A 57,671-nucleotide genomic window follows, 5' to 3' on the forward strand; every position below is an offset into this window, starting at 1 on the left:
GGGTTCCGGTGCCCGGGCAGAAGGCTCTGGGGGAAGGGACGGGTCCATGGTCTTGGGCTCCTCGCGCTCCTTCCAAGCTGGGGCTGGCGCCTTCTGGACGTACACCGTCAGGGGAGCAGGGACCCCGCGAGCCTGCCCGTGCGCAGCCGCCGCGAGGACGGCATGTACCCCCTGGAGCTGCTCTTCCCGGAGGCGCGCCGCCTGCCCCTGCCCGGAGCTCTTGCGCACTCCGCCGCCAGCCCCAACGTTCCACGCAGGGGCGCGCCCTCGCGGCAGCGGGGCATGCGAAGGCCCTTGGGGGGCGTCATGGCCATCGTCGTCGGCACGGATTTCTCCGACCATGCCCGGGAGGCCGTCCGCGTCGCGGCAGCCATCGCGGAGCGGACGGGCACGCCGCTGGTGCTCGTGCACGCCGCGGAGCCCGGCATGCTCCGGCGCGACTGGCCGTCCGAGCACGGCAGCACCATCACGGAGCTCGAGAAGCGGCTCGCCGCCGAGGCCGACAGGTTGAGCCATCCAGGGCTGTCCGTGGAGCCCCAGGTGCTGCTGGGCATGCCGGACGAGGCGCTGGTCGAGCACGCCGCGAAGCTCCAGGCGCGGATGCTCATCACGTCGGCCCTGGGCTGGCGGTCGGAGAAGCGCTGGCGGCTGGGCGGCATCCCGGCGCGCATCGCGCAGCTGTCGCGCTGCCCCTTCCTGATGGTCCGTCTGTCCGAGCCGTTCCTGGACTGGTGCCAGGCGAAGCGCCCGCTGCGGGTCGTCGTGGGCGATGACTTCTCGGACAGCGCGGAGGTCGCGCTGCGCTGGCTTCCGGAGCTGCGCCGGGTGGGGCCGGTCGAGCTGACGGTCTCCCACGTCTACAGCACGGCCACGGAGTACGGACGGCTGGGGCTGTACCATGCGAACCCGGGGCCCGAGGGCGTCGAGGCCATCCTCGAGCGGGACCTGCGGGAGCGCCTGTCGCGCATCGGTGAGCCCCGTGCGGAGGTCCGGATGTCCTCGGACCACGGAAACGTGGCGGAGCCGCTCGCAAGGCTCGCGGAGGCGGCGCGGGCGGACCTCCTCCTCCTGGGCAGCCACCAGCGACGGGGACTGCGGCGCGTGCGGCATGGCTCGGTGTCGCTCTCCTCCCTCCAACTCGCCCCGGTGGCGGCGGTCGCCTGCGTCCCGTCCTGCTCGGCGCGGGAGGCCGAAGCGCCCGTGGGCATCCCGTCCATCCAGCGCGTCCTCGTCTCGACGGACTTCTCGCCGCTGGCGAACCGGGCCATCCCCCACGCCCTGTCGCTCCTGCCCCGGGGCGGAGAGCTCATCCTGGCGTATGTCATCGAGTCGCCGGTCCCCATCGTCTACGCGGACTTCTGGCCCGCGGTGGCCCTGAGCGGGAACGATGACGACGAGCCCGAGCTGCGGCGCCAGCTGGAGGCGCTGGTCCCCAGCGACGCGGCCGGCCGGGGCATCACCGTCCGGATGGAGCTGCTGCCCGGGGTTCACGCCGCGCAGGCGCTCTGCCAGGCGGCGGAGCGGTGCGGGGCGGACATCTTCTGCATCAGCTCGCACGGGCGCACGGGGGTTCGCCGCGCGGTGCTTGGATCCGTGGCCCAGGAGGTGGTGGCTCGCAGCCGCCGGCCCGTGCTGGTGGTCAAGCACCCCGTGCCGCCGTGACGGTGACGCCATGCTGAAGCCCTTCGAGGTGCATGTGCAGGCCAGCTCGCTGGAGTGCTTCCGGCCGAGGCTCACGGGGTCGGAGTGGGAGGCGCTCCAGACGAACGCGGAGCAGGCCCGCGAGCGCATGGCGGGTCGCACCTTCTGGAATGTGAACTCCACCGCCCGGGGTGGAGGCGTGGCGGAGCTGCTGCCCCGGATGCTCGCCTACGCACGCGGGGCGGGCGTGGACACGCGCTGGATGGTGGTGCAGGGCACGCCCGCCTTCTTCCGCGTCACCAAGCGGCTGCACCACGCGCTGCATGGCTCTCCAGGGGACGGCTCGGCCCTGGGGCCCGCCGAGCGCGCCTGCTACGCCGAGGTGCTCCGCGACAACGCGGAGGAGCTGCTCGTCCTGGTGCGGCCGGGGGACGTGGTGCTGCTGCACGACCCCCAGACCGCTGGGCTGGCCCCGACGCTTGCCGCGGCGGGCGCGCGCGTGGTCTGGCGCTGCCACATCGGGAGTGACACGCCCGACGCGGAGGTGGCGCGGGCGTGGGCGTTCCTCGCGCCGGACCTGGCCGCCGCTCGGCTCGCGGTCTTCTCCCGGGCCGCCTACGTGCCGCCCCTGCTCGCGGACCGGTCCATCGTCATCCCGCCCTCCATCGACATCTTCGCGGTGAAGAACCAGCCCATGGCGCCGGAGGTGGCGCACGCCATCCTGGGGCACACGGGGCTCGTGGAGCTGGCGCCGGACGCGCCCGAGCCCGTCTTCACCCGGATGGACGGGGTCCCGGCCCGCGTGTCGCGCGGGGCGGACATCGTGCGGCTGGGCGCGGCGCCCGCTCCCGGGACGCCGCTCGTGGTGCAGGTCTCCCGGTGGGACCCCCTGAAGGACCCAGCGGGGGTTCTGCGGGGCTTCGCGCTGCTCCTGCGGGAGTCGCCCGGCCTGCGCGCGGAGCTGGTCCTGGCCGGGCCTTCGGTGACGTCCGTCGCGGATGACCCGGAGGCGGCGGCGACGCTCGAGGCCGTCATCGCCGCGTGGCACGAGCAGCCGCACTTCCTGCGCCAGCGCGTCCACCTGGCGTGCCTGCCCATGGTGGACCCGGAGGAGAACGCCGCCATCGTCAACGCGCTCCAGCGCCACGCGGCGGTGGTGGTGCAGAAGAGCCTGCGGGAGGGCTTCGGGCTCACCATCACGGAGGCCATGTGGAAGTCCCGGCCCGTGGTGGCGAGCGCGGTGGGCGGCCTCCAGGACCAGGTCCGCCACGAGGTGGACGGCCTGCTCGTGCGTGACCCCGAGGACCTGGCCGGGTTCGCCGCCGCGGTGCGAAGGCTGCTGGACGATCCCGTCCTCGCGGCCCGCCTGGGGACCCAGGCGCACGAACATGTCCGCACCCGCTTCACCGCCGCCCGCCACCTCACCGACTTCGTGGCCTTGCTCCAGGAACTGGACGTGCGCGCGGAGGCGAGCGACTGACGCCGGACACCTTCAGGTGGCGCTCACGCTCCGGCCCACCTCCCGACGCCGCGAGCGCAGCCACTTCTCCAGGCCCACGACGGGCAGCACGCAGGCGCCCACCAGCACCGACCGCGCGATGTCCCCCAGCGACAGCGGCGCGGAGCCGAAGAGGCGCTGGAAGAAGGGCACGTACATGAACGCGGCCTGGAGCAGCACCAGCGCGGCGATGCCCACGAACACGGTGGGGTTGCTCGCGAAGCCCACCTCGCGCGTGGAGCCCGTCAACGTGCGGCACAGCCACAGGTAGAAGATTTGAAAGCTGACCACGGTGTTGACGGCCATGGTGCGCGCCTCGGCCAGGGCCCAGGCGTTGGGGACGCCGTGGTTGCCGCCCTGGCGCGCGAACTCCCAGAGGAACAGGCCGATGGCGCCCGCCGCCATCAGCAGCGCGACGAGCCCGGTGCGCATCACCACGAAGTGGCTCAGGACGGGGGTGTCCGGCGAGCGGGGCGGACGGCGCATGACGTGGCGCTCCTTCGCCTCGAAGGCCAGGGGCAGCGCCAGGGTGACGGTGGCCACCAGGTTGATCCACAGCAGCTGCGTGGGGCGCATGGCCAGCAGCGGTTCGCGCACGCCACCGGACTCCTGCAAGGGGAAGAACGTCACGCCCAGCATGAGGATGAGGGCGAGCCCCAGGTTGGTGGGCAGCACGAAGGCGAGCGACTTGACCAGGTTGTCATAGACGCGGCGGCCCTCCTCGACGGCGGCGACGATGGTGGCGAAGTTGTCGTCCGTCAGCACCAGGTCCGCGGCCTCGCGGGACACGGCCGTGCCGGTGATGCCCATGGCCACGCCGATGTCCGCCTGCTTGAGCGCGGGCGCGTCGTTGACGCCGTCGCCCGTCATCGCCACCACGTGCCGCTGCGTCTGGAGCGCGCGCACCAGCCGCAGCTTGTGTTCGGGGGCCAGGCGCGCGAACACGTTCGTGTCCTTCACCGCCACGGCCAGCTCCGCGTCGCTCATGCCGGACAGTCGCGCGCCGGTGAGGCTCGGATGTCCTGGAGCGTGAAGCCCCAGTTGAAGGCCGATGGCCTCCGCCGTGCCCGGATGGTCACCTGTCATCATCTTCACGCGGATGCCTGCGGCGTGGCAGGCCTTCACGGAGGCCACGGCCTCCTCGCGGGGCGGGTCGAGCATCCCCTGCAGGCCCAGCAGCGCGAAGCCGTCCTCCACGTCCTGGGGCCGCAGCGCGTCCGCGCGGGACATGCGCTTGCGCGCGAAGGCGAGCACGCGCAGCCCCTGCCTCGCCATGCGCTCCACCTCCGCCAGCACGACGTCCCGGTCCGTCTCCGGTCCGCAGCGGTGCAGCACGACTTCCGGGGCGCCTTTCATGAAGAGCTCGGAGTGCTCCGGGTCGCCCGCGTGGAGCGCGGCCATGAACTGGTGCTCGGATTCGAAGGGGATGGCGTCCAGGCGGGGATGGCGCTCGCGCAGCTCCGTCACGCCCAGGCCCGCCTTCTTCGCGGCGAAGAGCAGCGCGCCTTCCGTGGGGTCGCCCGTCATGCCCCAGCGTCCCTCCCGGGGTTGGAGGTCGGCCTCGTTGCAGAGCACGCCCGCGACGAGCAGCGTGCGCACGTCGTCGGGCGGCACGTCCAGGGGGCGCCCCGCGCGAAGCAGATCTCCCAGGGGGGAGTGGCCCACGCCGGTGAGCGCGTAGTGCCCGCGCCAGGTCCACAGCGCCTGCACGGTCATCTCGTTGCGGGTGAGGGTGCCGGTCTTGTCCGTGCAGATGACGGTCGTGCTGCCGAGGGTCTCCACGGCGGGCAGCTTGCGGATGACGGCGCGGCGGGACGCCATGCGCTGCACGCCAATGGCCAGGGCGATGGTGACGATGGCGGGCAGGCCCTCCGGGATGGCGGCCACCGCCAGGGTGATGGCCACCAGGACGGCGTCGCTGAAGGCATACCCCCGGAACATGCCCACCCCGAGCAGCACGGCGGACAGCACGACGATGCCCGCGCTGATGACGCGGCCCAGCCGGGCCAGCTCCCGCGTGAGCGGAGTGCTGAGGTCCGCGGCCTGCTCCATCAAATGGGAGATGCGGCCCAGCTCCGTGGCGCTGCCCGTGGCGACGACGACGGCGGTGGACGTGCCGGACGTCACCAGCGTGCCACCGAAGGCAAGGCTCGCCCGGTCCCCCAGCTCCGCGTCCTCGGACACGGCCGTGACGTGCTTGCTCGACGGGACGGACTCGCCGGTGAGCGCGGCCTCCTCCACCTGGAAGTTGCGCGAGCGCAAGAGGCGCAGGTCCGCGGGCACGCGGTCCCCCGAAGCGAGCTGCACGACGTCACCGGGAACGAGCTCCGCCGCGGGCCGTGCCAGCAGGTGTCCGTCGCGCAGCACCTGCGCGGTCTCCGGCACCATGTGGTTGAGCGCCTCGATGGCCCGGCCCGCGCGGTACTCCTGCACGAAGCCGATGAGGGTGTTGAGGACCACGACAGCGGCCACGACGAGCCCGTCGGTCACCTTGCCCAGCAGGATGGCCAGGCCCGCGGAAGCGATGAGGACCCAGATGAGCGGGCTGTCGATCTGCCGCCACAAGAGCTTCCACGCGCTGTCCGGCCGCGAGCGCTCCAGCACATTGGGGCCATGGCGCGCGAGCCGTTCCCGGGCCGCTTCCTCCGTCAGCCCCTGGGGCGCGCTGGAGAGCCGTTCCAGCACGGCGTCTGGGAGAAGCGCATGCCAGGGGATGGGAGGCGCGTCGGGGGCGCGAAGCCCTGCCTGCTTCCTCGGCTGTGACGGCTCCTGCATGGCGTGCCTCCCCTGGGGAAGCTGGCCACGGGCAGGGCTGCCCGTCAGCGGGAGGCGAGCAATTGGGCGGTGTGGTCGCGCCCCGGGCGAAGGCTGCTCGGCCTCCTCCAGAGCCGGTGCATCCGCTTCAGGTCACGCGCTCGAACGACACACCCAGGTTTCCGACCGCTTCGAGGGCGTTCTTGACGTCTTCCGAGACGATGAACGCAACCTTGAACTTCTTCAGCCGGAAGACATGGGCGCCCTCGGTCTTCGAGGGGTCGATTCGCAGTCCGTAGATCCAGTTGTACTCCCCTTCAAATTCAGGGGGGTGGGCGTCCTCGTCGTAGTGATGCACCTCCCGGCACCGTGCCTCGTCGATGCAATCGATCACCTTGGTGGCATTGACGACGAAGAACGGGTCGGCTTCTCCCTCAATGGACACCGGGAAAAGCTGCACGTCACCGGGAGCCAGTGTTTTGAAGACGTTCGCAACGGCTTCGCTGACGGTGGGCGTTTCTTCAATCGAAGAGAATACAAAGTCTCGCTTGGTGCCAGGATGGGCGACCTGCGCCTTGAGGGGGCCAGGGTCGGGGAGGGTGCGACCATCTACAAACATCCAAGGCTCGTCAAAAGCCTCGCCTGAGTACCGTGTCGGCGTATCAAGGAGCCAATGCGGCACATTTCCAAGCTCCACCGAGTAAAAATGGCGCTCCATCTCACCTCTCTCCCTTCACAATGAAACTCCGCATGTCGGAGCCCTGCGTCAGAAGCTCATTGGCTATCTTCGCAAGTTCCTCCATCAAACTGGCCCGGCAGGTCTCCGTCGTTCGGCAGCGCGCAACAGAACGATCAAGGCGCCGAAGCACCGCTCGGTGATACAGTTCAGGGTGAGGCCCCTCGTGCCCCTTGAGCCGCACTTTGTTCGAGGCATCTTCGAGTGTCATTCCGGCCTTCTTGAAGACCTCCTCGCACCTTGGCGTCCAGGGACCGCCAGTAGCATCGGAGATGGGGTTCTTGTTCGTGCAGATGTGGTGAACCGGCCCCGTCTCGTCACCGGGAAACCGCCCCTCTCCGTACATCGCCAGTGCCGCTGCGGCTCCCGGAGCCAGCGCCACGTTGAGCACACCGGCAGCAGGCAAGGAGATTGAGCCCACCCCGCCGTTCATAGCAGCCGCGAGCCCGAAGCCACCTTCGGCCTGCGCGCGAAGTGCAGCCTGGGAGAAGCCCGGGAGCCTGGGTCCCTGGGCCGCCATCGCGTTCTTCCCACCGAGGGCCGCGGTGACGAGCAGCACCAGGACACGCGTCCCGTTGGTCCCGAGCACCTTGCCGAAGCGATGTCCGATGTCCTGCAACTCGATGACGCTCGTTGCTGTCTCCGCTTCGTCCCACAGGCGCACGAAGCCCCGGCCAATCTCCCAGACCGGAACGATGCCCAGGTAGGCCACCATCGCAGCCGTCAACGCGACCGCAAGCACCTTGGTGACGGGCTCGGGCAGCGTCATCGTGAGGAGCACGGTCAGGGCTGCCGAGGTCACCAGGGCCTTGAGCGCCACCGGATTCAGCACCTTGCCGACCTCGACCTCGACGCTCTCCCACACCGTGTCGAGAGCGAACGAGAGCGCCATCATCGTCCGGTCCTTGCGCGAGAACGTCAGCCCCGTCCCGCCCACCAGGGTCAAGCAGTCGTCCCCGTCAGGGCAGAGGCGCGCGGACAGCGATTCAGGTGAGCTGCCCGAGCCAGGGTCCGCGAGTCCCTTCGCGGACGCGAGCAGGGCCCTGGACCGCACCCACCCTCGCTGGTCGGCCGCATCCGTCTCGCGGAAGGCAACGTCCATTCGCATGTCCAGGAGGAGCTGCGTGAGGGCCGCCTTGAACGCGTCCTCACCCACCTGGACCGGATCCACATCCAGGGACTCGTGAACCACCTGCCTGCCGTCTCCAACATCCACGTGGACAACGCGAGTGGTCGCACACCCTCCCACGAGGAACAATAACGCGACAGCTCCCATCCATCGCACGAACACCTCCGAAGCCGAACCGCCTGGAAATCAAGAGGCCCGGCACTCTCACCAAGAGCACGCCCAATCCGTCTACGTGAAAGGGCCAGGTCATCACGACGTTGAGCTTCTGGCAGCCCGTGGATCCGGGCAAGACGAAGAACATTGGTTGGGAGGGGGCCTCGAACCGCTCACCGTGGCCGGCAACAAGGTCATCCTGGAGCCCATCCAGGACCTCACCAGCGATGAAGGGCGCCCGCTGGTCGTGATGCTGACGGATGGCACCGGAGTTCTGTTGCTGACTGGAGGCCGAGGTGCGGCGAGACGAGAACATCACTCGAATCGCCACCTCGGCTCTCGGCATCGACCGTCAGTGAGACTCAATCGCCCCTGTCACTCGCTCGAACGACACGCCCAGGTTTCCGACCTGCTCGAGTGCATTCTTGACTTCCTCTGAGACAATGAACGCGGTCTTGAACCTCTTCGGCCTGAAGACATGCGCTCCTTCGGTGTTCGCGGGATCGATTCGCAGTCCGTAGATCCAGTTGTACTCCCCCGGGTAGTCAGGGGAGGGGTCGTTCTCGTCGTAGTGATGCACCTCCCGGCACCGTGCCTCGTCGATGCAATCAATCACCTTGGTGGCATTGACGACGAAGAACGGGTCGGCCTCTCCCTCAATTGACACCGGAAAAATTTGCACGTCGCCGGGTGCGAGAGTCCTGAAGATAGTTGCGACCGCTTCGCTGACGATGGGCGCTTTCTCTATTACGGAGAAGACAAATGCTCGACTGATACCTGGGTGTGAGATTTGGGCCTTGAGGGGACCAGGGTCTGAAAGGACGCGACCATCCGCGAACATCCAAGGCTCTTCAAATGCCCCTCCAGCGTCTCGTGTCGGTGTGTCAATGAGCCACTGGGGCACATCGTCCATTTCAACCCAATAGAATTGACGCTCCATCTTACTCTCCTCCCTTCACAATGAGTCGTCGTAACGGCGAACCCTGCGTCGTGAGTTCGACGGCTATTTCCGCTAGCTCCTTCATCAAATTGGCCCGACAGGTTTCAGTTGTCCTACAGCGGCTGACGGCATCTTGTAGCCGACTCAAGACCTTCTTGTGATACAGCGCAGGGTGTGGCCCTTCATGACCATTGAGCCGCACTTTGTTGGCCGCATCTTCCAGCGTCAGGCCTGCCTTCTTGAAAATCCTCTCACATAGCGGTGTCCAAGGGCCGCCTGTGGCAGTTGAAACCAGGTTCTTGTTAGTGCAGATGTGATGGACCGGGCCCTCGGCGTCACCCGGAATGCCGTTCGAGGACAGCGCGACGGCCGCGGTCGCTCCCGGAGCCAGCGCCACGTTGAGCACACCGGCAGCAGGCAAGGAGATGGAGCCCACTCCGCCGTTCATAGCCGACGCGAGCCCGAATCCACCTTCGGCCTGCGCGCGAAGTGCGGCCTGGGAGAAGCCCGGGAGCCTGGGCCCCTGGGCCGCCATCGCGTTCTTCCCACCGAGGGCCGCGGTGACGAGCAGCACCAGGACGCGCGTCCCGTTGGTCCCGAGCACCTTGCCGAAGCGATGTCCGATGTCCTGCAACTCGATGACGCTCGTTGCTGTCTCCGCTTCGTCCCACAGGTGCACGAAGCCCCGGCCCATCTCCCAGACGGGCACGATGCCCAGGTAGGCCACCATCGCCGCCGTCAGTGCCACCGCGAGCACCTTGGTGACGGGCTCGGGCAGCGTCATCGTGAGGAGCACGGTCAGGGCGGCCGAGGTCACCAGGGCCTTGAGCGCCACCGGATTGAGCACCTTGCCGACCTCGGCCTCGACGCTCTCCCACACCGTGTCGAGCGCGAACGAGAGCGCCATCACCGTCCGGTCCTTGCGCGAGAACGTCAGCCCCGTCCCGCCCACCAGGGTCAAGCAGTCGTCCCCGTCAGGGCAGAGGCGCGCGTACAGCGATTCAGGTGAGCTGCCCGAGCCAGGGTCCGCGAGTCCCTTCGCGGACGCGAGCAGGGCCCTGGACCGCACCCACCCTCGCTGGTCGGCCGCATCCGTCTCGCGGAAGGCAACGTCCATTCGCATGTCCAGGAGGAGCTGCGTGAGGGCCGCCTTGAACGCGTCCTCACCCACCTGGACCGGATCCACCTCCAGGGACTCGTGCACCACCTGCCTGCCGTCTCCAACATCCACGTGGACAACGCGAGCGGTCGCACACCCCTCCATCAAAAGCAATAGCGCGATAAACCACACCAATCGCATGGATTTCCCCGAGGCTGGGCCCACTTCACATCCATGGGCGGTTTGGTGGGCAGCCGTAGGTTGGCTGCCGGACTGCCATCCTGGTACGTTGTCCATTCTATGCGACCTGGCCAATTCGCAAGAACCATCCTGCTGGGCGTACTTCTGACCGCTGCGACCACCAAGGCAAGCGACAGGTGCGACCGCCCCCAGCAGCGGTCCATCTCCCTTTCCGAGCACCCCTCCAATGGCACGCACTCCGTCTACGTGAAGGGCCAGGTCATCACGACGTTGCGCTTCGAGCAGCCCGTGGACCCGAGCAAGACGAAGCTCATTGGCTGGGAGGGGCGCCTCGAGCCGCTCACCGTGGTCGGCAACAAGGTCATCCTGGAGCCCATCCGGGATCTCAACCGGGACGAAGGGCTGCCCCTGGTCGTGACGCTGACGGACGGCACCGAGGTCCCACTTCTCGTGCGACCGCCCTGGCCGAAGAAGGACAACGACTGGGCCCCGATTCACGACCAGCAGATCGACGTGTTCAAGAACCGGGACAGCTACGCCTCGATGCACGCGTCGTTGATGGATGCGCTCGCGCAAAACAACGCCCTGACCGAGGAAAACGAGCGCTATCGCAAGGAGGAGAACTCCATCGATCATGCCTACGCGACGCTTCTGGCGAATGGGCAGGCGAAGAAGACGCCGTTTCGATTCGTGGCCTCCGCCCGCCCAAAGGATCCAGACATGGAAATGGTCGTTGAGGTCTACTCAGGCCAAGGCAAGGCGGCAGCCGTCATTTACATGACGAACACTGGCTACGCCGACACATGGGAGTTCGCGGACGCCTACCTGACGCGCGACATGACGCGTCACACGAAGCAGTCCTTCGCGCTTCGGATGACCCGTTCCGCGATTGCTCCAGGGCAGTCAGGAGCCATCGCCGTCGTGGCGGACAAGCGTGCCTTCGAGAAGAACGGGCAGCTCGTGGATCTGGCCCTTCAGATTTTCCGATCTGACGGCAACCAGCAGGTCTTGGTGAGGATGGATCGCACCCTGATTCGGCAGTAGAATTTCCGATCATGCCCACCAGCCGAGCTCTACTGCTCTCCTCTGTCGTCCTACTTGCCACGTCCGTGGCATGCACCACGGCCGGTGGAGTTTCATTACGCTCGGACGGCTCGCCTGGATCGCAAGAGTGTCCGGAGAAGGCGCTCGAAGCCATGCGATACCTGAAGCTGCATGTGGGGGACGCCGCGCTCGTGGAACTGGACGCGAACCAGATGAGATCACGCCGCATCACCCTCTACGATGGCGAGATCGAGAGCGTCCTCATGCGCGATCTGGGCCCGCTGGAGACGACAACCCGGCTGTACGGACAGGTCTGGACGAGCGGGCCGCAGGCCGTCGTCCGGTACTACAAGGCCCACCCTCCAGACGGCGACGAGGTGCCCATCTGCGCGGTGGCACGGCTGAGCGAGGACCAGATGCGGAAGCGGCCCGAGTCAAAGTCCGGCACGGCCATTCTCGATGGCTCCATGGCGTCTGCCGTCGTGGTCAATGCGTTCCGGTGACACCTCCGCCAGGGGGGCTTCAATCCTGGCGCGTACCGCGTCGTCTCGGGCTGCGACATGGCGCGGTGCCTCGCCGGGTCCTCCGCTGTCCGACAGGTAGAGCACGCGCTCGTTTGGAGGCAGGGAGGGAGCAGATCCTCCCACCCCTCGGGACACTCCCTCCGCCTGTCCGCCAGGACACCTCCAGGCGCGACTTCCGGCTGTCCCCCAGGGAGGCAATCTCCCTTTGAAATTCAGGGCGCCTTCCCGTAGTTTCCCCCGCGACTTCGAGGAGCGTTGCGAGGCCTTTCCGGCCCCAGGCTCGAAGCCGACTGACCCAACGGCGCTCACCTGAACGCGTTTCTTGCGAGGGTGAGGCGGCCTTTCTTTCCAGGGCCCAAGCCTCTCCCTTGCCGGCAGGCGCGCCACCTGGATCCGGAGCCACACATGACCGCGGTTACCCAGAAGCAGAATCAGGACTACGCCATCGCCGACCTCAAGCTCGCCAGCTGGGGCCGCAAGGAGATCCGCATCGCCGAGAGCGAGATGCCCGCGCTCATGGCGATCCGCGAGGAGTACGCGAAGCAGCAGCCGCTCAAGGGCGCTCGCGTCACGGGCTCGCTGCACATGACCATCCAGACGGCCGTGCTGGTGGAGACGCTCCAGGCGCTGGGCGCGCAGGTGCGCTGGGCCTCGTGCAACATCTTCTCCACGCAGGACCACGCCGCCGCCGCGCTGGTGGAGGCCGGCACCCCGGTGTTCGCCCACAAGGGCGAGTCCCTGAAGGAATACTGGGACTTCACCCACCGCATCTTCGAGTTCGGCCCCGCCGGCAGCGACCACGAGGGTCCGAACATGATCCTCGACGACGGCGGTGACGCCACGCTGCTCATGCACCTGGGCAAGCGCGCGGAGAAGGACCTGTCCGTCATCGCCAACCCCGAGAGCGAGGAGGAGCGCGAGCTGTACGCCTCCATCAAGGCCAAGCTCGCCGAGGACGGCACCTGGTACTCGCGCAAGAGCGCCAAGATCATGGGCGTCACGGAAGAGACGACCACGGGCGTGCACCGCCTGCAGGAGATGTCCGCCAAGGGCACGCTCCTGTTCCGCGCCATCAACGTCAACGACAGCGTGACGAAGAGCAAGTTCGACAACCTCTACGGCTGCCGTGAGTCCCTGGTGGACGGCATCAAGCGCGCCACGGACGTGATGGTGGCCGGGAAGATCGCCGTCGTCGCGGGCTACGGCGACGTGGGCAAGGGCTCCGCGCAGGCCCTGCGCGCGCTGTCCGCCCAGGTGTGGGTGACGGAAATCGACCCCATCTGCGCGCTCCAGGCCGCGATGGAGGGCTACCGCGTCGTGACCATGGATTACGCCGCGGACAAGGCGGACATCTTCGTCACCGCCACGGGCAACAAGTCCGTCATCACCCATGCGCACATGGCCAAGATGAAGGACCAGGCCATCGTCTGCAACATCGGCCACTTCGACAATGAGATCGAGGTCGCCTCCCTGGAGCAGTACAAGTGGGAGGAGATCAAGCCCCAGGTCGACCACGTCATCTTCCCGGACAACAAGCGCATCATCCTGCTGGCCAAGGGCCGTCTGGTGAACCTGGGCTGCGGCACCGGTCACCCCAGCTACGTGATGTCCAGCTCCTTCGCGAACCAGACCATCGCGCAGATTGAGCTCTACTCGCACAGCGACAAGTACCAGGTGGGCAAGGTGTACGTGCTGCCCAAGCACCTGGACGAGAAGGTCGCCCGGCTCCAGCTCAAGAAGCTCAACGCCCAGCTCACCGAACTCACCCCCGAGCAGGCGAACTACATCGGCGTGCAGAAGAGCGGCCCGTACAAGCAGGACACCTACCGCTACTAAGCGCGTCCTGACGTGACACATCCGGGGCACCGTGGGCTTCAGAAGCCCGCGGTGCCCTTCGTGTTTCAGAACAGCCGGTTGAGGCCGTTGAGCGCCGCCACGCGGTACGCCTCCGCCATGGTGGGGTAGTTGAAGGTGGTGTTGATGAAGTAGTCGATGCCGTTGCCCGGCCAGTCCTGCGCCATGATGGCCTGGCCGATGTGGATGATTTCGGAGGCGTTGTCCCCGAAGCAGTGGATGCCGAGAATCTCTCGCGTCTCCCGGTGGAACAGCAGCTTCAGCATGCCCACGGTGCGGCCGGTAATCTGCGCGCGCGCCAGGCTCTTGAAGAAGGCGTGGCCGACTTCATAGGGGACGCCCGCCTGGGTGAGCTCGCGCTCCGTGCGGCCCAGGCTGCTGATTTCGGGGCTGGTGTAGATGCCGGTGGGGATGTCCTTCACCAGCTTGTGCTCCGCCCGCCCCTCCACGATGTGCGTGGCGGCGAAGCGGCCCTGGTCATAGGACGCGCTCGCCAGCGACGGGGCGCCCACCACGTCACCCACCGCGTAGATGTGGGGCACGGACGTCTGGTAGCCGTCGTTGACCTGGATGCACCCGCGCGCGTCCACCGCGATGCCCAGCGCCTCCAGCCCCAGGTCCTGGCTGTTGCCGGAGCGGCCGTTGGCCCAGAGGAAGACATCCGCCTTCAGCCGCTTGCCGCTCTTCAGCTGGAGCACCACGCTGTCGTCGTGCGGCTCCACGGAGACCATCTCCTCCTGGTGGCGGATGAGCACGCCCTGTTCGCGCAGGTGGTAGGAGAGGGCGTCCGAGATTTCGTCGTCCAGGAAGGACAGCAGCCGGTCGCGCGTGTTCACCAGGTCCACCTTCACGCCGAGCATCCGGAACATGGAGGCGTACTCGCAGCCGATGACGCCCGCGCCGTAGATGATCATCGACAGCGGGGACTCACGCAGCTTGAGGATGGTGTCAGAGTCGAAGATGCGCGGGTGGCGGAAGTCCACGCCTACGGGCCGGTAGGGCCTGGAGCCCGTGGCGATGACGAAGGCGTCCGCGGTGAGCAGCTCCACGGAGCCGCGCGGCTCCGTCACCTCCACCGTGTGCGCGTCCCGGAACTTCGCGCGGCCCACCACCAGCTCCACGCGGTTGCGCTCGTAGAAGGTGGTGCGCAGCTGCACCTGCTTGGACACGACGGTGGTCGCCACGCGCATCATGTCCTTGAGCGTGGTGTGCCGGGCCAGGTCCGCCCGCATCTCCGGGTGGTCCTGCTGCACGTCCATCAGCCGCTGGATGGCGTGGCGCAGGGCCTTGGAGGGGATGGTGGCGGTGTGGGTGCAGGCACCGCCTACGAGGGCTCCCTGCTCCACGGTGCACACCTTGCGGCCGGACTTCACCGCCTTCATCGAAGCCCCTTCACCGCCGGGACCGGAGCCGAGGACCACCACGTCGAACCGCCGAGCGCTCATGGGTCCGGAGTGTTCCCCCAACCCCGGCCCCGAGGGAAGAAATCACCTCGGGGCCGGGCACTGCTTCACACATCAGTGCCTACAGGGCGGCTTCAGTAGGACGCCTGAAGCGTCAGCCCGGCGTAGTCCGTGTAGCCCTTGATCATCACGTGGTAGACGCCCGCGACGGGGTTGCTGATGAGGCACGACTCCGTGTTGCCGCCCGTCAGGGGACGGCAGTCGTAGACGGAGTCCTCGGGCTTCGAGCCCTGACGCACGTACAGGTCCGCGTCGCCCGTGCCGAACATCGTCTGCACGAGCAGCGAGCTCTTCCCGGCCGGCACGGTGATGGTCCAGTAGCGGTACGAGTCCTTCGCGCCCGACAGGCCCGTCACCGGGACGTTGTTGGTCAGCGTGCCCGTGCCCGGGTTCCCCGTGCCGCCGGTGACGTAGGCGCCGCGCAGGGAGGCGTTGGTGAGCGTTCCGGACGAGGAAGCGTTGTACACGCGCACGTGCCAGATGCCCGCCGCGGGATTGGAGACGGTGCACGTCTGGTTGTTGCTGCTGCTCGTGTTGGCCACGCAGTCATAGGAGGACAGCGTGGGCGCGCTGCCAAGCTTCGCGTAGAGGAACGCGGTGCCGCCCGAGCCACTGGTGGTGCTGAAGGTAACGCTCGAAGCCCCCGACGGGATGGTGAGCGTGTAGTCGCAGGAGAAGCCTCCCGGAGGCGCGCTCAGGCCGTACGTGGTGGTGTTGTTGTTGAGCGGGCTGGTGGACGTGCACCCCGGCTGGCCCTCCGACAGGGTGTAGGTTCCCGTGATGCTCACATTGGAGAACGACCCGGTGCCGTACAGGCGCGCCCAGTAGGTCCCGGGAGACGTCACGTTGACGGAGCAGGTCTCGGAGTTGCTGTAGAGGCTGCCCGACTTGCAGTCGTAGACCGACTCGGTGGGGGAGGCATCCCGGCGCACGAACAGGTCGGCGTTGCCGCTGCCGCCGCTGGTGTTGAACGTCACCTTGGTGGCACCGGTGGGGACATACAGCTTGTAGATGCAGGACCAGTCGCCCGTGTTCGCGCTGATGCCGGTCAGGGTCACGTCCTTGGTCAGCGTGGTACTGCTGGTGCAGCCCGTCTGTCCGGAAGGCGTGGACGTCGCCTTCAGGGTCGCGCCGCTGAACGCAGAGTAGCCGTACAACTTCACGTAATACGTGCCCACCTGCGAGCCGGTGATGGAGCAGGACTCCGTGCTGCTGGAGCCAGCGGAGCTACAGGTACTGCTCCCCGTGGTCGGCTCCGAGCCGTACTTCACATACAGGTCCACGTCGCCCGAACCGCCGGAGGTGCTGAAGGTGAGGTTGCTGTTCGCGGACGCGACGTACAGCGTGTACGTGCAGGAGTACTCCCCCGCGTTCGCGCTGATGCCGGTGACAGTCACGTTGGGGGTGAGGGCAATGCTGCTGGTGCATCCGGCCAGGGCCTGCACCCGTTCTTCCGGCGGGGGACCCTTCTCCTCCGCAGGGGCCTGTTCAGCGGCCTCGGTGGGGTTCTCCAGCTCCGTCTCAGCGCCCTGCTCCATCTCCGCGCCACAGCCCGTCAAAGCACACGTCAGCCACACGGCGGCCAGGGACTTCAATCCAATATGTTTCAAGATGTTCCTCGGTTTGTGAGAACGCTTGTCGCCAGGGGGGAGCGAAAGCTTGTCGTCCGTCCGGCCTCGGACAGTACGCAAGCTATCAAGCGTGTCTGACATTCCGCGTGAGGACGGCCCGCACGGAGCGCACGGGCCGAATGCGGCCTTCTCAGGGCGAGAGGAAGAGGCTCTCGCCCTGGGCCAGGCGCTTGTGGGCGGCTCGCGTGTCCAGCTTGATGAGGACCTTCGGGTCCTCGTCCGCCTGCTCCTCCGCGGAGAGGGAATCCCATTCCTCCAGGTCGAGGACCTCCGGAACGACAAGCGTGCGCAGGTCGGGAGGGTTCTGCGACTTGATGACCTTGCGGCCGTTCATCACGTAGTGCGTGAGATGCTTCGCATGCAGCTGGGACGCGTCTCCAAAGAGGGTGAGCCACGCGCCAGAGCCGGAGTCGACGAGCTCCGCCTCCACCACTCCCGCCGCGTACGTCACGCTGTCCATCGAGGTCGCGACGAGCGTCTCCTTCACGCGCAGCGTGCCGGTGCAGACGAAGGTGAAGCCCACGCCGACGAAGAGGTTGCGGCACGTGACGTCGCCGAACACGATGAGGACCCCCTCGTCCCGCCTGGCGGCTTCCACCAGCACGTTGCCTTCGACGTCCAGGTTCCCCATCACCAGCGTGTAGGCGTTGGGCGGCCGCCAGGGAGCGGCGCCCGTCTCCTTCACCTCCGCGGGCTGGGCCCAGGGCTCCTCGACGTCCAGGGTGAACAGGCCCTCGACGAACTTGCGCAGCGCTTCGGGCGCTGACTGGAGCTGGGGCGGGGCGGTGGGCCTGGGCGGCATGGGCGGGCTTCCTTCCGGTGAGGGGGTCCAGGCCTCCTCCTGCCCGGGGGCGGAGGCTGGGGCAACCGCATTCGTCACTCGATGGTGGCGAGGGCCTCCACGCCGTTCTCCTGGCACCAGCGGCGGTACGTCTCCAGCCGCTCCGCGGGGCTCACGCTCTTGAGGACCTGACCGTCGTCGCCCAGGTATTCGATGCCGCCCTTCACGGTGATGTGCAGGACGAGGGGCTCATCGCCCACGACCTGCCAGCTGTCGACGTTGCCGGACGGCTCATAGACATACGTGCCCGGGCCAATCACCTCGCCGGTGTCGAGCAGCTGGCGGTGGCCGGAGATGTTGAAGGCGTGCGACTCGCCGACGTGGCGGTGCCGGGGGATGAGGGTGCCGGGCTCCAGGCGGAAGAGGTACATCCAGCCGCTGCCGTCGCGGAAGAAGCGCAGCGGCTTGAACGCGAGCCCGGGCCGGCCCATGGGGATCCACGGCATGCGTTCGGAGTCGACGGGGTGGGAGGCGTAGGTGGAATCGGCCATGCCGGAAGGATGGTCCGCCGCTGGCCCGGTGACAGGGCCAGGATTGACGAATTTCATTGGGCCAATCCGTGGGAGGATGCGGCATGGACTTCCATGTGGAGCTCCGGGGACGCCGGGACCTGGCCGGGCAGATTTACCGGGGGCTGCGCGCGGCCATCCTCGACGGGCGCCTGCGCCGTGGGGAGCGGTTGCCGCCCACCCGCGAGCTGGCCCTGCGCCTGGACGTGGCCCGGAACACCGTGGGCGTGGCGTATGAATGGCTCACCGCCGAGGGCCTCATCGCGGGGCGCACGCGGGCGGGGAGCTTCGTCCAGGGAGAGGCGTCACGGCCGCGTGGCAGGGCAGGGCGGGAGGCCCAGGTGCCGCTGCGCGCCCGGGCCTTCTGGCGCTCATTGCCGGACCTGCCCGCACCGCTGGCTCCCGCCGCGTATGACTTTGGCGTGGGCAGCCCGGATGTCTCGGGCTTCCCATTCGAGTCCTGGCGCCGGCTGGTGGCGCGCCAGCTGCGGGCCGCCACGATGTCCGGGGGCTACGTGGACGCTGCCGGGCACCGGGGGCTGCGGGAGGCGGTGGCGCGGCACGTGGGCGTCTCGCGGGGCGTGCGCGCGGAGGTAGATGACGTGTTCATCACCAATGGCGCGCAGCAGGCGCTGGACCTCGTGGGCCGGGTGCTCATCGAGCCGGGGGACTGCGTCGCCATGGAGGAGCCGGGCTATCCGCCCGCGCGGCAGGTGTTCCAGTCGCTGGGCGCGCGCGTCGTGCCTGTTCCGGTGGACGCGGAAGGGCTGGACGTGGCCGCGCTGCCGGACGCCGCTCGGCTCGTCTACGTCACGCCGTCGCACCAGTTCCCGCTGGGCATGCCCATGTCGCCCGCGCGCAGGGTGGCGCTGCTGGAGTGGGCGAAGCGGCGCGACGCGGTGGTGATTGAAGACGACTACGACAGCGAGTTCCGCTTTGGCGGACGGCCCCTGGAGACGTTGCATGGGATGGACCGTTCCGGGCGGGTGCTCTATGTGGGCTCGTTCTCGAAGGTGATGGTCCCCATGCTGCGGATGGGGTTCCTCGTCGCGCCGCCGTCGCTCCAGCGGGAGCTGCGGTGGGCACGGCGCGTGATGGATTGGCACAGTCCGGTGCCGGAGCAGGCAGCGCTCGCGCGGTTCATCGACAGTGGGCTCTTGGCGCGGCACATCCGCAAGATGCGGCGGGATTACGAGGCGAGGCACGCGCGCGTGGCGGAGGGGCTTTCGCGCCACTGCGGAGACTGGCTCCAGGTGGTGCCCTCCGTGGCGGGCCTGCACCTGTGCGCGACGTTCCGGCGAGGCGGCGTGGCGTTGGAGCGGGAGACGGTGGCTCGGGCCCGGGCGGTGGATGTGGGGCTCATCAGCCTGTCGCGTTACTTCGCGGGGCCACGAGCTCGGCCAGGGCTGGTGCTGGGATATGGCGGTATTCCTGCGACACGCATTCCAGAAGGCTTGAAGCGGCTGGGAGCCAGCCTTTCCCATGTGGGATTGACGAAGGGTTGAAGGCAGGCCCTAATTCCTCTCTTCATGCTCAGTGCCGTCGAGGGGGAAGTTGAGTCACAGGCCGTGTGTCCGCAGCATCCCGAAAGGGCAGCGGTGCGCACCTGCGCGCGGTGTGGAAGATATGTGTGCTCGGGGTGCGAACAGGAGAACGGCCAGTGCCGCGAGTGCATGCGGCTCTCCGCCCTGGAGGTGCCCGACTCCCGTGGCCGAGCTCGGCGAGCGGTGACCGCGCTCCAGTTCTCCGCGGCGACGGACCTCTTGAGCCTGGGCCTCCACGTCATCCTGTCCCTGGGGGTGTTCACCGAAGAGGTGCAGGGCGTGCCCGCCGCGGGCGTGGTCTTCCTGAACGTGGGGGGAGGCCTCCTGGCCCAGGTCTTCCTCCTGATGTGGTTCCACCGGGTCGTCCGTCAGCTCAAGGCCCTGGGGCGTGACATCGGGGATTCCCCTGCGATGGCGGTCTGGTGGTGGCTGATTCCCCTGGCCAACTGGGTGAAGCCCTACCACCTGATGAAGGATGTCGCGACGCGGCTGGGTGGGGCGCACTTCGCCTCGGTGCTTCCCCTCTCCGTGTGGTGGGGGGCCAACGTCCTGTCGCGGATCATGAATCAGGTGGACCAGCGGATCATCGGGAAGCTGGAGACGGCGGATGGGGGCATGTCGACCGCCGGCGCCGTGGTGGGCCTGATCGCCGCTGGCTCCGCCCTGGTCATGGCCCTCTTCAGCATCCAGATCATCCGGGCGCTCCAGGAGAAGCTCGACCAGCGGCGCGACGGGCTGGAGTTCGGGGACGGCCCTGTGCCGGAGGCCGGGGCCGAAGCGGCGTGAGGCGGGTTACTTCGCCAGCCGGGTCGCGTGGCTCGCGGCGAGCTTCCACTGGCCCTCGCGGTAGACCCAGGTGTCGGTGAACTGGAAGTCGCCTTCGAACTGCGTCTTGCCGGAGTGGCCCTTGAGGGTGGTGATGCCGGTGACGACGGCGGCGTCGCCATACAGGCGGATCTTCTGGTGGTGGTTGCGGAAGACCTCATAGACGGGGTCCTTCTTCGCCACCTCCGCCAGGTTCTGCTCCAGGTCGGTCACCGTGCCCTTGGAGTCGGTGAGCGTGAAGCGCGCGTCCAGGCTCTTTCGCAGCGTGGCGACGTCGGCGGTCTCGAAGGCGCGGCAGAGCGCGGCCTCGACCTTGAGCAGCTCGCGCTCGTCCTTCGCGGGGTCCCGGGCTTCCGCGGCGCCCGTGGCGAGGGCGAGAATGGTGGTCAGCGTGGGCTGGAGTTTCATCCGGGGCTCCGTGCGTGAGGTGGGAGGCGGCAGGCTACCGCGCTCAGACAGGGGCCGCGACGCGGACCAGCTGCTTGCCCAGGTTCCGACCCTCGAACAGGCCGCGCAGGGCGGACGGCGCCTGCTCCAGCCCTTCGGCGACGGTCTCCGTCAGGGCGAGCTCCCCCCGGGCCGCCCAGGTGGACAGCTCGCGGAAGGCCTCGGGGAAGCGCGGGACGTGGTCCAGGAAGATGAAGCCCTCCATGCGTGCCCGCTGGAAGGCCAGCTGCATGTAGTTGCGCGGCGTGGCGCCGTAGTCACGGTCCTTGTAGCCGGAGGAGACCGCGCCGCAGAGCACCACGCGGGCGCGTACCGCCAGGTGGTCCAGCGCCGCCTCCAGCACGGGCCCTCCCACGTTGTCGAAGAAGACGTCGATGCCCTTGGGCGCCAGTGCCTGGAGGCGCGTCCGGACGTCCTCGGACTTGTAGTCGATGCAGGCGTCGAACCGGGCAACGCGGGTGACCCAATCGACCTTGTGCTGGCCGCCCGCGATGCCGATGACGCGGCAGCCTCGGAGCCGTGCGACCTGTCCGGCGATGGAGCCCACGCTTCCCGCGGCGCCGGAGACCAGGACGGTCTCACCTGGAGCCGCGCGGGCCACGTCCGTCAAGCCAATCCACGCGGTCAGCCCGCTGGCGCCGTAGAGGTTCAGCATGGCCTTGGGGTCGATGCCGTCCGGCACCTTGTTGAAGCCGAAGAGGCCCGCGTCACCGGCCAGCGCGTACTCCTGCCAGCCCGTCATGCCCGTCACCCAGTCGCCCACGGCCAGCCGTTCGGAACGGGACGCGATGACCTGTCCGACACCTGCCCCGCGCATGACCTCGCCGAGCTCGACGGGCCGGATGTAGGTCGCGTGGGGATTGAGCCACGTGCGTTGGGTGGGTTCGATGGCGAGCCAGACGACGCGCACCAGTGCTTCGCCGGGACCCGGGGCCGGCACCGGCGTCTGACGCCATTCGAAGCAGGAATCGGAGACTTCATCGTGGGGACGCGACTTCAGCACCCACTGGTGGTTCATGGTGTCTCCTTGGAGAACGCGGGGGCCGCGAGCTTTCGGGCGCAGTCGCGGATGTCGTCCGGCCAGCTCCGGGTCCACTTGTTGAAGCGGGTGCGGTCGCCCGCGTAGAGCGCGCGGGCGGCCTCCTCGTAGCCCGGCGCGTTGCCGGCCATCGTGGTCATGAAGCGGTCCGCGGCGGCCTGGGCGCGGCGGACACGGTCGGCGTCGCCGCTGTTCGCGCGAGCGGCCTCCACCAGCTTGCGCAGGGCCACGGACGCACCGCCGGGTTGCTCGGACAGCCACTCCCAGTGGCGGGGGAGCAGCGTCACCTCGCGGGCCACGACGCCCAGCTTCGGACGGCCGGGGCCTCGGGGCTCGGAGGACTCGGAGGCCGGGTCCGGCGCGGGTTGGAGGCGGGCGAGCACCTCCGCCAGCGTGCCGCGCAGGTGGAAGTCCACGGTCCGGCCCGTGGCGTCATCGAACAGGAGCAGGGATTCATGCTCGCCCGCGTCGAGCGCGGCCTTGGCGGCGGTGACGACCTCGGCCGGTGAGCCGGAGGCAAGCAGGCGTTGGCCGGTGAAGGCGGTCCAGGTGGCGGAAGGAGAAATCATGTTGGGGATATTATCCGGGTAGAAACAGGCGTCAATTCCATCCGGGTAATATGGGCTCATTGACCGGAATGGCTGGCCATGGGAGCAGGTCGGTCAGGAGGCGAGGCATGAAGGACGCGAACCGGATTCCCGTCATCGTGGGCGTGGGGCAGATCAACGACCGGCCGGAGGATCCGCTGCGGGGCCTGGATTCGCTGGGCTTGATGGAGGCCGCGCTGCGGGCGGCGGACGCGGATGCGGGCGGTGGGTGGCTCTCCCGGCTGGATTCGCTGGCGGTGGTGGATCAGCTCTCGTTCCGGCAGATGGGCCCGTTGCCGCTCGCGCTGGCGGAACGCCTGGGCGCCCGGCCGCGCATTCATGAACAGACGGCGGAGGCCAACGGGGACAGTCCGGTGCGGCTGCTCCACGAGGCTGCCAACCGCGTTGCTTCCGGTGCCGTGGAGGTCGCGGCGGTCGTGGGCGGCGAGGCCCTGCGCACGGCGGCCCGGCGCGCGGCGCTGGCTGCGGGGGATGCACCCTCCGCGCACAACGCCGCGACGAGCATCGGTGTCCAGGCTCACGCGGCCTACCGGAAGCGCTACGGCCTCAACTCTCCGGTCGACGTCTATCCCCTGTATGAGAACGCCGGCCGTGCCGCGTATGGCCAGACGCTGGCGGAGGCGCAGCGGGAGAGTGGCGAAATCTGGTCGCGGTTCTCGCAGGTCGCGGCGGGCAATCCGGGGGCGTGGATCCGCGAGCCTTTGTCCGTGGAAGAGATTGTCACGCCCTCCGCGTCCAACCGGCCCATCGCGTTTCCGTATTGGAAGCGGATGGTGGCGAACAGCGCGGTCAACCAGGGCGCGGGGTTCCTGGTCACCAGCCTGGCGAATGCGCTCGCGCGCGGTGTGCCGGAGGACCGCCTCGTGTACGTGGGACGGGGCGCGGCGGCGCATGAGCCGGAGGACTTCCTCGCGCGCGATGGCTATGCAAGCTCACCGAGCATGGCCGTGTCGCTGCGCCGCACGCTGGAGTTGAATGGGTTGACCGTCGACATGCTCGACTTCGTGGAGCTCTACAGCTGCTTCCCGTGCGTGCCGAAGATGGCGCGCCGGGTGCTGGGCTGGCCGCTGGAGAAGCCCGCCACCGTGTTCGGGGGGCTCACGTTCGGCGGTGGGCCCATCGCCAACTACATGAGCCACGCGGTGGTCAGCATGGTGCAGCGGCTGCGCGTGCAGGGCCGTCATGGCCTGCTCTTTGGCAACGGCGGCTTCGCTACGCACAATCACAGCCTCGTGCTCACGCGCGAACCGCAGCCTGCTGGAACACTGCCCCAGCCCTTCGAGCATCAGGCGGAAGCCGACGCCGCGCGCGGCCCGGTCCCTCCGTTCGTGGAGGGCGCCACGGGCCCCGGCCGCATCGAGACGTACACGGTGCTGTACGAACGCGACGGCAGCCCGAGGTTCGGCGTCATCGTCGCGCGCGGCGCGTCCGGTGAGCGTTTCCTCGCGAAGGTCCCGGCCCACGACACCGCGGGCATCGACTTCCTGTGCGACGGGAAGGAGGAGCCTATCGGCAGTGAAGGTCACGCCGTCGCCGGACCCGGCGGGGACATCCTCTGGCACCGGTCTTCCTCCTACAGCGTATAGGCGGGATGGGAGACCTCCGGATACGTGCGCCTCTTCTGGAAGGACGTCCCCACCCAGCTCAGCACGGGCGAATGGTCGCTGACGCTCGAGGCCGGCGCCGCGATGGAAGCTGTCACCCACGCGACCCGCTTCGTGCACCACGCGTCATCCATGCACACCTACGCTGTGTGGAACCATCCATCCATGACAGAGTGGGAGCCATCCGAATCCTCCTCTCGATCGCGTTCTGGACCTTCCTCGCGCTGTCCAGCGCGGTGTTGTTCCTTGGAGCGCTCCTGCTGTGGGCGCTCACCCGCCCGTTTGACGCGAATGGACGCGTGCTTCACCTGTACTCGTGCTTCTGGGCACAGCTGTATTTCTACGTGAACCCGATGTGGCACCTGCGGGTGGAGGGCCGCGAACGCCTGCCCTGGAAGGGCGCGGCGGTGCTGGTGGCCAACCACGAGTCGCTGGGGGACATCCTGGTCCTCTTCGGCCTCTACCGGCCTTTCAAGTGGGTCTCCAAGGCGGAGAACTTCAAGCTGCCGCTCATCGGCTGGAACATGCATCTCAACCGGTATGTGCCGCTCATCCGCGGAGACCGGGCGAGCATCATCCAGATGATGGCCGGGTGTGAGCGTTGGCTGTCGCGTGGCGTCCCCATCCTGATGTTTCCCGAAGGCACCCGCTCCAAGGATGGGGAGGTGAAGGCCTTCAAGGACGGCGCCTTCACGCTGGCCATCCAGCAGCGCTGCCCCATCATCCCCGTGGTCCTCACTGGCACCGCGCGGACCATGCCCAAGCACGGGCTGGTCATCCAGCAGGCGGTCCACGCCCGGGTGCGCGTGCTGGAGCCCATCGACCCGGAGGGCTTCGCCGGGGACGTGCACGCCCTGCGCGACCACGTGCGCGATGTCATTGTCCGTGAGAAGGCGCGCATGGAAGCCGAGCGCTGAACGTCACGCAACCGGCCCGAGACACTGAGCCGTAGCCCCCAACGGTTATCACTCGCTGCGCGGCGGGCGGCATGAGCCGTCCGCGCCTCGTGTTTGGACAAGGTATCCATTCGGTGACATCGCTGCCGCCACGAACGCGACGGCAGCCCCCGGTTCGGCGTCATCGTCGGGCGAGGCGCCTCCGGTGAGCGCTTCCTTGCGAAGGTCCCGGCGCGGGACACCGCGGGCATCGATTTCCTATGCGACGGGAAGCAGGAACCCGTCAGCACGGAAGGGCACGCCGTCGCCGGACCCGGTGGGGACATCCTCTGGCGCCGGATCCAGGCTTCATTTCTTGAAATACCGTTTTTTCTGAAGCAACCCGTTCAGCTCCACCGCGACAATGGAGCCTGCCCGCCCGTGGAGCGCGCCATCCATCTCGTGATGGCGCGACAGGAAGATGCGAGCTGGAACGGAGCCTGTGGATGCACCCCGCGAATCACGACTTGAAGAGCACCTGGAAGGTCCTGTCCCTGGGGCTGCTGGCCGCGTGGATGGGCTGTGGCGGGGATCCGCTCCAGGAGCCCCTGGCCTCGCAGCAGGGGGCGCTCGTGGACGGCTACAACCTCGTCGTCACGGGCGTGAGTCCCACCACGGTGGTTCCGAGCAGTGCCGTCACCTTCAGCGCGACCATCCGGAACGCGGGGAACGTCGCGACGCCCGCGGGCATCGTCCACGGCCTCTCCTTCTGGGTGAACGGTACACAGGTGTCGTGGTCGGACACGTACACGAGCTCCATCGCGCCGGGGGGCAGCGTCACGCTCACCGCCAACTCCGGCCCTGCGGGGACGAAGGCGTGGACCGCGCCGGCCACGGCGGGGGCCCACACGCTCCTCGCGCACGTGGATGACATCAACCGCCTGCCGGCGGAGACGAACGAGAGCGATAACCAGTCCAGTTTCCCGCTGAGCGTGACGCCCGCCGCGACCTGCTCGGACCGGGTGCGCAACGGCACCGAGACGGGAGTCGACTGCGGGCCGGACTGTGGCCCCTGCGAGTGGCCGTTCACCGCGGTGCCGCGTACCACGCTACGGAACTCGGCGAAGCGGGTGTATGCGCACTGGCACTACTACCCGGTGTCGTTCGACAACACCAACCCGACGTCCAATGACTACTACGAGCGCGCCTACATCGCGGTGAATGGCGAGAGCGGAAGCCACGCGGCCTACGGCGGCATGATGCGAGAGCGGCCGCTCCCGAGACTTCCCCGCGCGGAGACTGACTGGCGGCTTCGCGACGCGAAGGACGAAATCGAGCTCGCGGCGAGGATTGGCATTGATGGCTTCTATCTGAACCTGTGGACCGACAGCGACGTGAACAACGGCGCGGTGTGGACGCGGGCGAAGACGATTGTCGACGCGGCCTCGCAGGCCGGCGGCTTCGACATCATCCCCAACTTCGACATGACCATCCTGGGGACGGGGAGCCAGGCGGGGGACCAGGACCTGATGATTCGCATCCTGGGTCAGCTGAAGGGCTCCGCGGCGCTCCTGCGGCGGCCGGATGGGAAGTATGTCGTTGGCCTGTTCAATCCCGCCGCGCAGGGCCGGACGGCGGCGTTCTACGCCACCGTGAAGCAGCGCGCGTCAACGGAGCTGGGCATGAGCCTGTACCTGGTGCCGGTCTTCCTTGGCACTGGGAGCACGGCGCTCTTCGAGGAGTACAAGAGTGTGGGGGATGCCTACGCGGGGTGGGGGACGGCCGTCCCGGTGACGACGGCGGGGTACTCCGGGAGCCTGAAGACGAAGGCGGCCGGGTACGGGAAACAGTGGATCCATCCGATGAGCAGTCAGGACTACCGGCCCAAGGACAAGGCCTTCTGGGAGGCGCGCAACTCCCTGACGCTCCGCTCCATCTGGGAGAATGTGATTGCCGACGGCCTGGACGAGGTCCAGATCGTCACCTGGAACGACCAGCACGAGCACCACAACATCCGGCCGTCGACGGGGAAGCAGTGGCCCGCGTACGACATGACCGCGTACTACATCCAGTGGTTCAAGACGGGCACACGGCCGACCATCGAGCGCGACGTGCTGTATTACAACCACCGCATCCACAATTCGTCTCTCGTGCCCACGACCCAGACGTCCGCGAACCTCGCGGTGTGCAGGGCAGGGTGCCCGGCGACGAATGAAGTGGAGCTGGTGGGCTTCCTCACGTCCGCGGGCCGGCTTGAAATCACGCAGGGCACGGCGACCTACGGCGAGGACAAGACGGCGGGCGGCGTGCAGGCCATCCGGACGGCGTTGGCGGTGGGGACGCCGACCTTCCGGCTGAAGCGCTCGGGGGCCACGGTGGTGCAGTTCCAGAGCATGCACCCCATTGTCGGTTCCATCGCGTATCAGGACCTGCTGTACCGCGCCGGAAGCTCGGCCCGCGCGGCGCTCCCGTCCTGCGCGACCTCCTGTGCCAACGCAGAGGCCCGCTGCCGGCTGTGCCCCGGCGAGCCGATGTGGCTGAAGCGCTGAAGACGCTCAAGGGGCGACGGGCCTGGGCTTCGGCGGCAGTACCCTGGCCGGATACTTGCTGAAGGAGGCGACGGCTCCTGCGCGGGTGCAGGGCCTGGCCCCTCGAATCGAGCCACCAGCCCGTCAGGTTGTCATCCTGGCGGGCCTGGGTGTGTGCCATTCCGGCACGGGCTTTCGAGGGAAGGAGACAGCGGGTGTTCACCGTCTTCGATTTGTTTCGGTTGCTGTCGGTCCTGGCGGGCGCGGGTGTGGGCGCATTCGTGGGGCACGGCCTCCTGGGATGGATGGGGGCAGCTGGGGGCGTGCTGGTGGGATGGGTGGTGGGCTACGGGGTCGGAGGACTTCCGTTCTTCTTCGTCGCGAGGTTCCTGAACAACGACCTGCGTCGAGCGAACCCGGCGTCACTGAGCCAGCGCCTGGAGGCGGAGTACTACATCTCCCATCTGATTCTGGCGGAGCTGGCACAGCGCGGCGAGGACCTGGCGAAGTACGAGGAGCCCATCCTCCAACTGCTGCGGTCCGAGTCAGGGGACCGGCGGAGGCATGGGTGGGCGAGCCTCCGGTTCTTCTACCCCGCCCGGGCGGAAGCGCTGGCGGACTACAAATACGAGGCTCCGGCCGAGGAGTGTCGAAAACAGGTGGAGGAGGCCCTCGCAAAAGGTCGGCTGGTTGAGCAGGCCTAGGGGCCGCGGTCCAGCCACTCGAACGTCCGCGGGCCCAGGAGCACTTCGAGCGGCTTGCCCGATGTCTGGCTCAACCGTTGCTCAAGTCCTCCCCTCGTGGTCCCAGAGGGAGAGTCAGCGTGAGACGGATGACAGTCGCAGGGATGTTGTGGGGAATGGGTGTGGCGCTCGCGACCCTGAGCGGGTGCGGAGCGCCACTGACGGTGGAAGAAGATTTACATCCGCCAGGGGCGGAGACCGTCAGCACGGAGCGCGCGGCGCTCACGACGCGGACGGTCATCCTGACGCCCACGGAGGACGCGCATGTGGAGGCCGCGTCCCCGAACACGAGCTTCGGCGCTTCCTCCACCTTGAAGGTCTCGCGAACCCCCGAGGCGCTGACGTACCTGCGCTTCTCCGGGGCCGAGCTCCCCGTTGCCGGGACGGTGACGTCCGCGAGGCTGCGCCTGTTCGCCATGAACAACGCGGCCCAGGGGGTCGTCGTGCACGACTCGCCGGGCGTGCACATCTGGGACGAAAGCGTGACGTGGAACACCCGGCCGAGCTGGAGCGACGCCTTGCTCACCTCGAGCGAGGGGCCCGTGAGGAGCGGGACCTGGGTGGAGCTCGACGTGTCGGGCATGTACATCCCCAGCCGCTACTACAGCGTCGACTTCCGCCTCTCCGCGAAGGGCACGGACAGCCTCACGTTCGGGTCGAGCGAGTCCTTCGAGTACAAGCCGCAGCTCGTCCTCACCGTGGAGTCCGCGGAGAACAACCCGCCGCCGCCGCCCGCGCCGCTCACGCTCTCCGGCGCGCCGGTCTCCTTCACCGCGAGCGGCGACACGTTCGTCGACGCGGAGAGTCCGGGCACGGCCCAGGGCGGCGCCACGACGTTCAAGGTGGACAGCGCCCCCATGCAGGAGGCCTACCTGCGCTTCCCGGTGCAGGGGCTGACGGAGGCCGTGCAGCGCGCGGTGCTGCGCCTGTACGTGAACTCGGGGTCGGATGACGGCCCGGCCGTGTACGCGCTGACGGGGCTGCCGTGGAGCGAGGCCAGCGTCACGTGGAACTCGCGGCCGGCCCGCACGGGCAGCCCGGTGGAGGACGCGCAGGGGCTCGCGACGGGGAGCTGGGTGGACTACGACGTGACGGACCTGGTGCGTGGCAACGGGGACGTGACGTTCGGGCTGTACCCGACCTCCAGCGACGGCGTGACGTTCTACTCGCGGGAGAGCGCGGATGCGTCGCTGCGTCCCCGGCTGCTCGTCTGGACGGGCGCGGCGAAGACAGCCCCGACGGACGCGTGCCTGACCCGCACGGAGTACGTCGAGGTCCCCGTCAGCGCGCTGCACGACACCTACGCGGCGGCGGATGCGCCGGACTCGAAGTTCCAGCACCACGCCTCGCTGCGGGTGGACGCGGCTCCCCGCGCGGAGGCTTTCCTGCGCTTTGATGTCCAGCTGCGGCCGGAGCGCATTCAACGGGTGGCGCTGCGCCTGTATGCCATTGACGGCACGGGCAACGGGCCCCGGCTCTACCGGGCGTCGACGTTCGACGGGGCGACGACGGACTGGAACCACCGCCCGGCGCCAGTGGGCGAGCCGCTGGTGGACCTGGGGGCCGTCGCGCGGGATGCGTGGGTGGAGCTGGACGTGACGAACACCGTGACGGCCTCCGGGACGTACGCGTTCGCGCTGCTGCCGGACAGCACCAACAGCGTGGGCTTCGTCTCCACGGACGCGGAAGCGCGCCACATCATCGGGGGCGCGCCCCGGCTGGTCATCACGTATGAGAGCAGCCCGTTCTGCTCGTACCGGGGCACGAAGCCGTCGGGGACCACGGCCTGGGTGCGTCAGGTCGGAGGCGCGCGGGCGGAGGCCCCTCGTCACGTGGCGACCGCGCCGGATGGCGGGTTCGCGGTCGTCACCCGGCTCTTCGGCACGGGGACCCCGCCCGTCCCGTCGGGCCACACCGTCACCCTGCACCGGGCGGATGGCGCCGTCGCGTGGACGCGCTCCTTTACGCAGGCAGGGGTGCGGTTGGAGAAGGTGGTGGTGACCACGGTGGGCAACGTGTTGGTCGCCGGCAGCTATGACGGGGCACCGGACCTGGGCAAGGGGCCGCTGCCCCAGGGCTCCGGCCTGGTGGTGATGAAGCTCACGCCTGACGGCACGGTGGACTGGACGCGCGGCTTCCGGGCCTGGTTCGGTGACCCGAGCGACCCGGAGAATTACCAAGACAACCCGATGGAGGTGCTCGACCTGGCCACGGATGCGCATGGCAGCGCGGTGCTCGTCGGCACGTTCTGGGGTTACACGGACTTCGGCAACGGGCCGGTGTACTCGGGCAAGGCGTATCCGTACGACGACGAGTACCCGAACTCCTACGTGCTGAAGCTCCAGTGGGACGGCGCGCCCCTCTGGTCGCGCGTGCTGGACGGGACGTCCCTGGTGGGCACGCGGGCGAACAGCGTCGCCGTGGACGCCAGCGAGGGCGTCATCGTGGGCGGCCATGCGGGCAGCAACACCGACTTCGGTGGCGGCACCGTCGCGGAGCGCGGAGGCTTCGTCGCTAGGTATGACGTCGGGGGCGGCTTCGGCTGGGCGCGGGTGATGAGCGTGCGCTACGGCGAGGTGAACTCCGTGGGCGTGCTGCCCGACCAGCGCATCGCCTTCACCGGGAACTTCAACGGATACCTGTCGTTCGCCGGCCAGGGCTACGTCAGCCGCGAGCCGGAGGAATACGAAGGTGCCCGTGATGCGCTCGTGGGCGTGCTCACCGCGGCGGGCGGGGACGTGGGCTTACGGCAGTTCGCGCACGCCGGGTTCACAGACATGGTGGTGGACGGGTCTGGGAACATCGTGACGACCCAGACCGGCGCGGGGAACCTCGTCGGGCTGGGCGACGTCGGTTGGCGCCAGGACGAACGGCCCCGGCCCACGCTGGCGGCCTTCGGTCCCGGGCTGGAGTCCCGGTGGGTCCGCGTGCTGGGGCTTACGTCCGTGCATGAGCTCCATCTCGCGTCCTCCCCGGACGGTGTCGTCGTGGCGGGCAACCTGAACGAGGCGCTCGAGATGGACGGCACCTGGTACACGCCGCAGTCCCGGCGCTCCGACGTGCTGCTGTTCAAGCTGCGCAAGTAGGCCGCCGTGCCTCGGGGCTCCCGCATCCCAGCGGGGGCCCCGGGGACGTGCCGTGCCCTGCTCGGGCGCGTCCTGCTCGAACCCCACAGCTCATTTGGAACGCCGCTCGGTCGCTGCTGGAGATCCTCGACCCACATGGCGACAGGCAAGGGCTGGAGCGGCGATGCCGCTACGGGGCACGCGGCACGCTTGCGTTGGAGCGTTTGTCACGAGCGGAGGATGGCCGCATTGCCTACCGCATGAAGCGCCCGCTGCCGGACGGTATGATGCACCTGCTCTTCCCCAGGCTTGAGATGCTCCGCCGGCTGGCCAGCCTTGTGCCTCCTCCGAGGGCAAACCTGACGAGGTTCCATGGCGTCTTTGCCCCATGCGCGAAAGTGCGTCCAATTCAGCTCCCTCAAGCAGGGGCGGATCCGGGGCCTACGGAGGAGAGCCCCGCCTTTGCCGCGACAGTGGAGGAGCCGAGCAAGGAGCGCACACCTCGTTTGGACTGGGTCGGGCTGCTCAAGCAGGACGTTCTCCTTGGATGTGCTCGTGTGCTTGAGATGTGGAGGAAGGCCTAAGGGTGTTGGCGTACGTGAAGGGAGCAGGAGGAGGGAGCAATTGTTGAGCACCTGGGTTGCCCACGGCGAGTGCGCACCTAGCCCCTGATCGAGGGCCGCCCCAGAGTTCGTGGTGTTGAAGCTCAAGCCGCCACAGCCAGCCAAGAGAGCCAGGCACCTGCCGCGCCCCTCCTGGAAAAGTGGCTGGGCTGGGCAGGCGTGTGTCTGCTGGAGATGAAAGGCTTCTGCACCGGCTCGGCGTGCGGCTCATGGGCTTCCCGTCAGCGTCCCTCTGCTTCCGCCCGCTACGCCCAAGAGGGCTCCTGTCCTGCCTATGCTCCACATCCATGCGTCGCGAGAATGCGGCTATAGTCGAAGGACCTGTGCGCTTAATGTTGACAGTGGATTTCGATGCACTTCCGACTTCCGTGCTGGAAGCTTCACCAAAAGGGACAAAATGGCAAAATCTCTAGTTCGCGTTGACAGCGTTCGCGCATCCAGGGACGGCCATGAGTTCCACGAAGCGTGGGTAGCTCGCAAGAGCTTGGGATTGCTGCTTCCGCAAGATGGCTTTGTCGGGGTCGCGATCGAGGGCTTCTCCCCCAGCGACCGGGTATCCCAAGAGGCGACCGAGATCGCCGATGCGGTGCTGTACTACGGACCCGCGGCGACCTTCCGAGACGCGGAACGGGTCGTCGTGGTCCAGGTCAAGTACTCCAAGGCAGCCGAGCTCAAGTCATTTCGCGCGGCCGATGCCAAGCACACGGTTGCAAAGTTCGCGCGCACGTATCGCGCTCTAAAGCGCGAGCACGGTATTGGCCCGACTCGAAATCGCCTTCGCTTCGAGCTCATCACCAATCGCCCGATCCTTCCCGAGCTCGAACAAGCGGTCGCGGCCCTGCGAGACGGAGTGATCCTAAAGGGTGTCGCCAAGACGCAGGCCAAGCAGCTCACCGACGCCATCAACCTGCAGGGTAAGGATCTGGCAGAGTTCGCGGCACGGCTACGTCTGACAGGGATTTCCGGGGACCTGCGCCAGAGCAAGCACGAACTGGCCATCGCCTTAGCGGACTGGTCGGTCGCGCGAGATCCGCAGTCCAGAATCCGACTCAGCAACCTTCGAGAGCTGGCACGCACCAAGGCAGGCCTTCTGGCCCAGCATCGAAACGTCATCCTGCGCGCAGACGTCCTCTCAGCATTGGACCTGCAGCACGAAGACGAGCTCCTGCCGGTTCGAGAGAGCTTCCCGGACGTCAGTTCGGTGGTGGAACGCGAACAACTGGCGTCGGTGGTTGCTCAAATTCCAAGCCTTACTCGGCCGCTACTAATCCACGCGGACGGCGGCGTCGGCAAGACGGTGTTTATGCAGTCGCTCGCGGCGAAGCTGGCCAAAGACCACGACGTGGTGCTGTTCGATTGCTTTGGCATGGGGCAGTACCGCGCCACCTCCGACGCGCGCCACTTGCCGCAGCGGGGATTGATCCACATCGCCAACCTGTTGGCGTGCCGCGGCCTGTGCGATCCCATGCTCCCCGGCAATGCCAGCGACGGCGACCTGATCCGAACGTTTCGCTCAAGACTCACCCAAGCGACTGAGACGCTTCGGACGACGGTGCCGGATCGACAGCTCGTCCTGCTGCTTGATGCAATCGACAATGCTGGCGAGCACGCTGCTTTGCGTGACGAAACGGCTTTTCCGCGTTTGCTGCTGGAAGAACTGACCATCACTGATCCTATCCCCGGCGTGCGGGTTGTCGTCAGTGCACGCGGCTATCGCCTGACCAATGCTATCGGGAGTGCTTCCTGCGAACGGCTTCAGCTCCTGCCATTTACGCTGAACGAATCCCGCGCATACATGCAAAACCGCCTAGAGGGACTGACGGACGGGATGCTGCAAGTAGCCCAATCGCGCTCACGCGGAAATGCACGCATCCTCGAACATCTTGTCGACGAAGGCCCTGAGCTTCTGGCGCCGTCGGAGTTCAACAAGGTCATCCAATTGGACGAGCTGCTTCGGCTGAAGATTGCCAACGCATTGGCCGACGCACGACGGCAGGGTTATCAGGAAGACGAGATCGCATCGTTTCTTGCTGGGCTTGCGACTCTGCCACCGCCCGTGCCCGTGCGCGAGTTCGCCGAGGCCAATGGCTTGTCGGAAGGGGCAGTCAATAGTTTCGCCGCCGATCTGTCGCCGTTGCTGGAGCAAACCAGGTACGGCTTGATGATTCGCGACGAGCCGACCGAAGGCCTGATCCGCGAAACCTATGCCGCTGATGAAGCGACACTACGTCGCTTGGCTACGAATCTTTTTGCGATGCAGGATCGTTCCCTGTATGCCGCAACGACGTTGCCGGAACTGCTGCAGCAGTTGGGGGACGGTGACCAGTTGTTCAAGCTTGCATTCGATGAGCGCCTTCCGGCAGCCATCACCACTGCGGCCGGCAAGCAGGCCATTCGGCAGGCGCGCATTCGGGCGGCTGTAGCCTTCGCGGCAAACCAAGAGGACAACGGACGGCTGGTCCAACTGCTGGTCGAACTTTCGACCTTGGCCACGATGAATCAGCGAGGCACCCAGTACCTGCTCGATCACCCCGACCTGACTGTGGCGATCGCGGATGCTGACTCGCGGCGGCGCCTGTTTGACGCGCGCACAGAGTGGCCTGGCGCCAGGCATGCGCGACTGACCATCGCGCACGTCTTGGCCGACGAATTACCTGACGCCACTCGCCACGCCCACCGCGTTTCCGAGTGGCGTCGTCACTACTACGACCAAGACCGAGAATTGCGCCGCCGCGCCAAGGGACCGACCGCATTGGATATGGCGTCTATCCCGCTGTGCTGCCTGGCGCGAGGCGACGGCGAGGCCGCCGCCCAGGACTTGGCTGGGTGGCGGGACTGGTACGGCTTCCAAGTAGCGGAACGCTTGTTTTCGCTCGTACAGGCAGGTGCGCCGGCGCTGCGCGTGCCTGATAAGGCGCTCAGCGCGATGCTCGCATCGGCTGTCTCTAAGTCCGGTGTCTTGGCGGCAGCCATTGCGTATGCCGACGACGATGAGTCCTGGCAGCGCGAACTGATAAGCCGGCTGGCTGCGGTCTGCGCCCAAATCGACTTGGGCGAGCCGGATTCCCAATCCAAGGAGGCCCCCATTGTGCGCGGCATTTTGCGGGCAGCCGCCGTGGCCGTTGCATTGGGAATGGCAACCGAGGCGAACACTATCCTTGATGCGGCTGCGATTCCGACGCCCAGTTTGTACATTTTTCTGGACGAGTACTGGACGCGTGATGCGTACCCGTTCATCGCTGCGCAGACACTTCGCGCGCTCGCGAAGGGAGTGCCGCTCGAAGAACGAATGCTGCTTCCCAAGGAGCTTTCCGAGGCCGCTGTTGGCGTCGCGCCAGAACTTCAAGGCAAGGAGTTCCGGACGGCCTTGAAGAATGCGCTGGGCGAGGCCGTCAGGGTGAAATCGCCGGCGGACGACTCCTCCCGCCGGTTGCGTCAAGACGACTTGCACCGAGCCGAGCGCTTTCTCGATTCGCGTTTAAGTACGTGGCTCTCTGTGGCGCAGGCTTTCTCGCAGGCGATGAGCCGGACCGACAGTGGCGACATCGGTCGGCTGCGACCGCTGATGGCGGAGTGGAATCGCTTGCGGATGAGCAACGACTACTACTTGGGCGGCCTGTCCGCACAGCGACAATTTAACACGGTAGGCGAGCGACTGCTCACCTTGGCCGTGTCCGCGGATGCTGGCCACGCTACGCAGGAGGTTCGCGAGTACAGTGAAGCGGTCAGCGCGGCGGGCGTAGCTCCAGTGTCACATGTCATTGAACTGGTCAGCATCTTGGCCCGACGGACTCCCTGTCAGATGGCGGCAGGGAAGGCTGCCGTGCGGGCCCGAGAAGCGATCGAACGGCTTGATGACGTCAATGAGCGAGCTGCCTCATTTGCGCAGCTCTCACGGGCGATCTTTCCGGCCAGTCCGGACGATGCTGCCGAGTACTTCCATCGTGGGCTGGAACAGGTCGATGCCGTAGGCTCGGGCGACTGGCAATTCGTCAGCGAACTAATGCATGTCGCGGCGACCCTGCACGGCGGTCGGTTGGAAGATGCCGACAGCCACACCTTGTCGAACATCTGCGACTTGAACCTGGGCGAGGAACCCAAGTTTAATTGGGACGGCTACGGCCAGGCGTTGGCGCACGCCGCGGGTCCCAAGGGTTTGGCCCGGCTGGCGCGCTGGGAGGATCGCGAACGCATCTCCCTCAACTACACTTTGCTCCCATACCTCAAGGCTCTGGTCGACAACGGTGACCTTGAGCCAACGTTGGCTCTGATCATGCTGCGGGTGAGCTCTCCTGCGGAGTTGCGCGTTTGTGGCACCGGCGAGTTTGTCGAGGCGCTGCTGCGATGCCCATCTGGGGTCACGCCGACGCTGGTTGAGGAGCTGATTCAGCACTATCAACAGAACAACCCCGGCGGGCACGGGTCGGACGACATCTTGGCACTGTCGCGTCTGGCCGAGCGGGCGTTTGGCCCCTCCTCAATCGAGCGGTCGCGGTTGCTTCATGCGGCAGAGGCGATCTCGGAGGCGACGCAGGAGTTCAACACGCTCAACAACTGGCGACCGCCCAACCCCGTGCCGGATCGGTCCGAGTGGGCTGCCGAGCAAGCTAAGCAGATTGCGGCGGCCAAAGCCCGCGCGGCGTCGCTCAACCCGTTGGACGATGCCGGGATTGCGGAATCTCTTGCGGCTCTGGATGGGGCGCTTCAAGGGCGGCGCCTGAAGCAAGATTTTCTAGAGGTCCTGCGCGCCAAGGTCCCGCTTTCCGGGATGACCAAGTACATCGAGATGATTGCTCGGCAAGAGCAAATCGATCTGTACGACAAGCTTCACGAGTTGGAGCTGTGCAAAACCGCATGGTCGGAGTCATCTGACGCCGTCGATCGCATCTGGTCGCAATGCGCTGCGTGGATCATCCACGCCAACCTGGCGGAGTTCGTAACCTTCGAACAGCTGTCCCCGTTCCAGCTCAACCGTCTGTTCGAGCTGACGGGCGTTAACCGCCACACACTGGTCGTGGGGTTGCTCAAGGCGTTTTCCCGGCCGAAGGCTGCGGTGCCCGCCGCTGTCTGGCTCAGCGTGGCGGCGAGCTTCAACACCAAAGCGGAGCCTGGCGCGGGTCAGGCCGCCTTGGCACGACTGCTTCGGGGCGGCGCAGCCAAGTTGGCCCCGTTGGTCGTCGATGGCGAGTGGCGCCCCGGCCTGTACCCCGAGGACGATCCCTCCGACATTACCGCGGGGCTGGTTTGGTTTGGGCTGGGCTCGCCACGTGCTGAACGACGCTGGATGTCCTCACATGCCCTGCGATCCGCAGTGCGCCTGGGTCGGAGCGACGTTCTGGACCGCGTGGTCGCCCGCTTCGGAGACAAGACCGCCGGTGCATTCGGCGCTACGGAGTTGCCCTTTTTCTACCTACATGCCCAGTTGTGGCTGCTGATCGCCATGGCTCGCGTGGCGCTGGAGGCACCGGCCGCCATCGCCCCGCATCGGCAATTCCTTGAGCACATCGCACTCGATTCCGCCGACCCGCATGTTCTGCGACAGCATTTTGCGAGTGAAGCTCTGTTGGTATGTCACCGCGGCGGCGCGCTGAAGCTGTCGAAGACGGCGCAAGCGCAACTGCGTCGAGTGAATCAGTCACCGTATCCGCCTGTCAAATCCCAAGGCAGGGGATCGTCTTTCTACGACTCCCGACCCACTGATAATCCTAAGCCCCCGTGCGACGTCAGCCTGGAGTACGACTTCGACAAGAACGAAGTGTCGGATGTCGCTAGGCTTTTTAACCTTGATCATTGGGTGGCGCGAGATGCCCTGAGCGCGTGGGTTCACCAGCACGAACCTGGCCTCACTAGCATGTATGACGTCGGCGGCCGCTCGGATCGGCGTCGCAGCCGCGATGAAATGTCGGAAGCGCAGCATGACTATGGCGAACAACTGTGCTGGCACGGGCTATATGCCGTGGCCGGCCGATTCCTGCGAGAGTATCCGGTGGCCGTTCCTAGTTACGGCCGGACTAAGCCGTGGCATGAATGGCTACGGGGCCAAGTATTGACGCGGGACGATGGTCAGTGGCTGGCGGATGGCACCGATTGGCGTCAGGCTACCACCCGCGTCAACTTGCGCGAAGTGACTGAAGATGGCGTCGCGCTCACTGCAGACACGGCCAAGCTCTCGGCGCTGCTGGGTATCGGGGATGGGGTCAGAGAATGGCTGGTGGTGGATGGGGACTGGACCTCAATGGACGATGTCCAAGTCCACGTGCGCTCGTCAATGGTGCCCTCTGCACAAGGCGACCGTGTCGCCAAGGACGTAGCCGCCCAGGATCCGTTCCACATCGATGCTCCGAAAATCGAGGAGCACGAAGAAGGCCACCCGGGATTGCTGAAGTTCAAAGCCCCGTTTCACCCGTGGCTGGTCGACACACGTGCCCCGGCCGGCCTGGATGAGACCGATGTGTTCGGGGTCATTGGCGCCGCTGAGCGGACGCGATTGACTGCCAATGCGAACAGCTTCGGAGGCTTAGTAATGAAGGATCCATTCGGTCGCGAGTGGATTGATCGCTTGGGCGCCACCGTCTTGCACGTTGAGGCATGGTGCCAGTACACAGAACGCGACGAAGGTCAGCGCTCAACCGGAAATCAAGCAGTCTGCCGATCCAGCTTCATTCGTGACTTCCTGAGCGCGCAAGCTTGCGACTTGATCTGCATAGTTCGTTTGCGGCGCAGCGATCCGGGCCGAGGCGACAGCAAGTCCCGGTATTGGCACACAACCTTGGTTGTGCGCGTCACGCCTTCCCTCAAGATATACCTTCACCCTGGACGGGCCAACGAACTGCACGAGAGCAAGTATTGATGGCGCGCAATCGGTCGCGTGGACCTTCGCTGTTCCCGTACTTCAATGACATTTCCGTCGAGCTCCCTCAAGCACGGGCGGAGCTGGGGCTTACGGAGGAGAGTCCCGTCTTTGCCGCGACGGTGGATGAGCCGAGGAAGGAGCGCACACCCTGTTTGAACTGAGCCGGGCTGTGCTGCGCAGAACGCTCGCCCTGGATGTGTTCGCGTGCTTGAGGTGTGGAGGCAGGCGCAAGGATGTTGGCGTACGTGAAGAGAGCAGGAGGGGTGAGAGCGATTCTGGAGCACCTGGGGTCGCCCACGGTGAGTGCGCGCCTGGGCTGCTGGCTGGGTAGAAGCGCACGAGGATGGCGGCCCCGCAGCCCTTGGCGTTCAGCGCCCCGCTGCCAGCTCAAGCCTGACGCAACCGGCGAACGGGCGCGGGCGATAATGCACCGGCCCTGGAGAGAGCAATCTCCAGGGCCGGTGCTGTTTGTGCGCCCCTTCAAGGACACCCACCCCCATGCATGCCCATCTCCCGGAGCGGACCGTCCGCTCCCTCATCGGAGCACTCATGCTCCTGCTGCTGACCCGCTGTGCCGCGCCCACCGACGCGCCCGCGCCCACCACTGTGCGTCAGGCGCTCGCATGCAGCGGTGGCGGCAGCATCGACCAGCACGCCGCGCAGTGCGACGGCATGGGGAAGCTGCTGTCCTGGGCGCCTCCCACGAACCCGGGCAGCTCCGCCGCGTATGACCATGTGCTGGAGTTGAACCAGAACTACCTGCTCGCGCTCCCCAACCTGTCCAACCTCACGAACCCGTCGGTGGCCAAACCCGCCTACTACGCGCACTCGTACCTGTGCAGCGGCACGGCTCCCGGGTGTTCTCCCGCCGGTCAGCCGGTGGGTTGGCCGCACAACCCCGCCGGCCTGAACGCGATGCTCATCGAGTCCGGCCTCGCGTACTCGCCCTACAAGAACGACCCGCGCCTGCGCGACGCCGCGCTGGCGCTGCTGGACTGGCACCTGGCGCACGGCATGACGGCCGTGGGGGACCACTGGTCGCGGGTGCCCTACGCGAGCGGCGCCAGCGGCACGCTGACATACGCGGGCGCGCAGGCGGGCGGCTCGGTGGGCGTGGGTGACGGCGTGGGCTACCTCCAGCCGGAGAAGGTGGGCGCGCTCGCATGGGCAGCCGTCCAGGCCTTCAAGTTCAATGGCAATACGGCCTACCGCGACATGGCCATCAACGCGGCCAACCAGCTCACCAGCCACCTGCGCACTCCGAGCGCCACCGTGTCACCGTGGCCGTACCGCGTGCGGGCCTCCGACAACGCCGTGCGCACCGGCGCGAACATCGTCGACAACTACGCGTCCAACGTCGTGGAGCCCCTCAAGCTGTTCCAGGAACTCATCCGGCTGGGACAGGCCGGCGCGCTGAACGGCGCGCCCGGCTACAGCGGCACGCAGCTGGCCCAATGGCAGAGCACCCAGGCCACCGTCCTCGCGTGGCTGCTGGGCGGCAACGGCCCCATCGCGACGCAGAACTGGACCCAGTACTTCGAGGACGTGGGCTCGGACGCCACCAACAACCTGAACCAGCTCGTCCCCGGGGAGACGGCCAAGTTCCTGATGGACAACCCTGGCCTGGATCCGAACTGGCAGGCGCACGTGCAGAACATCATCGCCTTCATCGAGACGAACTTCGGAGACACGCTGGAGTTCGGCGCGCGCCCCATCAAGGAGCAGTACGCGTTCCACTACAAGATGGGCAGCCACACCGCGCGCTACGCCGCCGTGAACGCGCGCTACGCGGAGCTCACCGGGGACGCGACGGCGAAGGACAAGGCCTTCCGCGCGTTCAACTGGGCCACGTACATGGTGCGCGACAGCGGGCTCACCATCGACGGGCCGTATCCCAACAACGTCTGGTTCACGGACGGGTGGGGTGACTTCATCCGGCACTTCGTCATCGGCATGGGCGCGCAGCCGGACTGGGCGCCCGCCGGACAGAACCACCTGCTGCGCTCCACCTCCGTCGTGAAGAGCATCACCTACGGGCCCGGCAACGAGGTCCGCTACACCACCTACGACGCCAGCGCGACGGAGGTGCTGCGCCTCGCCTTCGTCCCCTCGGCGGTGACCGCGGGCGGCACCGCCCTGTCGCAGCGCACGGATCTGGCCGCGGACGGGTGGACCTTCGACACCGGCAACAAAGCGCTCCGCATCCGCCACTCAACCAGCGGGGTCATCGTCATCTCCGGGGCACCACCCACCGCCCCCACCGTTGCCCTCACCGCGCCCTCGGACGGGCAGAACTTCACCGCGCCCGCGACGCTCAGCCCGGGCGCCACGGCCACACCCACCTCAGGCCGCACGCTGGCCAGCGTCACGTTCCGCGCGGGCGCCACCGTGCTCTGCACCGTGAACGCCCCCGTCTCCAACCCGGTCACCTGCACGGCCACGAGCAGCCTGGGCAATGGCAGCCACACCGTGAGCGCGGAGGCGGTGGACAGCCTGGGTGAGAGCAGTTCCGCGTCGGTGGCCATCACGGTCGCCGGTCCGCCCACGGTCAGCATCCTGAGTCCTGTCTCCGGTGCCACGCTGCCCACGGGGAGCACGACGCTCAGCGCTTCGGCCAGCGCGGGCGCGGGGCGGACCCTCACGCGCGTGGAGTTCTTCCAGGGCACCACGTCGCTCTGCTTCACGACGACCGGCACGGCCTGCACGTGGAACGCGACGGCCGGCACGTACGCCACTGTCTTTGCCCGCGCGACGGACAATGGCAGTCCGGCGCTCGTCACCGACTCCGCGCCGGTGGGCTTCACGGTGAGCCCCTCCGTGGGCGGCGTGCGGCTGGTGGGCGTGGACACCGTTGGGACGCAGAACGACTTCGACAACGGCGGCTCGGTGAATGCCTTCCCGTACACCGCCGTCGCCACAGGGACGCTGGGGACGCTCAAGGTCTTCGCGGCGCCGGGCAATGCCAATGCGTCGCTGTCCATCGGTGTTTACAGCGATGCCTCGGGCGCTCCGGGCACGCTGCTCTCCTCCTGCACGACCCCGGTGGTGGATCCGCTGCCGCTGGCGGTGGGGCAGTGGTACGGCTGCGCCGCCGCGCCGCAGGTGACGCTGACGTCGGGCACCGTCTACTGGCTGGCGCTGCTGGGCGCGAACGGGGGCGGCGTGTTCCGCTACATGGACCTGCCCACCGGCTCCATGCGCTATTCGCCGACGGGCCTCTCCGCGCTGCCGGGCCCCACGTTCGGCACCTCCACGGTGTACGCGGGCGCATCCAACGCTTCGATGTATGGCCTCTCCGCGGGCAGTTCCACCTTGCCGACGGTGTCCATCACCCAGCCGGTCGCCAACGCCAACTTCACCGCGCCCGCCAACCTGAACCTCCAGGCCAGCGCCACGGCGGGTTCGGGCCGCACGCTCACGAAGGTGGAGTTCTTCGACAACGGCACCACGCTGCTCTGCACGGTGAACGCGCCCACCTCTGCGTCCGTGAGCTGCGGCGTCAGCTCGCTCCAGGACGGCGCGCACAGCGTGACGGCGAAGGCCACCGACGACACGCTCCAGGCGACCACCTCCGCCGCAGTGCCCCTCACGCTGTCCAACCCGCCCACGGTGAGCCTCACCTCTCCCAGCGCCAATGCGGCGTACACGACGCCGGCCTCCGTGCCGCTGGCCGCGACCGCCAGCGCGGGCTTCGGCCGGAGCCTCGCGCGGGTGGACTTCTACGCGGACGGCACGTCGCTCATCTGCTCCAGCACCACCAGTCCCTACGGCTGCGCCTGGAGCAATCCCTCCCAGGGAAGCCACACGGTGCACGCCGTGGCCGTGGACAACGGCAATCCCGCCGCCAGCACCCGCTCCGCCACGGTCTCCATGACCGTGAACAGCGCCACCACCGTGCCCGCGGCGCCCACGGGCTTGACGGCGACAGCGGTGTCGGCGGGACAGATCAACCTGGCATGGACAGACGCCTCGGCCAACGAGAGCGGCTTCCTGGTGGAGCGGGCGCCGGACGTCTCCGGGGCTCCGGGCACCTTCGCCCAGGTCGGGACGCCGGGCGCCAACGTGACGACGTTCAGTGACACGGGCCGGGCCGCGAGCACCCGCTATTGGTACCGGGTCCGCGCGACCAACGCCGCGGGAAGCTCGGCCTACACGGCCACCGCCAGCGCGACGACCCCCACCGCGCCCACCGCTCTCGTCGGCAACAGCACCGTGCTGACGACGTCCGACTTCGAGAACGCTGGCGTCGCGGCGGCGTTCAGCTACGCGGCGAATGCCACCGGCAACGTCACGCGACTGAATCTCTACGTGGATGCGCAGACGACGGCCACCACGCTCCGGCTCGGCCTATATGCGAATGGGAGCGGGACGCCCGGCACGCAGCTGAGCACCTGCACTGTCACGCCCGTCACCCCTGGGGCATGGAACGCCTGCACCATCACGTCACAGGCGGTGACGTCGGGCACGACGTACTGGCTGGCGGTCCTCGCGCCCACCGGCGACATCTACTGGCGTCACACCGGCGGCACCGGCTCCTACAAGGTTCAGCCAGGGCTGACGGCGCTGCCCGCCACCTGGTCCGGCACCGGCGGCTACCCGGGCAGCAACATGTCCGCCTACGCCGGCAACTGAGCCAGCCCCCCGCCACCCGACGGCCCTTCGCTCGGAACAGGGTGGAGGGCTCCGCCTCCACCCACGCGGACCGCGCGGCGCCTTGGAGCTCGGGCGCTGCCTGCCTGGCGGAGACATCCTCTGGCACCGGGCCTGGGCAGCCTATGGCCCACAGCCCAGCCATTCGAAGAACGCGGCATGGGCGGTGATTGCTTCGGGAGGGATGTTTCCGACGGAGCGCTGGAGGCAGTAATAGGACTTGAGCTGCTGATCCGCTGCCTTCGTCCGCGGGCCCAGGAGCACTTCGAGCGGCTTCACCTTCAGCGCCTCGAGCTCCTCCTTCCGCAGCGGCCGTACGCCCTGGACTCCGTGAGACGTGAGCCGGGTGTCCAGGCGGGTGAGCTCTACTTTCTGGCCCTGCGCCGACCAGGTGATTCGGGCCCAGGTGGGTCCGACGAACTCCCCGTCCCGCAGGCGCATGGGATTCATGCCTCTGGCGTACGCATAGAAAGCAAACCTCGGCTCCACGAGGGGCCACGTCATGGGCAGCGGGTCGCTGAGGCGGGTACTCCAGCTGATGAACCCGGCGTCGGCTGGATTGCCTCGCTCCGTATCCACGGACTCCTTCCAGGTCTTTTCGGCCGTGGCCTTGACGCTGGCGATGATGGCCACGGTGTCGAGGGGCGGGTGGTCCGGCGGGCTCATGCGCTCTCCGTGGGAGGATGAGGGCACCGGGGCGCCCTCGTGCGTTGCCAGCGTACCTCGGGACGCCGGCCGGGCACGGGGTGCGGGGGACCCCGTTTGGGGACCCGTGGCTGACTGGCTATTGTCCGCAGCCCTTCAACCCCAACACCGGAGCCTCCCATGCAGACGTCTTCCGCCCAGCGCCGTTCCTCGAAGGTCATCACCTACCTGCGACTCCCCGTCCTCCTGGCCACTGCGATGATGACGATGGGCAGCGGCATGGGCGCCAGCGGCTGTGGTAGCAGCGGGCCATCAAAGCCGGACTGTACGAGCGGCTGTGAGATCTCCGGCACGTACACCCTGACCTTCGAGGACACTTCGGAGTTGCCGGAAGGCTGCCGGCGCCTGGAAGCCACCCTGCCCACGGAACCCATGGTCATCAGGCACCAGTACGACTCCTCCAACGATTGGTTCAACATCGACATTGGCCAGCGGTGGCTGACGGGCTACTTCAAAGGCAATGGTGGCCGGAAGGTGGAGGCCAGTGGCAATCACCACACGAACACGTTCGGCGTCATCCACGAGTTCGAGCTGGAGGGCACCCTCGACGCCGTTCCGGAGACCACCACCATGCCCCTGACCCTGACGGGCACGTACAGGGTGAAGGACAGCGGGAACTCGTTTTCGGAGTACGAGGACTACGACTGCGATGTCCGCCGCGCGTTCACCGCCGTCCGCGTCGTCAAGGAGTAGAGGCACCCTCGTGTTTCATGAACCCAGGCTCGGCACCCTCACTGCCGTTGCGCTGACGACCGTCGCGACCCTGGCCTCCGCGGCCGGGGCGCCCGTCCCATCGCAGTCCGCCTTCTTCCTGACCCGGAGCGAGAACCGGAACCAGGTCCACTACGCCCTGAGCCTGGACGAGGCTTGCCGCCCCGTGGGGCTGCGCCCCGTGCAGGTGTACTGGCGGATGTTGGAGCGCGGGCCATTGGAGGTGGAGGAGCTGCTGGGGGTCGAGCAGCCCGTGTATGGGTTGGAGGACTCGCAGACGGTCGAAGCCACCGCGGAGGGCTGGCGAGTCCGGGTGAGCCTGAAGGCCTTTCCCTCGCGCCCCATCGACATCACCACCGCGCGGGTCGACGGCAAATGCCAGGTCCAGGCGTGGACGAAGCTGGGCAACAGCGTCTCCCGACTGGAGCACGTCTTCGTGAAGACGTCCTGGCCCTTCAGGGTCGACTTCGTCCGGCTGGATGGCGTGGGCCCGGATGGGAAGCCCGTCCATGAGCTGATCCGCCAGTGAGACGGCTGACAGCTGTTCGACGTGTCATGGACACAGGCGAGCAGCGGACAAGGGACTGCAAGACCCGGATGAGCGCGGGGTGAGGCTAGGATGATGTGCCTGCCGCCGTGGGGAGGAATTTGGAAATGTCCGGATCAGTCGCCGTGCCGCCGCGCATCCTCCTCATTGGGCTCTCTGGAGTGGGGAAGTCCACGCTTGCGCAGGCCCTGTGCTCCCGCTGGGAGTTGCCCCACGTCCACATCGACGGCTTCCGCCGCGAGCACGGTGACGGCACTGTCGCAGGGGAATACTTCGCCAGGGCCTGGTTTCTCCGCGCCTGCTCGCGCACGCCCCGGGGCATCTTCGAGTTCTCCGGCTCCGGCATCCACCGGGCCGCCGTCCGGCAGGCGTTTCAGGAGCGCGCCATCCCGCTGCTCACCGTCTGGCTGGCCATGCCGCATGCGCGCAGGCTCGAGCGGCTTGCCGCACGCCAGAAGCCGGACACTCCGTGGCCGGACTGGAATCCGCCGGTTTCCTCCAATGTCATCGACGAGGACGGCAGGAGGATGCTTGAGCAGGACCAGGCGCAGGGCTTCTGGGAGGGCCCGCCGGGTTGGCGTGCCGAGCGGCTGGAGGCAGTGGCCTCATTTGAAATCCTGCACCAGCGCTTCATGGAGTTGGTGCAGGAGCCCGCCTCCCGAGGCTGCCCATGACGGAGCTTCGCAAGCTGCCGCCGGAGAGCGTGCTGCTCGTGACGCTGGACTCGCTTCGCTATGACACGGCCGTGCGGGCCACCTGCTCCTCGCTGTCCCGGCTGGGCCTGCCCATCCGGGCCATGGCACCGGCCCACTTCACGTTCGCCTCGCACGCGGCCATGTGGGTGGGCACCACGCCGGGCGTTCCGGGCCTGAAGCAGCCCTTCCTCGACCCGAAGTGGGGACGCCTCTTCCGGCTGGTGAATGGAAAGGTCCGCGCCACGCCCCGGGACGGCTTCCTGTTGCCGGGGCGCAGCATCATCGACGGGTTCGGCCAGCTCGGTTACCGCACGGTGGGCACGGGCGCTGTCGATTGGTTCGACCCCGGCACACCCACCGGGGCTTGGCTCTGCCAGGACTTCCAGCGCTTCTTCTACCCGCGAGAACCCTCCGCGCTGGGCAGCCAGTTGGCGTGGCTGTCCAAGGAACTTGCCACCGGCGACGCTCCCGCCTTCTGCTTCCTCAATGCCGGCGAGACGCATGTGCCCTACTGGCATGAAGGGGCCTCCTGGAGCCCTGGGGAGAACCCCTGCGTTCCCTATGGCCAGACCAACAGCCGTGCGCTCTGCGAGTCGCGACAGCGCTCCTGCCTGGAGTTCATCGACGCCCGGCTCGCGCCGCTGCTCGATGCCTTCAGCGAGGCGACCATCCTCGTCACGGCGGACCATGGGGATTGCTGGGGCGAGGACGGGCTGTGGGAGCACGGGACGTGGCACGCGAAGACGATGGAGGTGCCACTCTGGCTCCAGGTGCGCGGCCAGCGAGTCGCGGCATACGGCCGTGGCTTGCACGCTGGATCCGGCTCCGAGGAAGCTCCCGTTCCATGAAATTCAATCCAGCCGTGCTCATCATCACCGGGGGCTTCAGCCTGTTCTTCCTCGTGTCCGGTGTGCGGGCCCTGGTGCGCAAGCGGATGACGGTCGTGAACCCCGCCCATTCCGGGGCTTGGCCGGGCCTGCTCGGCAAGGCCATGCATTCGCAGCTGCCGAAGAACCCGTTGGATCCCTACCCTTCGCCCCACATGGAGGCGACGGGGGGCCGGGCCCTCGGGATGGCAGTGCTCTACATCGTGCTGGGCGTGGCCTTCCTGGGCCTGGGCATCTTCGCCACGCTGGTGGAGAACGACGTGCTCTGAAGCAGCGGGCCCGCTTGGGATGTTTCCGAATGAGGGCACCGCGGTGTTTTTTCGCGTGCTAGAGGTCCGGGATACCGGGCTGCCGGGCGGCGAGCCTCCGCGCGGAGAGCCCAGGTGCAAGTCATTGCATCAGGAGCCCTCTCATGACCTCCACGCCCCCTTCCTCCCGGGTCACCGGAACCGAATACGAACGCCTGCTGGCCAGCTTGCGGCGCAAGAGCCCCTGGGCGCTGGAAGGCCGGAACACAGCGGTGGCGCGGGAGGGCGGAGCCGTGGCTGCGCGCGTCCCGGACTCCCGGGTCGACCACGGTCCATGGCGCTCGGTGGTGGATGTCATCGAGGAGCAATGCCGGCTGCATGCGGACCGCGTGGCGCTCTCGGACGGGACCACTGAAACAACCTATGCGCGGCTGGACGCGCGCACCCGAGCCCTGGCCTCGCACCTGCGAGCCCGCGGTATCGGACGGGGTGACGTGGTCACGCTCGTGCTGGACCGGGGCCCCTCCTTCGTTGAGCTCGCGCTCGCGGTCTGGAAGGTGGGCGCGGCCTATCTTCCGCTGTCGCCATCGCATCCGCGGGCCTGGCGGGAGGACATCGTTCGCAAGGTCGGTGCGGCGCTCGTGGTGGGCTTCTCGCCGGACAGCGCGGTGCCAGGGGTCGCCTTCCTGGATGCAGGGGCCGACGCGGGCTCCGTCGCGTCGCGGGAGGACGACGCGGTGCTCGTTCCGGAGGACCTCGCGTACATCATCTGCACGTCCGGTTCGACGGGTGAGCCCAAGCTGGTGATGAGCGAGCATCGCGGGGTCGCCAACCTCCTGCACGCCCAGCGGGACTTCCTGGGCGCGTTGGGGCCGGACACGCGCGCGCTCCAGTACTTCCACCCGTCGTTCGACGCGTCCCTGTTCGACGTCCTGCTGGCACTGCCCAACGGCGGGCGGCTGGAGACCCTGGAGGCGGCACAGCTCTCCGGCGAGCCGCTGGCCCAGGTGCTGGTGCGCCGGCGCATCACCCACGCGGTGCTGCCCGCGACGGTCCTTCGCACGCTGCGGCCAGGAGGCTTCCCCGACCTCCAGATGCTGATGAGCGTGGGGGACGTGTGCTTGCCGGAGACCGTCCGGCAGTGGGGCTCGCAGCACCGCTTCATCAACGGCTATGGCCCCACGGAGGTGACGGTGGCCAGCACGCTCCAGGCCGTGCGCTCCGTGGACGGCGAGCGCGTGCCCATTGGCCGCCCCATCTCGAACTACCACGTGGTCCTGCTCGATGAGCACCTGCACCCCGTCCCCGACGGAGTCCCCGGGGAGCTGTGCTTCGGAGGCGACGGGGTCGGACGCGGTTACCTGGGCCTGCCGGGCCTCACCTCCGAGCGGTTCATTCCGGATGCGTTCGGCCCGCTGCCGGGAGGACGGCTGTACCGCAGCGGCGACCTGGGCCGGTGGCTGCCGGACGGCACGCTGGAGTTCCTGGGCCGCCGCGACGACCAGGTGAAGATCCGCGGCGCACGAATCGAACTGGGCCAGGTGGAGGCGGCCCTGGCCTCGCTGCCGGACGTGCGGGACGCAGTGGCGCTCGTCGACGGCACGGGGGAGCGGCTGCTGGGCTACGTGATGCCGGTCGCTGGCGCGGTGCTGTCAGGCGACGCGGTGCGCGCGGAGCTGCGCCGCCGGCTGCCCGGCTATCTGGTGCCGGACGTGATGGTGGTGGTGGACGCGTGGCCGCTGAACACGAGCGGCAAGGTGGACCGGGCCCGGCTGCCCCGTCCCCAGCGGATGGAGCGGACCGGTTACCAGCCTCCGGAATCTCCCGCCGAAGAGGCCCTGGCGGCCATCGCGGCGGCGCTGCTCGGGATGGAGCGGGTGGGGCGGCATGACGACCTGTTCGAACTGGGCGGACACTCGTTGTTCGCGACCCAGCTCGTCGCCCGCGTGCGCCGCGTCCTGGGCGCGCAGCTGGAGTTGAGCGCGGTGCTCCAGTCGCCCACGGTCGCCCAGCTCGCGGCCGGCTTGAAGCAGGGGCAGGGTGGGGTGGACCTGGGCCCTCGCGGAGGCGAGGCGGGGGCCTCCATCGCTCCGTCGTTTGGCCAGGAGCGCGTGTGGTTGATGCACAAGCTCAACCCGGACGCGCGGGCCTACCACACGCAAGCCGTCTTCCGGCTGGCGGGGGCCCTGGACATCGCCGCGCTGCACGCGAGCCTCACGGACATCGTCCGCCGCCACGACGTGATGCGCACCCGCTTCCCGGAGGTGGATGGGGAGCTGCGCTGCGAACTGGAGCCGCCCTGGGCGGTGGAGGTGCCCCTCCAGGACTTCAGTGGCGTGGGCGAGGACGTGCTGGAAGCGCGGGTGGGCGAGGCGGTTCGCGAGGCGGTCCAGACGCACTTCGTGTTGGCGGAGGGCCGGCCGTTCCGCTGGCGGCTCCTGAAGGTGGGCGAAGAGGAGCACCTCTTCGTGCACGTCGAGCACCACGTCGTGCATGACGGCTGGTCGTTCAACGTCTTCGTCCGCGAGCTGCTCAACGGCTACGCCGACCACGTGCGCCACGGACAGGTGCGCCGCCCTCCGCTGTCCGTGCAGTACTACGACTACGCTCGCTGGCAGCGGGAGTGGGTGGGCACGGAGGCCGCGAATGTGCAGCGCCGCTTCTGGCGCAAGTCCCTGGAGGGCGCGCAGACGCAGCTCCAGCTCCCGCGCCGCGCGTTGTCCGGGACCCGGCGCTTCCGTGGGGTGGCGCCTCGGATGGAGCTGGACGCGGAGCTCGCGCGCCGGTTGCAGGACCTGGCGGACCGCAACCACACGTCCCTCTTCACGACGCTCCTCGCGGCGTTCTTCGTCCTGCTGCACCGCTACACCGGTTCGCGGGACCTCCTCGTCGGAACCGCGGTCGCGAACCGGCGCTGGCAGGACACGGAGAGCCTGCTGGGCATGCTCGTCAACACGGTGGTGCTGCGCGGACAGCTGCACGAGGACCCCTCCTTCACGGAGTTCCTGGCGCGGGTGCGGCGCAACGCGCTGGAGGTCTTCGACCACCAGGAGCTGCCGTACGAGCACATCTTCGCGGAGTCACCCGCGCGGCTTCAGGGCGGGCTCAATCCGTTGATCCAGACGATGTTCAACTTCCATGACTCGTCAGTGGGCTCGCTCGAAGCGTCCCCGCTCGACGTCACCATCGTCGAGGGACTGAGCAATGGTTCCGCCAAGTTCGAGCTGTCCGTCGTCGCGGTGCCCCTCTACGCCGAACCGGGACACATCAGCCGGTTCGCCGGGGACCTGGTAACCATTCCCCGCTCCGACAGCACCGTGCGCTCCAGTCCCCGGTCCTCCCTGAGCGGCATCCTGCTCTCGTGGGAGTTCGACTCCGACCTCTTCGAGGACTTCTTCATCACCGGGATGCTGTCCGCGTACCAGCAGCTGCTGCGCTCCATCACCGCCGCGCCGGACACCCGCGTGTCCCGGCTGGCCTTGATGAACGAAGCGCAACAGCGCGCGCTCGTCAGCGTGGGCGCCAGGACGGAGGCTCCCTCGTATCGGGTGCATGCGCTGCTGGCGCACTGGACCCGGCTCGCGCCCGACGCTCCGGCGGTGAAGGCGGGTGCTTCCGTGCTGACGTACGAGGCACTGACGCGCAGGGCGGAGACCCTGGCGCACCACCTGCGAGGCCTGGGGGTTGGCCGGGGGGCGCTGGTGGCGGTGTGCATCCACCGCTCGGCGGAGCTGGTCGTGGCCCAGCTGGGAAGCCTCATGGCGGGGGCGGCCTTCCTCTCGTTGGATCCGAAGGCGCCACCGGCCTACCTGGAGTCGCTCGTCCAGGATGCCGGGGCCCCCCACGCCCTGGTCACCACGGCGGCGCTGTCGGACCGGCTCACCTGCCTCCCCACCATCGTGCTGGACGACCTTCCCTCGAAGTCCGGTCCGCCGTTGCCCTCTGGAAGTCCGTCGGACCTGGCCTACGTCCTCTACACCTCCGGTTCGACGGGCAAGCCCAAGGGCGTTCAAATCGAACACCGCTCGGTCGTGTCGCTCCTGCACCGCACGGCCCTGGCCGAGGACCTGGGACCGGGCAAGACGATGCTGGCGATGGCGTCGGTCTCCTTCGATGTCTCGGTGCTGGAGGTCTGGGGGGCGCTGTTGAACGGCGCCGCGGTCCACTTCCTGCCGCCGGTCTGGGACGTGCCCACGCTGGCCCGGTGCCTCATCGAGGAGCGCATCACGCATGCGGTGATTCCCCCCGTGGTGTTGCCGCGTTTGGCGGCGGAGGCCCCGGAGTCCTTCGCCGCGCTGGACCGGGTGATGGTGGGCGGGGAGGCCTTTCCCCCGGAGGCGTTCCGCACGCTTCAGCGAGCAGGCTTCACGAAGCTGACGAACGCCTATGGCCCCACGGAGGCCACCGTCATGGCCAGCGCCTACAAGCTCGACGAAGGGCATGATCCGGAGGCCACGAACGTGCCCATCGGCCGGGCGCTGTTCAATGCCCACGTCGTCGTGCTCGACGCGGCCGGGCAGGTGGCGCCGCCGGGCGCCGTGGGGGAGATCTGCATCGGAGGGGATGGTCTCGCGCGGGGGTACCGGGGCAGGCCGGAGCTCACCGCGGAGCGGTTCGTGCCGGATCCGCTCGCGACGCATCCTGGCGGGCGGCTCTACCGCAGCGGAGACCTGGGCCGGTGGCTTCCGGGAGGCATCATCGAGTTCCTGGGCCGCCGCGATGAGCAGGTGAAGGTCCGGGGCTTCCGGGTGGAGCCGGCGGAGGTGCGCGCAGCCCTGGCCGAACATCCCGGCGTGGCGGACACCCTCGCGGTCATCGACTCGCGCGCGGAGGAGCCCCGCCTCGTGGGCTACGTGGTGGCCGAGCCGGGAGTCGCGGTGGCCGCGCAGGCCGTGCGCGAGGACCTGGCGCGCAGGCTGCCGGGACACCTCGTGCCCTCGGAGGTCGTGGTCCTGGAGGCGTGGCCGTTGACCCCGCACGGAAAGGTGGACCGCTCCCGGCTGCCCACCTCGACCCCACGGAATTTTGAAGCGCCCTTCACGGCGCCCAGGACCGAAACCGAGGTCCGCATCGCGGCGGTGGTCGCGGAGTTGCTGGGTGTGATCCGGGTGGATGTCCACGAGAGCCTGCTCGCGCTGGGCATGCATTCCTTGCAGGCGATGCGGCTGGCCTCTCGGCTGAGTCGGATGATGGGGCGCGAGGTCGGGCTCGCGACCATCCTCATGGGGCCTACCGTCGCGCAGCTGGCCGACGCGCTCACCGTGGCGCCGGTCGCCTCCACCACCATCAAGCGATTGCCTCGCGCATGACGACCGCGTTTCCGATGTCCTTCGCCCAGCAGCGGTTGTGCTTCCTGCACCGGATGGACCCCACCGGCGCGGCCCACGCCACGGTCCGCTGCCACCGTGTGGCGGGGCCGCTGGACCTGCGAGCCCTGCGGGAGGCCCTGGACGTGCTGGTGGCCCGGCACGAACCGCTGCGGACCGTCTTCCCCCTGGGAACGCAGCAGCATCTCTCGTCGCATGGAGAGGCATCTCTCCACGTCGTGGACGTGGCGACCGAAGCGGAGGCCCTGCGCCACGCGCAAGCAGAGGCGGCCCGTTCGTTCGACCTGGAGCACGGACCGCTGCTGCGGCTCACCGTGCTCCGGCTGGAGCACGGGACGCACTTCCTGGTCTTCGCGCTGCACCTGCTCGTGGCGGACGGCGGGTCGCTTCAGGTCTTCTCCGAGGACCTGGCCGTCGCCTACCGCGCGGCGGTCCTGGGCGAACCCACGGGCCTGTCCGAGCTGCCCGTGCAGTACGTGGACTGGTCCGCGTGGCAGCGCGAACAGCTCACCGCTTCACGGCGCGAGTCCCTGTCGTGCTGGTGGCGGGAGCGGCTGTCCGGCGTCCCCCTCTTCCTGGACCTCGTCTCCCCGCGGCCCGCGCTGGGCCAGGGACGCCGTGCGCATCGCGTGCTGCCCGCCGCCATTGCCCGGTCCGTGCACGCCCTTGCGAGCGCTGAACGTCAGACGGTGTTCACGGTGCTGGCCGCCGCGTGTGGCCTCGTGCTCGGTCAGCGTGCGGGACGTGAGCGGGTGTTGCTGGGGCTGGCCGTGGCCAACCGGGACCTGCCCGAGGTCGAGCGCGTGCTCGGGTTCTTCGTCAACACCGTCGTGCTGGAAGTGGACCTGCGCGGCGACCCCGACTTCCGCCAGCTGCTCACGAGGGTGGCCGCTTCCAGCGCGGACGCATACGCACACAAGGACCTGCCCTTCGAGCAGCTCGTGGAGGACCTGTCGCCTCCCAGGGACCCCACGCGGTCTCCGGTGGTCCAGGTGAACTTCGCCTACCATCCGCCCCACACGGCGGGAGCGCTGGCCCTGCACGGCTGCGAGGTGACGGAGCTGCTGTTGGACCTCCCCTCCGCGAAGTTCGAGCTCACCCTGCGGGTCGAGGAGCGCTCCGATGGCCTGTGCACGGTGTGGGCCGAATTCGATGAGAGTCTTTTCGACCTCGCGTTCATCGAAGGTCTGCTGGAGGCCTACGAAGAGGTCCTGCGGACCTTGAGCCCCGACGCACGCGTGACGAGCCTGCGTCCGCCCCGGAGCGCGACGGAGGCACACCTGGCCCGCATCTTCGCCGACGTGCTGAAGGTCGCTTCGGTCGACCCGTACGACGACTTCTTCCGGCTCGGCGGCCATTCCCTTCAGCTGATTGAAATCGCGGCCCGGGTCCGGACCGAGCTGGACCGGGACCTGGGATTGCGTGAGCTGTATCAGCATCCCACCGTGGCGGGCGCCGCAGCCCTGCTGACACGAACAGGAGCTTCCCGATGAGCAATTCCTATCCGTTTCCCAAGGACTGGCAGCATCCGTTGGAGCCTCCCGCCGACTACAAGCGGTTGAGGCAGGAGGCCCCGGTGTGTCCGGTCCGGCTGTTCAACGGCAACACGGCATGGTTGATCAGTCGCTATCAGGACGTGCTCGCGGTCCTGAGCGATACCCGGATGGTCCTGGACTCCACGCTGCCAGGGTTCCCGCACATCTCCGCCTCCTCGGCGGCCCGGCAGGAGCGGACCCTGCCTTTCTTCTTTCGCCCGGACGCGGAGTACCGGGTGCAGCGGGCCATGCTCGTGCAGGAGTTCCTGCCCCGGCGGATGGAGGCCCTGCGGCCGCGAATCCAGCGCACCGTGGATGAGGCGCTCGACGCGATGCTGGCGGGCCCGCATCCGGTGGACCTGATGGCCGCGTTCGCGCTGCCCGTCGCCATCCGCGTCATCTGCGACCTGCTCGGGGTGCCCCATGACGGCGCGGAGCGCCTGCACGTCCTCAGTCGGACCATCGGCTCCCGGGCCTCGTCACGCGAGGAGGCGACGGCGGCGCTGGCCGGACTGGATGAGGTCTTCCTGGCGCTGGTGGAGGCGAACCTGCGTGAGCCCACGGACACGCTCATCGGTCGCGTCGTGTCCGAGCAGGTGGCGACGGGCAAGCTGAGCGCCCCGGATGCCGCCGCCATGTTCCATGCGCTGTTCTACGCGGGCCACGGGCCGCCCGCGTACATGTTTGGCCTGGGCACGCTGGCGCTGCTGCTCGACCCGGAGCAGCTGGCCAGGTTCCGCGCGATGGAGGACCCGGCGGCCATCACCGCGGCCGTCCAGGAGCTCCTGCGCTTCGTCAACGTCTCGCACCTGGGCCGGCAACGCGTGGCCACGGTGGACGTCACCATTGGAGGCCAGCTCATCCGCGCCGGTGAAGGCATCCTCGCCCAGCCGGATTCAGCCAACCGCGACGAGACGGTCTTCGAGGATCCGGACCGGCTGGACCTCCAACGCGAGGTGCACCGTCACTTCGCCTTCGGCCATGGCATCCACCTGTGCACGGGGCGGGCGCTGTCGCTCATCGAGTTCGAGGTGGTCTTCAAGACGCTCTTCCAGCGCATCCCCACGCTGCGGCTGGCCGTGCCACCGGAGGAGATCCGCTTCAAGAAGGATGAGAACCTGCTCGGCGTGCACGAACTGCCCGTCACCTGGTAGGCGCATCAGGGGGCCAGGGCCTCGAAGCGACAGTCCATGTCTCCCAGCACCGTCCCCGGCGACGCGATGAAGTCTGACCAGAACTCGAGCGCGTAGGTGGCGCTTTGGGGCGCGGTGAAGACAGCCCGCCAGCGCACGTCCTCCTGCTCCTCCAGGGTGAACGCCTGGACCGCCCCCTTCGCGTCGCGGAAGCCCACAGCCGGCCGGTGCTTCGCGCCCGACACCTTCCAGGGGCAGTCGAGCTGGTAGCGACGTCCGGCGATGGCTTGGAACGTGTAGACGTCGTGGTCGATGACGTTGGCGATCCGGAAGGACAGCGTCTGGGGACCGTCCGGGATGGGCGTCGCCGTGTCCAGGGTGTCCCCGTGGTCGTCCAGGCCCTGGTCTTCCACCTGGAGCGTGTAGTTCCCCGTCACGTACTTCGCTTCAAGCGCGGGCGTGCCCGTCATCTCCACGTAGTGCGTCTCCTGGGACGCCTTGAAGGACGTCGAGGCGGGGATGCCCGCGGAAGCGGGATGGGTGCCGAAAGGGCCCCCCGGCGCCGCGTCCTGGATCCTGCCCTGGCTCTGTCCCCTGAGGGCGGAGGACACCCGGTAGTGGTGCCCGGGCTGGACGGAGAGGGCGAAGACGTCCCGGTCTCCGAGCACCTCGATCTTCCCCTGCACGGACGCGGTGCCCGCCGGGACCGGGGTGGCCGCTTCCGGAGTGTCCCCGTGGTCCTCCCGTCCCAGGTCGTTCAGCACGCAGGTGTAGGGGCGGGACGGCTCGAAGACGGAGTTGGCCTGGATGGAGGCATAGTAGGTGCCCCCCAGGGATTTGATGCGGGCTTCGCCTTCGGTCTCCCGGTCGTTGACGTCATACGCGACGCCTTGGGACTTCTCCTGGCCGTTGAGGAACCGCAGCTCCCAGGAGGTGTTCGGGAAGGCGCAGCCGAGCGCGTAGACGTGGTCCACGGTGGTCTCGAACGACAGCAGATCCCTCTCGCGCCAGTGCTCGCCGTAGCCCGTGAAGGGCTTCTCCGACGGCGTCCAAGGCGTCGCCCGGAGGAGCAGGTCCCCGTGGTCGTCCGCCCCGCGGTCCACCAGGCGGAACTGGAACGGCACGCGGGGGTGGCTGTTGAGCGGGAGCAGATAGAACGTGTGCATGGCGCCGCGCTCCAGCCCGGACCAATGCCGCGGGCTGGGGGGATAGCTGGTGCTGTCGCTGTACTGGTCGGCGGAGTCGAGCCGCGTGCCCGCGGCATCCCGCAGGACCACCGAGTAGCCCAGGCTCCCCGGCTCCACCGTGAGGTCGTAGTGCCGACATCCCCGGGCGACGAAGGCGAAGTGCACCGGCACGCCCCCTCCGGGCGGCCAGGTGATGGTGTGCACTTCGTCCGAGGGCGTCAGCAGCGTGGCGCCATCCGGCACGCCCGCGTCCCCCGGGTCCCCGACCGGCCCGTCGTCCGCGCAGGCGACGTTCCCCGCGTCCGGCTCCGGCTCACTCCCCGCGTCCGGACCGGCGTCCACGCCCGCATCCGCCCCCGCGTCCGTGCCGGCGTCGAGCACGAGCGGCGGAGGCTCCGGCGTGGAATTGCATCCCGCACCGAGGATGAGCCCGCCGGACAGGAGGAAGATGGACCGCCACCGCTGCTTCACGTTCATGACAGGGGCTCCTGGAATGGGCATGTCAGGGGTCCAGGACCTCGAAGAGGACCGTGTGGTCGACGAGGTTCTCTCGCAGATAGGCGGTCATCGCGAAGTAGTAGGTCCCCGCCGTGGGCAGGGTGAACTCCTTCACCCAGCGCGAGCCGACGTGCTGCCCGGGTGCCCGGATGGAGCGCCCCTGCGCATCGTAGAGCGTTGAGAACAGCTGCTCCCCGGTCGACGTGTCCCTCCAGTCGCCGCTGAGGCGATAGCGCCCGTTGGCGACGGCCTGGAAGGAGAGGTAGTCCGCGTCGATGAAATCAGAGATGTGCACGGTGACGGTCTGCGACGGTCCGGTCAGCGGCGTCGCGGTCTGCCGCGTGTCGCCGTGGTCGTCCAGGCCCAGGTCCTCGAACCGGAGCGTGTAGGGGGCGGACGTCCACCGCGCTCGCAGGACCCGGTCCCCCTGCACCCCCACGTAGTGGGAGGTCCCGGCCGGCTTGAAGGCCAGGACGATGTCGTCGAACCCGTCGAAATCGTCGCCCGGCGCCGCCGCGAGGACCCGACAGTCGGGCGGCGTGGCGCTGGGTTCGCAGGTCGCGCGGTAGTGGTGTCCGGGCTGGACGCTCAGGGCGAAGACGTCGAAGTCCGTACGGAAGTCGAGCCGCCCCGCGACGGAGGTCGTCCCCTCGGCGAGCGCGGTCGCGGTCTCCATGCGCTCACCGTGGTCCTCCGCTCCTTCGTCCTTCAGCCGGCACTGGTAGGCGGAAGGGGACGGGGCCACCAGGGAGTTGTTGGCCCGGACCATGGCGAGGA

General features: G+C 68.0%; 39 protein-coding genes and 1 riboswitch (1 of these 40 running past the window's edge). Of the genes, 23 read left to right on the forward strand and 16 right to left on the reverse strand.

Annotation, left to right across the window (positions count from 1 at the left end; all coding sequences use genetic code 11):
• Positions 1–138: 138 nt before the first annotated feature.
• A complete protein-coding gene (locus D7Y15_RS09325; RefSeq protein WP_121752322.1) occupies positions 139–1,662 on the forward strand; it encodes a universal stress protein in 1,524 nt (507 codons plus the stop codon).
• Between the two features lie 10 nt (positions 1,663–1,672).
• Positions 1,673–3,121, forward strand: a complete 1,449-nt coding sequence (locus tag D7Y15_RS09330; protein WP_121752323.1) for a glycosyltransferase — start codon at positions 1,673–1,675, stop codon at positions 3,119–3,121.
• A 12-nt stretch (positions 3,122–3,133) separates the two neighbouring features.
• Here D7Y15_RS09330 and D7Y15_RS09335 read toward each other — a convergent pair whose 3' ends face one another.
• The 5 genes from D7Y15_RS09335 to D7Y15_RS09360 all read right to left on the reverse strand — a co-directional run bounded on the left by D7Y15_RS09335 (position 3,134) and on the right by D7Y15_RS09360 (position 10,151).
• Entirely contained in the window at positions 3,134–5,914 is a 2,781-nt protein-coding gene (locus D7Y15_RS09335) for an HAD-IC family P-type ATPase (RefSeq protein WP_121752324.1), read from the reverse strand.
• Between the two features lie 127 nt (positions 5,915–6,041).
• Positions 6,042–6,611 (reverse strand): DUF1629 domain-containing protein, encoded by a 570-nt coding sequence (locus D7Y15_RS09340; protein WP_199745902.1) that lies wholly within the window; start codon positions 6,609–6,611, stop codon positions 6,042–6,044.
• A gap of 1 nt (position 6,612) precedes the next feature.
• Complete coding sequence (locus D7Y15_RS09345; RefSeq protein ID WP_121752354.1) at positions 6,613–7,914, reverse strand: AHH domain-containing protein; 1,302 nt, start codon at positions 7,912–7,914, stop codon at positions 6,613–6,615.
• A 349-nt stretch (positions 7,915–8,263) separates the two neighbouring features.
• A complete protein-coding gene (locus D7Y15_RS09355) occupies positions 8,264–8,851 on the reverse strand; it encodes a DUF1629 domain-containing protein (protein WP_199733916.1) in 588 nt (195 codons plus the stop codon).
• Between the two features lies 1 nt (position 8,852).
• Positions 8,853–10,151 (reverse strand): AHH domain-containing protein, encoded by a 1,299-nt coding sequence (locus D7Y15_RS09360; RefSeq protein WP_121752325.1) that lies wholly within the window; start codon positions 10,149–10,151, stop codon positions 8,853–8,855.
• A 99-nt stretch (positions 10,152–10,250) separates the two neighbouring features.
• Here D7Y15_RS09360 and D7Y15_RS09365 point away from each other — a divergent pair, with 99 nt between their 5' ends.
• From D7Y15_RS09365 to ahcY, 3 genes are all read left to right on the forward strand, one after another.
• Positions 10,251–11,195: a DUF2381 family protein gene (locus tag D7Y15_RS09365; protein ID WP_120579832.1), complete on the forward strand. Its 945-nt coding sequence runs from the start codon at positions 10,251–10,253 to the stop codon at positions 11,193–11,195.
• Positions 11,196–11,347: 152 nt separating this feature from the next.
• On the forward strand, positions 11,348–11,698 hold the full coding sequence (locus D7Y15_RS09370) for a hypothetical protein (protein ID WP_306770436.1): 351 nt from the start codon (positions 11,348–11,350) through the stop codon (positions 11,696–11,698).
• 262 nt (positions 11,699–11,960) lie between these two features.
• Positions 11,961–12,033, forward strand: a riboswitch (S-adenosyl-L-homocysteine riboswitch).
• A 91-nt stretch (positions 12,034–12,124) separates the two neighbouring features.
• Positions 12,125–13,555 (forward strand): adenosylhomocysteinase, encoded by a 1,431-nt coding sequence (gene ahcY, locus D7Y15_RS09375; protein WP_120579830.1) that lies wholly within the window; start codon positions 12,125–12,127, stop codon positions 13,553–13,555.
• 65 nt (positions 13,556–13,620) lie between these two features.
• Here the strand turns inward: ahcY and sthA are convergent, their stop codons facing one another.
• The 4 genes from sthA to D7Y15_RS09395 all read right to left on the reverse strand — a co-directional run bounded on the left by sthA (position 13,621) and on the right by D7Y15_RS09395 (position 17,999).
• Complete coding sequence (sthA, locus tag D7Y15_RS09380; RefSeq protein WP_121752326.1) at positions 13,621–15,018, reverse strand: Si-specific NAD(P)(+) transhydrogenase; 1,398 nt, start codon at positions 15,016–15,018, stop codon at positions 13,621–13,623.
• Positions 15,019–15,110: 92 nt separating this feature from the next.
• Positions 15,111–16,646 carry a PPC domain-containing protein gene (locus tag D7Y15_RS09385; RefSeq protein WP_158629024.1) on the reverse strand — a complete coding sequence of 512 codons (1,536 nt, stop codon included), beginning with the start codon at positions 16,644–16,646 and terminating at the stop codon, positions 15,111–15,113.
• 151 nt (positions 16,647–16,797) lie between these two features.
• On the reverse strand, positions 16,798–17,469 hold the full coding sequence (locus tag D7Y15_RS09390) for a hypothetical protein (protein WP_121752328.1): 672 nt from the start codon (positions 17,467–17,469) through the stop codon (positions 16,798–16,800).
• Positions 17,470–17,543: 74 nt separating this feature from the next.
• Complete coding sequence (locus tag D7Y15_RS09395) at positions 17,544–17,999, reverse strand: anti-sigma factor (protein WP_121752355.1); 456 nt, start codon at positions 17,997–17,999, stop codon at positions 17,544–17,546.
• Positions 18,000–18,082: 83 nt separating this feature from the next.
• Here D7Y15_RS09395 and D7Y15_RS09400 point away from each other — a divergent pair, with 83 nt between their 5' ends.
• Positions 18,083–19,522 (forward strand): PLP-dependent aminotransferase family protein, encoded by a 1,440-nt coding sequence (locus tag D7Y15_RS09400; protein WP_121752329.1) that lies wholly within the window; start codon positions 18,083–18,085, stop codon positions 19,520–19,522.
• 168 nt (positions 19,523–19,690) lie between these two features.
• Positions 19,691–20,347, forward strand: coding sequence for a DUF4328 domain-containing protein (locus D7Y15_RS09405; RefSeq protein ID WP_158624560.1), 657 nt, complete (start codon positions 19,691–19,693; stop codon positions 20,345–20,347).
• A gap of 6 nt (positions 20,348–20,353) precedes the next feature.
• On the opposite strand, the gene D7Y15_RS09410 is transcribed toward D7Y15_RS09405, so the two are convergent.
• The 3 genes from D7Y15_RS09410 to D7Y15_RS09420 are packed head-to-tail and all read right to left on the reverse strand — an operon-like array spanning position 20,354 to position 22,441.
• Positions 20,354–20,794, reverse strand: a complete 441-nt coding sequence (locus D7Y15_RS09410; RefSeq protein WP_121752330.1) for a nuclear transport factor 2 family protein — start codon at positions 20,792–20,794, stop codon at positions 20,354–20,356.
• Positions 20,795–20,837: 43 nt separating this feature from the next.
• Positions 20,838–21,851, reverse strand: a complete 1,014-nt coding sequence (locus tag D7Y15_RS09415) for an NADP-dependent oxidoreductase (RefSeq protein ID WP_121752331.1) — start codon at positions 21,849–21,851, stop codon at positions 20,838–20,840.
• Positions 21,848–22,441: a DUF2239 family protein gene (locus tag D7Y15_RS09420; protein WP_121752332.1), complete on the reverse strand. Its 594-nt coding sequence runs from the start codon at positions 22,439–22,441 to the stop codon at positions 21,848–21,850. Before D7Y15_RS09420 ends, D7Y15_RS09415 begins: the two co-directional genes overlap by 4 nt.
• A 107-nt stretch (positions 22,442–22,548) precedes the next feature.
• Between D7Y15_RS09420 and D7Y15_RS09425 the strand changes: the two genes are divergently transcribed.
• Positions 22,549–24,066 (forward strand): acetyl-CoA acetyltransferase, encoded by a 1,518-nt coding sequence (locus tag D7Y15_RS09425; protein ID WP_121752333.1) that lies wholly within the window; start codon positions 22,549–22,551, stop codon positions 24,064–24,066.
• Here D7Y15_RS09425 and D7Y15_RS45205 read toward each other — a convergent pair.
• Positions 24,054–24,218: a hypothetical protein gene (locus D7Y15_RS45205; protein ID WP_172814716.1), complete on the reverse strand. Its 165-nt coding sequence runs from the start codon at positions 24,216–24,218 to the stop codon at positions 24,054–24,056. The two genes, D7Y15_RS09425 and D7Y15_RS45205, sit on opposite strands and share 13 nt — an antisense overlap.
• A gap of 48 nt (positions 24,219–24,266) precedes the next feature.
• Between D7Y15_RS45205 and D7Y15_RS09430 the strand changes: the two genes are divergently transcribed.
• From D7Y15_RS09430 to D7Y15_RS09475, 7 genes are all read left to right on the forward strand, one after another.
• Positions 24,267–25,001, forward strand: a complete 735-nt coding sequence (locus D7Y15_RS09430; protein WP_233597464.1) for a 1-acyl-sn-glycerol-3-phosphate acyltransferase — start codon at positions 24,267–24,269, stop codon at positions 24,999–25,001.
• A gap of 464 nt (positions 25,002–25,465) precedes the next feature.
• Positions 25,466–27,508: an endo-1,3-alpha-glucanase family glycosylhydrolase gene (locus D7Y15_RS09440; RefSeq protein ID WP_121752335.1), complete on the forward strand. Its 2,043-nt coding sequence runs from the start codon at positions 25,466–25,468 to the stop codon at positions 27,506–27,508.
• Positions 27,509–27,702: 194 nt separating this feature from the next.
• Positions 27,703–28,191 (forward strand): hypothetical protein, encoded by a 489-nt coding sequence (locus D7Y15_RS09445; RefSeq protein ID WP_121752336.1) that lies wholly within the window; start codon positions 27,703–27,705, stop codon positions 28,189–28,191.
• Positions 28,192–28,346: 155 nt separating this feature from the next.
• Complete coding sequence (locus tag D7Y15_RS09450) at positions 28,347–31,316, forward strand: DNRLRE domain-containing protein (protein ID WP_233604869.1); 2,970 nt, start codon at positions 28,347–28,349, stop codon at positions 31,314–31,316.
• A gap of 47 nt (positions 31,317–31,363) precedes the next feature.
• A complete protein-coding gene (locus tag D7Y15_RS44645) occupies positions 31,364–31,879 on the forward strand; it encodes a transposase (RefSeq protein ID WP_158629025.1) in 516 nt (171 codons plus the stop codon).
• A 529-nt stretch (positions 31,880–32,408) separates the two neighbouring features.
• On the forward strand, positions 32,409–38,768 hold the full coding sequence (locus tag D7Y15_RS09465; protein ID WP_199745904.1) for an NACHT domain-containing protein: 6,360 nt from the start codon (positions 32,409–32,411) through the stop codon (positions 38,766–38,768).
• A gap of 501 nt (positions 38,769–39,269) precedes the next feature.
• On the forward strand, positions 39,270–43,403 hold the full coding sequence (locus tag D7Y15_RS09475) for an Ig-like domain-containing protein (protein WP_158629026.1): 4,134 nt from the start codon (positions 39,270–39,272) through the stop codon (positions 43,401–43,403).
• A 141-nt stretch (positions 43,404–43,544) separates the two neighbouring features.
• On the opposite strand, the gene D7Y15_RS09480 is transcribed toward D7Y15_RS09475, so the two are convergent.
• Positions 43,545–44,087 (reverse strand): hypothetical protein, encoded by a 543-nt coding sequence (locus tag D7Y15_RS09480; RefSeq protein ID WP_121752340.1) that lies wholly within the window; start codon positions 44,085–44,087, stop codon positions 43,545–43,547.
• Positions 44,088–44,246: 159 nt separating this feature from the next.
• On the opposite strand from D7Y15_RS09480, the gene D7Y15_RS09485 reads away from it, so the two are divergent.
• From D7Y15_RS09485 to D7Y15_RS09520, 8 genes are all read left to right on the forward strand, one after another.
• A complete protein-coding gene (locus D7Y15_RS09485; protein WP_121752341.1) occupies positions 44,247–44,819 on the forward strand; it encodes a hypothetical protein in 573 nt (190 codons plus the stop codon).
• Between the two features lie 10 nt (positions 44,820–44,829).
• Positions 44,830–45,366 carry a DUF4833 domain-containing protein gene (locus D7Y15_RS09490; protein ID WP_233604870.1) on the forward strand — a complete coding sequence of 179 codons (537 nt, stop codon included), beginning with the start codon at positions 44,830–44,832 and terminating at the stop codon, positions 45,364–45,366.
• 125 nt (positions 45,367–45,491) lie between these two features.
• Complete coding sequence (locus D7Y15_RS09495) at positions 45,492–46,058, forward strand: hypothetical protein (RefSeq protein WP_121752343.1); 567 nt, start codon at positions 45,492–45,494, stop codon at positions 46,056–46,058.
• Positions 46,055–46,927 carry a hypothetical protein gene (locus D7Y15_RS09500; protein WP_121752344.1) on the forward strand — a complete coding sequence of 291 codons (873 nt, stop codon included), beginning with the start codon at positions 46,055–46,057 and terminating at the stop codon, positions 46,925–46,927. Before D7Y15_RS09495 ends, D7Y15_RS09500 begins: the two co-directional genes overlap by 4 nt.
• Positions 46,924–47,235: a hypothetical protein gene (locus D7Y15_RS09505; RefSeq protein WP_120576800.1), complete on the forward strand. Its 312-nt coding sequence runs from the start codon at positions 46,924–46,926 to the stop codon at positions 47,233–47,235. Before D7Y15_RS09500 ends, D7Y15_RS09505 begins: the two co-directional genes overlap by 4 nt.
• A 143-nt stretch (positions 47,236–47,378) precedes the next feature.
• On the forward strand, positions 47,379–52,523 hold the full coding sequence (locus D7Y15_RS09510; protein ID WP_121752345.1) for a non-ribosomal peptide synthetase: 5,145 nt from the start codon (positions 47,379–47,381) through the stop codon (positions 52,521–52,523).
• Complete coding sequence (locus tag D7Y15_RS09515; protein WP_121752346.1) at positions 52,520–54,034, forward strand: condensation domain-containing protein; 1,515 nt, start codon at positions 52,520–52,522, stop codon at positions 54,032–54,034. The genes D7Y15_RS09510 and D7Y15_RS09515 overlap by 4 nt, the downstream gene beginning before the upstream one ends.
• Positions 54,031–55,230 carry a cytochrome P450 gene (locus D7Y15_RS09520; RefSeq protein WP_121752347.1) on the forward strand — a complete coding sequence of 400 codons (1,200 nt, stop codon included), beginning with the start codon at positions 54,031–54,033 and terminating at the stop codon, positions 55,228–55,230. Before D7Y15_RS09515 ends, D7Y15_RS09520 begins: the two co-directional genes overlap by 4 nt.
• 5 nt (positions 55,231–55,235) lie before the next feature.
• Here the strand turns inward: D7Y15_RS09520 and D7Y15_RS09525 are convergent, their stop codons facing one another.
• Positions 55,236–56,873, reverse strand: coding sequence for a hypothetical protein (locus D7Y15_RS09525; RefSeq protein ID WP_121752348.1), 1,638 nt, complete (start codon positions 56,871–56,873; stop codon positions 55,236–55,238).
• 25 nt (positions 56,874–56,898) lie between these two features.
• A protein-coding gene (locus D7Y15_RS09530) for a hypothetical protein (RefSeq protein WP_121752349.1) crosses the window boundary here: on the reverse strand, positions 56,899–57,671 show its final stretch. It continues 805 nt past the right edge of the window; only the last 773 of its 1,578 coding nucleotides appear in the window; its start codon lies beyond the right edge, outside the window; it ends in the stop codon at positions 56,899–56,901.

The sequence above is a fragment of the Corallococcus sp. AB030 genome, assembly GCF_003668965.1.
Classification (GTDB): Bacteria; Myxococcota; Myxococcia; order Myxococcales; family Myxococcaceae; genus Corallococcus; species Corallococcus exiguus.

Excerpts from the sequence above, each read along its gene's own strand:
- sthA (WP_121752326.1), bottom strand. The coding sequence starts at position 15,018 with ATGAGCGCTCGGCGGTTCGACGTGGTGGTCCTCGGCTCCGGTCCCGGC.
- D7Y15_RS09525 (WP_121752348.1), bottom strand. The coding sequence starts at position 56,873 with ATGAACGTGAAGCAGCGGTGGCGGTCCATCTTCCTCCTGTCCGGCGGG.
- D7Y15_RS09360 (WP_121752325.1), bottom strand. The coding sequence starts at position 10,151 with ATGCGATTGGTGTGGTTTATCGCGCTATTGCTTTTGATGGAGGGGTGT.
- D7Y15_RS09340 (WP_199745902.1), bottom strand. The coding sequence starts at position 6,611 with ATGGAGCGCCATTTTTACTCGGTGGAGCTTGGAAATGTGCCGCATTGG.
- D7Y15_RS09510 (WP_121752345.1), top strand. The coding sequence starts at position 47,379 with ATGACCTCCACGCCCCCTTCCTCCCGGGTCACCGGAACCGAATACGAA.
- D7Y15_RS09440 (WP_121752335.1), top strand. The coding sequence starts at position 25,466 with ATGCACCCCGCGAATCACGACTTGAAGAGCACCTGGAAGGTCCTGTCC.
- D7Y15_RS09500 (WP_121752344.1), top strand. The coding sequence starts at position 46,055 with ATGACGGAGCTTCGCAAGCTGCCGCCGGAGAGCGTGCTGCTCGTGACG.
- D7Y15_RS09400 (WP_121752329.1), top strand. The coding sequence starts at position 18,083 with ATGGACTTCCATGTGGAGCTCCGGGGACGCCGGGACCTGGCCGGGCAG.
- D7Y15_RS09475 (WP_158629026.1), top strand. The coding sequence starts at position 39,270 with ATGCATGCCCATCTCCCGGAGCGGACCGTCCGCTCCCTCATCGGAGCA.
- D7Y15_RS09485 (WP_121752341.1), top strand. The coding sequence starts at position 44,247 with ATGCAGACGTCTTCCGCCCAGCGCCGTTCCTCGAAGGTCATCACCTAC.
- D7Y15_RS09425 (WP_121752333.1), top strand. The coding sequence starts at position 22,549 with ATGAAGGACGCGAACCGGATTCCCGTCATCGTGGGCGTGGGGCAGATC.
- D7Y15_RS09415 (WP_121752331.1), bottom strand. The coding sequence starts at position 21,851 with ATGAACCACCAGTGGGTGCTGAAGTCGCGTCCCCACGATGAAGTCTCC.
- D7Y15_RS09330 (WP_121752323.1), top strand. The coding sequence starts at position 1,673 with ATGCTGAAGCCCTTCGAGGTGCATGTGCAGGCCAGCTCGCTGGAGTGC.
- D7Y15_RS09405 (WP_158624560.1), top strand. The coding sequence starts at position 19,691 with ATGCGGCTCTCCGCCCTGGAGGTGCCCGACTCCCGTGGCCGAGCTCGG.
- D7Y15_RS09390 (WP_121752328.1), bottom strand. The coding sequence starts at position 17,469 with ATGCCGCCCAGGCCCACCGCCCCGCCCCAGCTCCAGTCAGCGCCCGAA.
- D7Y15_RS09365 (WP_120579832.1), top strand. The coding sequence starts at position 10,251 with ATGCGACCTGGCCAATTCGCAAGAACCATCCTGCTGGGCGTACTTCTG.
- D7Y15_RS09395 (WP_121752355.1), bottom strand. The coding sequence starts at position 17,999 with ATGGCCGATTCCACCTACGCCTCCCACCCCGTCGACTCCGAACGCATG.
- D7Y15_RS09495 (WP_121752343.1), top strand. The coding sequence starts at position 45,492 with ATGTCCGGATCAGTCGCCGTGCCGCCGCGCATCCTCCTCATTGGGCTC.
- D7Y15_RS09450 (WP_233604869.1), top strand. The coding sequence starts at position 28,347 with ATGGGTGTGGCGCTCGCGACCCTGAGCGGGTGCGGAGCGCCACTGACG.
- D7Y15_RS45205 (WP_172814716.1), bottom strand. The coding sequence starts at position 24,218 with ATGGATGACGCGTGGTGCACGAAGCGGGTCGCGTGGGTGACAGCTTCC.
- D7Y15_RS09335 (WP_121752324.1), bottom strand. The coding sequence starts at position 5,914 with ATGCAGGAGCCGTCACAGCCGAGGAAGCAGGCAGGGCTTCGCGCCCCC.
- D7Y15_RS09355 (WP_199733916.1), bottom strand. The coding sequence starts at position 8,851 with ATGGAGCGTCAATTCTATTGGGTTGAAATGGACGATGTGCCCCAGTGG.
- D7Y15_RS09370 (WP_306770436.1), top strand. The coding sequence starts at position 11,348 with ATGCGATACCTGAAGCTGCATGTGGGGGACGCCGCGCTCGTGGAACTG.
- D7Y15_RS09515 (WP_121752346.1), top strand. The coding sequence starts at position 52,520 with ATGACGACCGCGTTTCCGATGTCCTTCGCCCAGCAGCGGTTGTGCTTC.
- D7Y15_RS09520 (WP_121752347.1), top strand. The coding sequence starts at position 54,031 with ATGAGCAATTCCTATCCGTTTCCCAAGGACTGGCAGCATCCGTTGGAG.
- D7Y15_RS09420 (WP_121752332.1), bottom strand. The coding sequence starts at position 22,441 with ATGATTTCTCCTTCCGCCACCTGGACCGCCTTCACCGGCCAACGCCTG.
- D7Y15_RS09480 (WP_121752340.1), bottom strand. The coding sequence starts at position 44,087 with ATGAGCCCGCCGGACCACCCGCCCCTCGACACCGTGGCCATCATCGCC.
- D7Y15_RS09505 (WP_120576800.1), top strand. The coding sequence starts at position 46,924 with ATGAAATTCAATCCAGCCGTGCTCATCATCACCGGGGGCTTCAGCCTG.
- D7Y15_RS09410 (WP_121752330.1), bottom strand. The coding sequence starts at position 20,794 with ATGAAACTCCAGCCCACGCTGACCACCATTCTCGCCCTCGCCACGGGC.
- ahcY (WP_120579830.1), top strand. The coding sequence starts at position 12,125 with ATGACCGCGGTTACCCAGAAGCAGAATCAGGACTACGCCATCGCCGAC.